The sequence below is a fragment of the Mesoterricola sp. MK458 genome, from assembly GCF_055384935.1.
This window is the reverse complement of sequence record NZ_AP045075.1, coordinates 4,675,329-4,731,610: the sequence shown is the minus strand read 5'-3', so window position 1 is coordinate 4,731,610 and position 56,282 is coordinate 4,675,329. Positions and strand designations below refer to the sequence as shown.

The 56,282-nt window shown below is 70.8% G+C and carries 45 protein-coding genes, 1 tRNA gene and 2 pseudogenes (1 of these 48 only partly in view); 21 read left to right on the top strand and 27 right to left on the bottom strand.

All coding sequences use genetic code 11. The annotated features are described in order from the left end of the window. Both ACZ5LB_RS20635 and ACZ5LB_RS20630 read left to right on the top strand, forming a co-directional pair. A protein-coding gene (locus ACZ5LB_RS20635) for an inositol monophosphatase family protein (protein ID WP_464604092.1) crosses the window boundary here: on the top strand, window positions 1–466 show its 3' portion. 311 nt of this gene lie to the left of the window's left edge; only the last 466 of its 777 coding nucleotides appear in the window; the start codon falls outside the window, past its left edge; it ends in the stop codon at window positions 464–466. A 322-nt stretch (window positions 467–788) separates the two neighbouring features. Beyond that, window positions 789–1,664: a GNAT family N-acetyltransferase gene (locus ACZ5LB_RS20630; protein ID WP_464604091.1), complete on the top strand. Its 876-nt coding sequence runs from the start codon at window positions 789–791 to the stop codon at window positions 1,662–1,664. Between the two features lie 18 nt (window positions 1,665–1,682). On the opposite strand, the gene ACZ5LB_RS20625 is transcribed toward ACZ5LB_RS20630, so the two are convergent. The 5 genes from ACZ5LB_RS20625 to ACZ5LB_RS20605 form a co-directional block, all read right to left on the bottom strand. Beyond that, window positions 1,683–3,350 (bottom strand): glycoside hydrolase family 13 protein, encoded by a 1,668-nt coding sequence (locus tag ACZ5LB_RS20625; protein ID WP_464604090.1) that lies wholly within the window; start codon window positions 3,348–3,350, stop codon window positions 1,683–1,685. Between the two features lie 188 nt (window positions 3,351–3,538). Next, window positions 3,539–5,566, bottom strand: a complete 2,028-nt coding sequence (locus tag ACZ5LB_RS20620; RefSeq protein WP_464604089.1) for an OPT family oligopeptide transporter — start codon at window positions 5,564–5,566, stop codon at window positions 3,539–3,541. 17 nt (window positions 5,567–5,583) lie between these two features. After that, complete coding sequence (locus ACZ5LB_RS20615; protein WP_464604088.1) at window positions 5,584–7,359, bottom strand: M1 family metallopeptidase; 1,776 nt, start codon at window positions 7,357–7,359, stop codon at window positions 5,584–5,586. A gap of 116 nt (window positions 7,360–7,475) precedes the next feature. Further along, the gene (locus ACZ5LB_RS20610) at window positions 7,476–9,746 is read right to left on the bottom strand and encodes a S41 family peptidase (protein WP_464604087.1); all 2,271 of its coding nucleotides are present in this window, start codon (window positions 9,744–9,746) and stop codon (window positions 7,476–7,478) included. A 90-nt stretch (window positions 9,747–9,836) separates the two neighbouring features. Continuing rightward, window positions 9,837–11,468 (bottom strand): dipeptidase, encoded by a 1,632-nt coding sequence (locus ACZ5LB_RS20605; RefSeq protein WP_464604086.1) that lies wholly within the window; start codon window positions 11,466–11,468, stop codon window positions 9,837–9,839. A 123-nt stretch (window positions 11,469–11,591) separates the two neighbouring features. Here ACZ5LB_RS20605 and ACZ5LB_RS20600 point away from each other — a divergent pair, with 123 nt between their 5' ends. Continuing rightward, a complete protein-coding gene (locus ACZ5LB_RS20600) occupies window positions 11,592–12,530 on the top strand; it encodes an alpha/beta fold hydrolase (RefSeq protein ID WP_464604085.1) in 939 nt (312 codons plus the stop codon). Here the strand turns inward: ACZ5LB_RS20600 and ACZ5LB_RS20595 are convergent. After that, on the bottom strand, window positions 12,514–13,059 hold the full coding sequence (locus tag ACZ5LB_RS20595) for a DUF4136 domain-containing protein (protein WP_464604084.1): 546 nt from the start codon (window positions 13,057–13,059) through the stop codon (window positions 12,514–12,516). The genes ACZ5LB_RS20600 and ACZ5LB_RS20595 overlap by 17 nt on opposite strands. 50 nt (window positions 13,060–13,109) lie before the next feature. After that, window positions 13,110–14,435, bottom strand: a complete 1,326-nt coding sequence (locus ACZ5LB_RS20590) for a M28 family peptidase (RefSeq protein WP_464604083.1) — start codon at window positions 14,433–14,435, stop codon at window positions 13,110–13,112. A gap of 92 nt (window positions 14,436–14,527) precedes the next feature. Between ACZ5LB_RS20590 and fabG the strand changes: the two genes are divergently transcribed. Both fabG and ACZ5LB_RS20580 read left to right on the top strand, forming a co-directional pair. Beyond that, window positions 14,528–15,280: a 3-oxoacyl-[acyl-carrier-protein] reductase gene (gene fabG, locus ACZ5LB_RS20585; RefSeq protein ID WP_464604082.1), complete on the top strand. Its 753-nt coding sequence runs from the start codon at window positions 14,528–14,530 to the stop codon at window positions 15,278–15,280. Between the two features lie 79 nt (window positions 15,281–15,359). After that, window positions 15,360–15,476: pseudogene (locus tag ACZ5LB_RS20580) on the top strand (hypothetical protein); the annotation flags it as partial. Between the two features lie 115 nt (window positions 15,477–15,591). Here the strand turns inward: ACZ5LB_RS20580 and ACZ5LB_RS20575 are convergent. Genes ACZ5LB_RS20575 through ACZ5LB_RS20560 form a run of 4 tightly spaced genes read right to left on the bottom strand, consistent with a single transcriptional unit; the run spans window position 15,592 to window position 18,999 of the window. Continuing rightward, window positions 15,592–15,987 (bottom strand): PIN domain-containing protein, encoded by a 396-nt coding sequence (locus tag ACZ5LB_RS20575; RefSeq protein WP_464604081.1) that lies wholly within the window; start codon window positions 15,985–15,987, stop codon window positions 15,592–15,594. Further along, on the bottom strand, window positions 15,984–16,232 hold the full coding sequence (locus tag ACZ5LB_RS20570) for an AbrB/MazE/SpoVT family DNA-binding domain-containing protein (protein ID WP_464604080.1): 249 nt from the start codon (window positions 16,230–16,232) through the stop codon (window positions 15,984–15,986). The genes ACZ5LB_RS20575 and ACZ5LB_RS20570 overlap by 4 nt, the downstream gene beginning before the upstream one ends. 34 nt (window positions 16,233–16,266) lie before the next feature. Then, window positions 16,267–17,520 (bottom strand): exodeoxyribonuclease VII large subunit, encoded by a 1,254-nt coding sequence (xseA, locus tag ACZ5LB_RS20565; RefSeq protein WP_464606346.1) that lies wholly within the window; start codon window positions 17,518–17,520, stop codon window positions 16,267–16,269. 54 nt (window positions 17,521–17,574) lie between these two features. Next, window positions 17,575–18,999, bottom strand: coding sequence for a pyridoxal phosphate-dependent decarboxylase family protein (locus ACZ5LB_RS20560; RefSeq protein ID WP_464604079.1), 1,425 nt, complete (start codon window positions 18,997–18,999; stop codon window positions 17,575–17,577). Between the two features lie 93 nt (window positions 19,000–19,092). Here ACZ5LB_RS20560 and ACZ5LB_RS20555 point away from each other — a divergent pair. Further along, a tRNA-Arg gene (locus ACZ5LB_RS20555) sits at window positions 19,093–19,169 on the top strand. Between the two features lie 284 nt (window positions 19,170–19,453). Here the strand turns inward: ACZ5LB_RS20555 and ACZ5LB_RS20550 are convergent. Further along, window positions 19,454–20,050 carry a type IV toxin-antitoxin system AbiEi family antitoxin domain-containing protein gene (locus tag ACZ5LB_RS20550; protein ID WP_464604078.1) on the bottom strand — a complete coding sequence of 199 codons (597 nt, stop codon included), beginning with the start codon at window positions 20,048–20,050 and terminating at the stop codon, window positions 19,454–19,456. A gap of 307 nt (window positions 20,051–20,357) precedes the next feature. Beyond that, the gene (locus tag ACZ5LB_RS20545) at window positions 20,358–21,596 is read right to left on the bottom strand and encodes a hypothetical protein (RefSeq protein ID WP_464604077.1); all 1,239 of its coding nucleotides are present in this window, start codon (window positions 21,594–21,596) and stop codon (window positions 20,358–20,360) included. Between the two features lie 137 nt (window positions 21,597–21,733). Between ACZ5LB_RS20545 and ACZ5LB_RS20540 the strand changes: the two genes are divergently transcribed. Then, entirely contained in the window at window positions 21,734–22,129 is a 396-nt protein-coding gene (locus ACZ5LB_RS20540; RefSeq protein WP_464604076.1) for a hypothetical protein, read from the top strand. Here the strand turns inward: ACZ5LB_RS20540 and ACZ5LB_RS20535 are convergent. Next, on the bottom strand, window positions 22,104–23,357 hold the full coding sequence (locus tag ACZ5LB_RS20535) for a cryptochrome/photolyase family protein (protein WP_464604075.1): 1,254 nt from the start codon (window positions 23,355–23,357) through the stop codon (window positions 22,104–22,106). The two genes, ACZ5LB_RS20540 and ACZ5LB_RS20535, sit on opposite strands and share 26 nt — an antisense overlap. A gap of 86 nt (window positions 23,358–23,443) precedes the next feature. On the opposite strand from ACZ5LB_RS20535, the gene ACZ5LB_RS20530 reads away from it, so the two are divergent. The 3 genes from ACZ5LB_RS20530 to ACZ5LB_RS20520 all read left to right on the top strand — a co-directional run bounded on the left by ACZ5LB_RS20530 (window position 23,444) and on the right by ACZ5LB_RS20520 (window position 25,589). Further along, window positions 23,444–24,457, top strand: a complete 1,014-nt coding sequence (locus ACZ5LB_RS20530; protein WP_464604074.1) for a guanosine monophosphate reductase — start codon at window positions 23,444–23,446, stop codon at window positions 24,455–24,457. A 9-nt stretch (window positions 24,458–24,466) separates the two neighbouring features. Further along, entirely contained in the window at window positions 24,467–24,982 is a 516-nt protein-coding gene (locus ACZ5LB_RS20525) for a phosphoribosyltransferase (protein ID WP_464604073.1), read from the top strand. A gap of 202 nt (window positions 24,983–25,184) precedes the next feature. After that, window positions 25,185–25,589: a DUF6982 domain-containing protein gene (locus tag ACZ5LB_RS20520; protein WP_464604072.1), complete on the top strand. Its 405-nt coding sequence runs from the start codon at window positions 25,185–25,187 to the stop codon at window positions 25,587–25,589. Here ACZ5LB_RS20520 and ACZ5LB_RS20515 read toward each other — a convergent pair. Further along, window positions 25,576–26,073 (bottom strand): ferritin-like domain-containing protein, encoded by a 498-nt coding sequence (locus ACZ5LB_RS20515; RefSeq protein ID WP_464604071.1) that lies wholly within the window; start codon window positions 26,071–26,073, stop codon window positions 25,576–25,578. The two genes, ACZ5LB_RS20520 and ACZ5LB_RS20515, sit on opposite strands and share 14 nt — an antisense overlap. Here ACZ5LB_RS20515 and ACZ5LB_RS20510 point away from each other — a divergent pair. From ACZ5LB_RS20510 to ACZ5LB_RS20500, 3 genes and pseudogenes are all read left to right on the top strand, one after another. Beyond that, window positions 26,072–27,160, top strand: a pseudogene (locus tag ACZ5LB_RS20510) (phosphate acyltransferase); the annotation flags it as partial. The gene ACZ5LB_RS20515 and the pseudogene ACZ5LB_RS20510 overlap by 2 nt on opposite strands. A 90-nt stretch (window positions 27,161–27,250) precedes the next feature. Next, entirely contained in the window at window positions 27,251–28,393 is a 1,143-nt protein-coding gene (buk, locus tag ACZ5LB_RS20505; protein WP_464606344.1) for a butyrate kinase, read from the top strand. A gap of 201 nt (window positions 28,394–28,594) precedes the next feature. After that, window positions 28,595–28,876, top strand: coding sequence for a hypothetical protein (locus tag ACZ5LB_RS20500; RefSeq protein WP_464604070.1), 282 nt, complete (start codon window positions 28,595–28,597; stop codon window positions 28,874–28,876). A gap of 35 nt (window positions 28,877–28,911) precedes the next feature. Here ACZ5LB_RS20500 and ACZ5LB_RS20495 read toward each other — a convergent pair whose 3' ends face one another. Beyond that, the gene (locus tag ACZ5LB_RS20495) at window positions 28,912–29,817 is read right to left on the bottom strand and encodes a phosphate acyltransferase (protein WP_464604069.1); all 906 of its coding nucleotides are present in this window, start codon (window positions 29,815–29,817) and stop codon (window positions 28,912–28,914) included. A gap of 104 nt (window positions 29,818–29,921) precedes the next feature. Between ACZ5LB_RS20495 and ACZ5LB_RS20490 the strand changes: the two genes are divergently transcribed. The 6 genes from ACZ5LB_RS20490 to ptsG all read left to right on the top strand — a co-directional run bounded on the left by ACZ5LB_RS20490 (window position 29,922) and on the right by ptsG (window position 38,419). Further along, entirely contained in the window at window positions 29,922–30,557 is a 636-nt protein-coding gene (locus ACZ5LB_RS20490; protein ID WP_464604068.1) for an SDR family NAD(P)-dependent oxidoreductase, read from the top strand. Between the two features lie 25 nt (window positions 30,558–30,582). Continuing rightward, window positions 30,583–30,924 (top strand): ATP-dependent Clp protease adaptor ClpS, encoded by a 342-nt coding sequence (locus tag ACZ5LB_RS20485; protein ID WP_464604067.1) that lies wholly within the window; start codon window positions 30,583–30,585, stop codon window positions 30,922–30,924. A 7-nt stretch (window positions 30,925–30,931) separates the two neighbouring features. Next, window positions 30,932–33,178, top strand: coding sequence for an ATP-dependent Clp protease ATP-binding subunit ClpA (gene clpA, locus ACZ5LB_RS20480; RefSeq protein WP_464606342.1), 2,247 nt, complete (start codon window positions 30,932–30,934; stop codon window positions 33,176–33,178). Between the two features lie 30 nt (window positions 33,179–33,208). Beyond that, window positions 33,209–34,141, top strand: a complete 933-nt coding sequence (locus ACZ5LB_RS20475) for a PaaI family thioesterase (RefSeq protein ID WP_464604066.1) — start codon at window positions 33,209–33,211, stop codon at window positions 34,139–34,141. 87 nt (window positions 34,142–34,228) lie between these two features. Further along, the gene (gene ptsP / locus ACZ5LB_RS20470) at window positions 34,229–36,733 is read left to right on the top strand and encodes a phosphoenolpyruvate--protein phosphotransferase (protein WP_464604065.1); all 2,505 of its coding nucleotides are present in this window, start codon (window positions 34,229–34,231) and stop codon (window positions 36,731–36,733) included. A gap of 12 nt (window positions 36,734–36,745) precedes the next feature. Next, entirely contained in the window at window positions 36,746–38,419 is a 1,674-nt protein-coding gene (gene ptsG / locus ACZ5LB_RS20465; RefSeq protein WP_464604064.1) for a PTS glucose transporter subunit IIBC, read from the top strand. A 21-nt stretch (window positions 38,420–38,440) separates the two neighbouring features. Here ptsG and ACZ5LB_RS20460 read toward each other — a convergent pair whose 3' ends face one another. From ACZ5LB_RS20460 to ACZ5LB_RS20430, 7 genes are all read right to left on the bottom strand, one after another. Beyond that, window positions 38,441–38,974: an outer membrane protein gene (locus ACZ5LB_RS20460; RefSeq protein ID WP_464604063.1), complete on the bottom strand. Its 534-nt coding sequence runs from the start codon at window positions 38,972–38,974 to the stop codon at window positions 38,441–38,443. Window positions 38,975–38,985: 11 nt separating this feature from the next. Further along, a complete protein-coding gene (locus ACZ5LB_RS20455) occupies window positions 38,986–43,086 on the bottom strand; it encodes an Ig-like domain repeat protein (protein ID WP_464604062.1) in 4,101 nt (1,366 codons plus the stop codon). Between the two features lie 373 nt (window positions 43,087–43,459). Continuing rightward, window positions 43,460–45,394, bottom strand: a complete 1,935-nt coding sequence (locus ACZ5LB_RS20450; protein WP_464604061.1) for a hypothetical protein — start codon at window positions 45,392–45,394, stop codon at window positions 43,460–43,462. Further along, on the bottom strand, window positions 45,394–46,389 hold the full coding sequence (locus ACZ5LB_RS20445; protein ID WP_464604060.1) for an AAA family ATPase: 996 nt from the start codon (window positions 46,387–46,389) through the stop codon (window positions 45,394–45,396). Before ACZ5LB_RS20445 ends, ACZ5LB_RS20450 begins: the two co-directional genes overlap by 1 nt. 14 nt (window positions 46,390–46,403) lie before the next feature. Next, window positions 46,404–48,509 carry a transglutaminase-like domain-containing protein gene (locus tag ACZ5LB_RS20440; protein ID WP_464604059.1) on the bottom strand — a complete coding sequence of 702 codons (2,106 nt, stop codon included), beginning with the start codon at window positions 48,507–48,509 and terminating at the stop codon, window positions 46,404–46,406. Further along, window positions 48,506–49,750, bottom strand: coding sequence for a DUF58 domain-containing protein (locus ACZ5LB_RS20435; protein WP_464604058.1), 1,245 nt, complete (start codon window positions 49,748–49,750; stop codon window positions 48,506–48,508). Before ACZ5LB_RS20435 ends, ACZ5LB_RS20440 begins: the two co-directional genes overlap by 4 nt. Window positions 49,751–49,769: 19 nt before the next feature. Continuing rightward, window positions 49,770–50,285 (bottom strand): rhodanese-like domain-containing protein, encoded by a 516-nt coding sequence (locus tag ACZ5LB_RS20430; RefSeq protein WP_464604057.1) that lies wholly within the window; start codon window positions 50,283–50,285, stop codon window positions 49,770–49,772. 128 nt (window positions 50,286–50,413) lie between these two features. Between ACZ5LB_RS20430 and ACZ5LB_RS20425 the strand changes: the two genes are divergently transcribed. Both ACZ5LB_RS20425 and ACZ5LB_RS20420 read left to right on the top strand, forming a co-directional pair. Next, complete coding sequence (locus ACZ5LB_RS20425) at window positions 50,414–50,971, top strand: hypothetical protein (RefSeq protein WP_464604056.1); 558 nt, start codon at window positions 50,414–50,416, stop codon at window positions 50,969–50,971. A gap of 8 nt (window positions 50,972–50,979) precedes the next feature. Next, window positions 50,980–52,227: a YhjD/YihY/BrkB family envelope integrity protein gene (locus ACZ5LB_RS20420; protein WP_464604055.1), complete on the top strand. Its 1,248-nt coding sequence runs from the start codon at window positions 50,980–50,982 to the stop codon at window positions 52,225–52,227. 3 nt (window positions 52,228–52,230) lie between these two features. On the opposite strand, the gene ACZ5LB_RS20415 is transcribed toward ACZ5LB_RS20420, so the two are convergent. The 4 genes from ACZ5LB_RS20415 to ACZ5LB_RS20400 all read right to left on the bottom strand — a co-directional run bounded on the left by ACZ5LB_RS20415 (window position 52,231) and on the right by ACZ5LB_RS20400 (window position 55,410). After that, on the bottom strand, window positions 52,231–53,223 hold the full coding sequence (locus ACZ5LB_RS20415) for an RluA family pseudouridine synthase (protein WP_464604054.1): 993 nt from the start codon (window positions 53,221–53,223) through the stop codon (window positions 52,231–52,233). Then, window positions 53,220–54,017, bottom strand: a complete 798-nt coding sequence (locus tag ACZ5LB_RS20410) for a prolipoprotein diacylglyceryl transferase (RefSeq protein ID WP_464604053.1) — start codon at window positions 54,015–54,017, stop codon at window positions 53,220–53,222. Before ACZ5LB_RS20410 ends, ACZ5LB_RS20415 begins: the two co-directional genes overlap by 4 nt. A gap of 1 nt (window position 54,018) precedes the next feature. Beyond that, window positions 54,019–54,459 (bottom strand): hypothetical protein, encoded by a 441-nt coding sequence (locus tag ACZ5LB_RS20405; RefSeq protein ID WP_464604052.1) that lies wholly within the window; start codon window positions 54,457–54,459, stop codon window positions 54,019–54,021. 126 nt (window positions 54,460–54,585) lie between these two features. Then, a complete protein-coding gene (locus tag ACZ5LB_RS20400) occupies window positions 54,586–55,410 on the bottom strand; it encodes a hypothetical protein (RefSeq protein ID WP_464604051.1) in 825 nt (274 codons plus the stop codon). Window positions 55,411–56,282 lie beyond the last annotated feature (872 nt).

Below are 56,282 nucleotides of genomic sequence, written 5' to 3'. Positions count from 1 at the left end.
CCTGTGGGACCCCCAGGGGCCCCTGGCCGGCTGCATCTATGATCCCCTGCGGGAAGATCTCTTCGTGGCCGTGCGGGGCGAGGGGGCCACCTGGAACGGGCAGCCCATGACCGTTTCAAGCCAGCCTGGCCTCACCGGGGCCTTCCTGGCCACCGGTTTCGCCTGGCAGCTGGGCGACCGTTTCGAGCGCTTCGTGAGCACCCTGCCCGCCATCTTCCACCGCGCCAAGGCCATCCGCCGCGGAGGCTCGGCCGCCCTGGACTTGGCCCACACGGCCTGCGGCATCTACGACGGCTACTACGAGATGGGACTGCGGAAGTGGGACTTCGCCGCCGGGGTGCTCCTGCTGCAGGAGGCCGGGGGGTGCGTCACCGACTGGCGGGGCGGGGACGGCTGGGTGGAGTCGGGCGACGTGGTCACGGGCAATCCCCAGGTCCAGGCGGAACTCCTGGCGTCGCTTCGCTGACCCTGAGTTCCGACCCACCCGCAGGTGTAACGGTCCCAGGCAATGGGTGTCAGGATCCGTAACAGCGTCGGCCGCTCTCCCGCATGATCGTTAAACCGTTTGTTTACAATTGTTTATGCATTGTCCAGGGTCCATCCGGGAACCCCGGGGGCCGCGCGGGGTGCATCCGCACCGTTACGGTTTCGATCCAGACCTGGGTTCCGGGCCGGACCCCTCCTCGCCGGGGATCCCCCGATTCAGGGGTTTTCGCGGCACTCCGTCGACCCTGGAATGCATTGGCACTGCTCTTGCTCAGATCCTTGCCATCCCCCTGGAGGAATGCATGACCTCGACCCTAGCGACCCGTCTGGACCTGCGCAAGGCGACGCCCGCGGATGCGCCCGCCTGCGGGCGCATCTGCTATGAGGCCTTCGCCGCCCTCAGCCTTGCCCACAACTTCCCGTCCGACTTCCCTAGCCCCGAGGCCGCCATCGGCATGCTCGCCGTGCCGTTCGCGGACCCGGGCTTCCACTGCATGATCGCGCTCCGGGAGGGACGGATCATCGGTAGCGTCTGCTTGGACGAACGCGCACCTGTCGTCTGCCTGGGACCCATCACCATCGATCCCGCGGCCCAGAACGCCGGGGCGGGGCGCCAGCTGATGGAGGCCGCCCTGGAGCGCGAGCGGGCGCGAGGCGCGGCGGGAGTGCGGCTGGTCCAGGCCGCGTTCCACAACCGCACCTTGGCGCTGTACGCGAGCCTGGGCTTCGATGCGCGGGAACCGCTCTCCTGCCTGCAGGGGCGGACCCGCACCCGCAGCGTTCCCGGCTGCGCCGTGCGTCCGGCCCGGACGGAGGATCTGGACGCCTGCTGTGCCGTGGCCTTGCGGGTGCACGGCTTCGAGCGCCGGAGCGAGCTGGACCAGATGATCCGCGCCGGCGAGACCCGGCTGGTGGAGCGTGACGGCCGGATCACCGGCTACGCCAGCGCCCTGGGCTTCTCCGGCCACGCCGCGGCGGAGGACACCCCCGACCTGATGGCCCTGCTCGCAAGCGCGGACGGCTTCCAGGGCCCGGGCGTGCTGGTGCCGACCCGGAACGCCGGGCTGTTCCGTTGGTGCCTGGCCGAAGGGCTGCGCGTGGTGCAACCCATGACCCTCATGAGCGTGGGTTCGTACCTCGAGCCCAAGGGGGCCTGGCTGCCGTCCGTCTCATCCTGACCGCCGCCCCGGCCTGGATCAATCGACGAGGGCTGGGCCAGGGCGCCCCAGCGTCGCCACCAGGGCGCTGTAAGGGCCCAGCGCGGGGGGCAGGCCGTGGGCCGGTACGGAGCCGGTGGCCAGCAGCACCTGGGCCGACCCGGAAAGGCCCAGGTCCAGCCTGCGCTCCTTGTCCGAAAGGTTCACCGCCACCAGGATCGTCTCCTCGTCGACCACCCGGAGGTAGGCGAGGACATGGGGGTCGTCCTGGGCCAGGGGCCGGTAGGCCCCGTCCTGGAGAGCCTTGCGCGACCGGCGCAGGGCCAGGACGGCCCGGTGCCAGTTGAGCACGGAGCCGGGGTCCCGGCGTTCCGTGGCCACGTTGTGGCTGCGCGCGCTGGCGGGCACGGGGAGCCAGGGCCGGCCGGTGGTGAAGCCCGCGGCGGCGGTGGCGTCCCACTGCATGGGGGTGCGCTCCCCGTCCCGCCTCTTGGCGGTGGGCCACCCGGCCCGGCCCATGGGATCCATCACGTCCTCCCGGCGCGCCGGATCCGTGTTGATCATGCCCAGCTCGTCGCCGTAGTAAAGGATCGGCGTGCCCCGCAGGGTGAGGAGGAGCGTCCCCAGGGCCTTGGCGATGGCGTCGTCGTGGACCTTGTCGCCGTAGCGGCTCGCGGGCCGCGCCAGGTCGTGGTTCCCCAGCACCAGCACCGGCCAGAACCCCGTGGCCTCCGTGGCGGCGATCCGCTTGCGGAAATCCGGGGCCGACAGCTTTTCCGCCATGGCGAGCATGTGCCCCGTTGGCATCTGCAGCTGGTCGCGGCCATTCCCGTAGTAGCTCCGGAGCTCCTCCGTGGAATCGGTGTAGGTCTCGCCGATGAGCACCGCCCCGAAGGGGTCCGCCTCCCGGCGCAGGGCCCGCATGAGTCCGCGGCCCTCCTCCAGCTTGTAGTTGTGCACGTTGAGCATGTTCGGATCGCCGAAGGCGTTGCGGCCCGGCAGCAAAGGGTTGTCCTTGAGGTCCGGGTCCTCGAAGACGGTGTCCAGCGCGTCCAGGCGGAAGCCGGCCACGCCCCGCTTGTACCACCACCGGGTCACGTCCAGCATCTCGTCCCGCACGGCGGGGTTCCTCCAGTTCAGGTCGGGCTGGGAGCCGTAGAAGAAGTGGTAGTAGTACTGCCCCGTGGTCCGGTCCAGGGTCCAGGCCGGCCCCCCGAACAGGGACACCCAGTTGCAGGGCGGCGCCGCCCCCTTCCCGTCCCGCCACACGTACCAGTCCCGGCGCGCCGCACTGCGCGAGGACCTCGAGTCCTTGAACCAGGGGTGCTGGTCGGAGGTGTGGTTGAGCACCAGGTCCAGCACCACCCGGATCCCCCGCCGGCGGCCCTCGGCCACGAGCCGGTCGAAGTCCGCGAGGGTGCCGAAGCGCGGATCGATGGCCCGGTAGTCGGACACGTCGTAGCCGAAGTCCACCTGGGGCGAGGGGAAGATGGGCGTGAGCCACACCGCGTCCACCCCCAGGTCCCGCAGGTAGTCCAGGCGGGCCGTGATGCCGTTCAGGTCCCCCACGCCGTCGCCCTTGGTGTCCTGGAAGCTGCGGGGGTAGATCTCGTAGAAGACGGCGTGGCGCCACCATTCGACGGGGGAGGCGGCCCCGAGGGCCAGACAGAGGAAGGCGAAGAGGGCTGCGCGCGGCGTGCGGTTCATGGGCGTCTCGGAATAGGGGGCTGAAAAGGGTGGGACGGAAAAGGCTTCCAGCTTTACCGCAAACCGGCCCGGGCGGAACCGGAAAATGAGGCCCGGGGCTTGGGATTAACCATGAATACAAAAGGGCTCCGGCACGGCCCGCGGGGTGACGCCCGCGGGCCGTGCCGGATGTTCAGGGAGGTCGGAGGCTAGTCTTCCGCGGGCTTCGCGGCGCGGCTGTAGACCACCACGAAGACGCAGAGCGCCGTCATGGCCGCGATGGCCAGCCACTCGCCCAGGGCCCCCTCCGCGGAGGCCGCGCTGAGGACGGGGAAGCCTTCGGGCCACTTGATCTTGAAGGCGCTGGCGATGACGCCGACGATGCCGCCGCCGGCCATGAGTCCGCTGGCCACCAGGATGCCGCGGTTCTCCCGGGCCTTGGCGAGGCCGTCGGTGTCGCCCTGGCTCCGGCGGTTGACGATCCAGCTGATCACGCCGCCCAGGAAGAGGGGTGTGTTCACCTCGATGGGGAGGTACATGCCCAGCGCGAAGCCCAGGGCCGGCAGCTCCACCATGCGCAGCACGAGGCTGAGCACCACGCCCAGGGAGAACAGGAACCAGCGCAGGGGCATGGCGGTGGTGCCGAAGATGCCGTCCAGGATCTCGCGCATGGCGCTGGCCTGGGGCGCGGGCACGGCGGCCGTGCCGAAGCCCTGCTTGCTCATGATCCACATGGCCAGGCCCGTGAACAGCGCGGCCACGAAGGTGCCCAGGAACTTCAGCCACATCTGCCGGGCCGGGGTGGCGCCGATCCAGTGGCCGATCTTCAGGTCCGTGGCGAAGGCGCCGCTGGCGGACAGGGCCGTGCACACGACGCCGCCCACCATCAGGGTGATGAACATGCCCAGGCCGCCGCCGAAGCCCAGCTTCAGCATCACGAGGCCCGTGATGATCAGGGTGAGCATGGTCATGCCGCTGATGGGGTTGGTGCCGATGGTGGCGATGGCGCGGGCGGCCACGGGCGCGAAGAGGAACGCGATGACCATGACCACGAGGGTGCCGACGAACGCCGCGAAGAAGGCCCCCTTCATGCCCACGCCGAAGGAGAAGAAGAGGAAGGAGCAAAGGCAGAAGATGAGCAGGCCCACCCCCACGAAGGAGTTGGGCAGGGTGCGCGCGGTACGGGGGACGTGGTTGGAGACTTCCACCTTCTCCGTGCTGCGCAGGCCGGCGATGTTCTTGCCGATGGACTTGATCATGGCGGGCATGCCGGCCAGGACGCCCATGATGCCCGCGCCGGCGATGGCGCCGATGCCCATGATGCGCACGTAGTTCTTGAAGATCATCTCCGGGGCCATCTGGGCGATGGGCATCGTTCCCGGCGGCAGGGCCCCGGGCACGTGCTGGCCGATGGCGTGGATCATGGGCACCAGCACGAAGGTGGAGAGGATGCTGCCGGCGGCGATGACGGCCGAGTAGCGCAGGCCGATGATGTAGCCGATGGACATGGTGGCCGCGCTGTTGAGCATGTTGAAGGCCATGAACTGCTCGCGGAGCTTGGCGCCCACGTACGCGTGGCGGAGGGTGATGGTCTCGGACATGGCCCGGAACATCGAGGAGGCGCCGTCGTAGAGCATGCCCAGCGCGGCGGAGCCGGCCAGGATCTTGGCCTGGTTGCCCACGCTCTCGCCGCTGGCGAGGATCTCGGCGGTGGCGGTGGCCTCGGGCCAGGGGAACACGCCGTGGTTGTCCACCATGAAGTTGTGGCGCAGGGGGATGAGGAACAGGATGCCCAGGCAGCCGCCCAGGAAGGAGACGATGACCACCTGCCACAGCTGCGGGTAGGGCACGTTGGAGCCGGGGACGCCCGCGAGCATGTAGAGGGCCGGGATGGTGAACACCGCCCCCGCCACCACGTGGCCGGAGTTGGCGCCGATGCTGGTGATGATCACGTTCTCCAGGATCGTGCTGCGGCGCAGGTAGAACCGGGAGATGCCGATGGCCAGGATGCTGATGGGAATGGCCGCCTCGATGCCCTGCCCCACCCGCAGCGCCAGGTAGGCCGCGGCCATGGAGAAGATGGCGCAGAAGAGCATCCCGTACAGCACGCTCCGGGTGGTGACTTCCAGTACGCCGTCCTGGGGCACCAGCGGGACGTAGTCCTCCCCGGGTTCCAGGACGCGCCGGTAGTTCTCCGGCAGCCCCTTGATGGGTGTCGATTCGGTGGCATCGGACATCGGTTCTCCTTGGATGGTCAGGCGGGATGCTTGTCGAGGACGCCCTGGACGACGCGGCGCGAGAGGCCGTGGTAGCCCGGGGATGCCTGCGCGAAGATCTCCCTGGCCAGGGCTCGCGTGGCGGGGGTGGCGCCCAGCGCGGAGTACAGGGGCCGGAGATACTTCATGCGGCCCACCCGGAGGAGGACCTCGCGGATGCGGGGGAAGGCCGGCTCGTACCCGGATCCGGCGGCGACCGTGAGCCACTCCACCAGGATCTCGTAGTTGCCCCGGCCGGTGAGGCCCAGGGTCCGGTCCAGCCATTCGCAGTCGGCCTTGGGCAGGGCACGGGGAAGGTTCTGGAGGTAGACCAGCAGCTCCGTGGGGCTCCAGGCGTCCATGACCGCCTTTTCCGGCCGCGCGCAGGCCCTGCCCTGGGCCTCCAGGGCCTCCAGGGCCGCGGAGCGGAAAACGGGGGCGTTGGCGGGCATGCCGGGGCGGTGGAGCCACGCGTCGGCATCCACCCGGGCCAGGAGCCCCGGGTGCATTTCCTCGGCGAAGGCGCAGAACATCTCGGTGGTGATGGAGGTGAAGCGGAAGCGCTTCATGTAGGCCAGCACGAAGGCGTCCATGGCGGGCCGGCCCAGGTCGGCCTCCAGCAGCGCCACCAGGCGCGCGCCCTTCTCGTAGGGGATGCTGGAGAAGGCGTCGTCGGGGTCCACCCCCTCGAGGTGGGTGCGGAGCACGGTGAGTTCCGGCCGGTCCTTGAACCGCGCCAGGGATTCGTCCAGGGCCTTCTGGCCGATGGCCCAGCCCATGGCGGCGGCCTCGGGGCCTCGGATGGCCTCGAGGATGCGGCGCTCGGCCCACACGGTGAAGCCCTCGTTGAGCCAGAAGTGCTCGGCGGTGGCGTTGGTGACGAGGTTCCCGGTCCAGCTGTGGGCCAGCTCGTGGGCCACCACGTCCACCAGGGACCGGTCCCCGGCCAGGAGCGTGGGCGTGAGGAAGGTCATGCGGGGATTCTCCATCCCGCCGTAGGGGAAGGAGGGGGGCAGCACGAGCATGTCGTAGCGGTCCCAGTCGTAGGGCCCGAAGAGCCCCTCGGCGCGCACGATCATGTCCTCCACGCCGGCGAATTCCCAGGCGGCCTTGTCGATGGTGGCCGGTTCGGCCCACACCCGGGCCCGGGGGCTCAGGTCGCGGCTCTCCAGCTCGCCCACGGCCAGGGCCAGCAGGTAGGGAGGGATGGGCTGGGGCATGGAGAAGCGGAAGACGCGGGTGCCGGGAACCTCGCCGGCGCCGTCCCAGGCGGGCCCGGCGGACATCACCGCCGACAGCTCGCCGGGCACCACCACCTCGGCGTCGTAGCTGACCCGGGCGAAGGCCGAGTCCTGGCAGGGCACCAGGGTGCGGGCGTGGATGGCCTGGCACTGGCTGAAGAGGAAGGGGTGCCTGCCGCCCTCGGTCTGGGCCGGCTCCAGCCACTGGAGGCCGATGGCCTCGGGGCTGGTCTCGTAGGCGATGACCACCGCGCCCGCGCCCGCGGGCACCTCCAGGCGCAGGCGGCGGCCCAGGATGGGATCCTCCTCGCCCAGCGCGAAGGGCACGTCCTGGTCCAGCGCCGGCACCCAGGCCCGGAAGATGGTCAGGCCCTTGGTGTCCAGGTCCAGGGTTCCCCCCGAGGTCCCCTTGAAGACCAGCGTGGCCTCGCCGTTGAGGACCCTGCGGTCGAAGTCCACCATGAAGCGCAGGTGCCAGCGCTCGGTGCGCGGCTGGCGGTCGTCATAGTACGAATGGGGATCGAGGCGGGCCATGGTCGTTCCTCGTGGAGGGGCTGGAGTAGGATTTTCGCGATGCCGATCGAAAGTTCCAAGGGACTCCGGCCATTATCCACTGGGGACGGCGGCTTGTGGATCACATTTCGAGGTAGTCAGGGGGCCACGAGGGCCAGGCCCTTCTCCAGCACCTCGTCCCGGCCCGCGGCGAGCCCCTCGCGGGTGGGCCGCGCGGGCACCGTGGGGAGGATGCCCACCCCGTGGTGGCGGGTGCCGTCGTGCTTGAGGACCTTCATTCCGGTAAAGGCCAGGTGGTAGCCCCCCGGGAGGGTGAGGCCGCAGATGTTGCCGTTGGTGCCCGCGGTGGGGGCGCCCACGATCTCGCCCAGCTTGTAGGCCTCCACGATGCCCAGGCAGGATTCCGCGTAGCTGATGGCCCCGCCTCCGGTGAGGAAGACGACCTTGCCCTTGATGCGGGGGGCCTTGGGCTCCAGCTCCCACCGGCCGCCGGTGTTCCAGGCCCAGCCCTCGCCGTCGGGGAGGGTGACGACGGGGATGTTCCACCGGGCGCTGGAAAGGGGCTTGTCCGTGAGGTGCTGGAGGAAACCGGGGCTCACCTTCGGGTAGCCCCGCAGGTCGAAGACCACGCCCTTGGCCGCGGCCAGGCTGGGCAGGGCGGCCTCGAGCTCCGCATTCGTGGCCCGGTCCAGGTCCACGTACCAGATGCCCGGGCGCAGCTCGCCCACCTTGGGGGGCAACGGACCGGCGGGAAGGCTTCTGGGGTTCGCATCGCGGGCGAGGGAGGCCTCCCCGGCCACGCCCCCCGCGGTGACGTAGGTTACCCGGGCGGGCTGGCCCTGGGGGCCGGCCAGGAACGCCCGGCAGACCTGGCGGTCCATCCAGCCGTTGGAAGCCGACGAGATCTCCTCGGCCAGGCGCTTGATGCGCCTTCCGGCGGGCTCCCCGTCCACGGTGAGGATCCGGCTCCCCGCCGGGACGGCCTTGGCGCCCTCACCCACGGCCTTCACCACGGGCCATCCGTCGATCATCTCCAGGGCCAGGGCCGGGCAGGCCACGTCGCCGCCGGGGCCCTCCACATGGATGTGCCCGTCCTTGAGGGCCGCGGTGAGCCGGCCCAGGGTGCGGGTGAAGGCCTCCGCGTCCGGATCCAGCGCCGCGGCGGCCAGGGCCCGGGGCAGCTCGGCGTCCCAGGAGCCGCCGGCCACGTCGAAGTAGGGGTAGAAGTGGCGGAACACCCCCCACGCCAGGGCCACGCCCCCCAGCCGGGTGCCGCGGTCGTTGCCGTCGCCCGCGCCCATGGTGGGTTCGGGCATTTGGGTCCTTGGAAGGGCGGTCACCGCGCCCCGGAAGGTGGCGCCGCCTGCGTCCGCGTAGCACACCGTGGGCAGCACGAGCCGGACGCCGTCCCCCAGGGCCAGGACCCGGCCCCGGGCCGGGTCCTCCCAGCCCTTGGCCTTCGCCTCGGCCAGGGGCAGGTACTGCCGTTCGCTGTGGTACGGGCCGTTACTCCCGCCCTGCCCGAAGCCCGTGTGGACCCACCGCACGGCCTGGGTGGCCCCGGCGGGAGCCTTCACCGGGGCCGGCGCGGCGCCGGGGGCCGGAGCGGCGCCAGGGCGCAGGAAGCGCGCCGTGGGAGCCCAGGGCAGGAAGAACTTCTGCAGCCGCGAGGTGAGGTCCGCCGCGGACGTGGCGCCCTCCGCGGCGCGCGCTCCCTGGATGGCGAGCCGGTCCCAGTTCGCGGAGGCGGCCGCGTCGGAGGGGTGGAAGAACCGGATGTAGCCCAGGGCCCGGGTGAAGGCCGTCAGGTTCGCCAGGCCCCGCTCCGTGAGGGCCCGGGCGGGCTGCGGTTTGACCACGGGCGTGTCGCCCAGGACCTCCAGGGTGAATGGGGCCACCCGGAGGACGCCGCGCCCGCCCCGGAAGAAGGCGCCGAAATTGAGGGTCTTCGCATTGGGGGCCACGTCCCCGATGATCGTCCCCTCGGTCCAGGCGGAGGCGGTCACCGCGCGGTCGTGCATGTTGTCGAAGAAGCCCATGGACCCGTCCTCCCGGTCCACCCGCAGCCACGCCTGCCCCGCGCCCGCCGTCCCCGGGTCCACCCGCAGCTGCGTGCGCAGGCGGATCCGCTTGCCCCGGAAGGGCCCCGCGTCCACCACCTGCATGAGGTTCCCGAAGGCCGCGGAACCCGTCTCCCGGCGGATCGCAACGCATCGCCCCCCGGGCAGGGACGGGTCCTCCTCGATCCCGGCATGGAACCCCGCGTCGGTGCTGGATTTGGGAAGGAACCAGCCCTTGGGCACCTCGCCGGGGGCGCCCTCCAGGAAGGCTGGATTCCGCAGCGCCGGCGGCGGCGCCTGGGCCAGGACAGGCAGGAACATGACGAGACCGGGCAGGGTCAGCTTCATGGGTTCTCCGGGGGGATGGAACCATCCTACCCGCAAGGTGTGAAAAAGAAGGGGCCGGTTTCCCGGCCCCCGTCCTTTTCCGCCTTTCGTTCAGTGTCCCGTCTTCTCCTCGGGGATCCGGATGGCGTCGCCCTTGTCCCGGACGATGGCGCGGTACCAGTCGGGGTTGTAGGCCGGGTGGGTCACTTCGCCCTTGGCGTCGCGCACGTTGCCGTCCAGGTACTTCCAGATGAGGGACTCGCCCAGCTTCTTCCAGCGGGCGGTGACCATGTCGCCCTGGCGGCAGGAGTAGTCCGTGAGGAAGGCCTTGGCCAGCTCCGGGGACTGCTGGTAGAGCGTCTTGGCATGGGCCTCCACATCGGGCTGCTGGGCCAGGAAGCCGCCCTCCAGCTCGCGCTGGATCTTCTGCACGTCCACGATCATCTCGTCGTAGCGGCCGTAGGCGTAGTTGGCCACGAAGTTGAAGGTCCAGAAGGCGCTGTCCCAGCTGAACTCGTTCCAGGTCCCCGTGCCCTCGGCGAAGCTCTTGGGCACGGCCTTGATGGCGCAGTACATGGGCACGTAGACGGTGGAGTAGGTGTCGTCCATGCCAAACCACAGCACGCCGCCGATGGCGTCGGGCAGCCAGGACCGGGACTGGCTCACGTAGGACCAGCCGGTCTGCTGGGTGGAGATGGCCCGCTCGTGGAGGTAGGCCTTGCCGTCCACCTTCCATTCCATGGGCCGCCAGCGGTAGGGGGTGTGGTAGGGGCCGGCGCCCACGTCCTTGGTCATGTCCAGGTCGGTGCCCTCGTAGTGGTCCCGCATCAGCTCCATGACGTCACGCACGCCCAGCTTGCGGTCGGGGGTGATGCAAAGGGGCATGGGCTTGGCGCCCGGGGTGCCCTTGGCGATGTCGATGGGGATCTTCAGGGAGGGGGCGGCGCGGTTGAAGACGCTCCACACCCGGGCCTCGCAGAAGCGCAGGGCGCCGAAATCCGCCGGAGCGTACACGTCGGTGAAGCTGAAATCCTTGTCCTCGCCCTTGAAGTAGCCCTTGTCCCGGGCGAAGGAGATGACGTCCTTGGAATAGACGCAGTTCTTGGGGTCGTTCAGGGGGAAACGGCTGATGCGGGCGTGGTTGGCGTGGGCCGAAATGGTGCCGTCGGGAACCTTCACGGCCACCCACACGGCGCCCTTCTGGCCCTTGCCCTTGCCGATGATCTCGAAGATCCAGGCCTCGTTGGGGTCGCCCACGGAGATGGACTCGCCTTCGCTGGCGTAGCCGTACCGGGCCACCAGGTCACCCATGACCTGGATGGCCTCCCGGGCGGTCTTGGAACGCTCCAGGGCGATGTACATCAGGCTCCCGTAGTCCACGATGCCCGCGGGCGCCTGGAGCTCCTGGCGGCCGCCGAAGGTGGTCTCGCCGATGACCACCTGGAACTCGTTCATGTTGCCCACGCGGCTGTAGGTGACGGGGGCCTCCTGGATGCGGCCCAGGAACTTGCCCGTGTCCCACTCCACGATGTCCCGCTGCTCGGTGGGGAGGTGCTGGGCCCCGGCCTTGAAGTACAGCTCCCCGTAGAGGGTGTGGCTGTCGGCGGCGTAGGTGATCATGGTGGAGCCGTCCTTGCTGGCCCCCTTGGTGACCAGGATGTTGGTGCAGGCCACCAGGGGCTGTGCGAGGCTGGAGACCAGGACCACTGAGGCGGTCGTCAGGGTTCGGAACAGGGACTTCATGGGCGTCCTTTCGGTTGGGTGCGGTCTCCAATGATAGCGTTGCCGCATCACAAAGCGAGGCATTGCCATCCGCCTTGTTGAAACCATCACATCCCCGCAAGCACTGATCTTCCAGGAGCGCCCATGATCCCCTTCCCCCCCGCCCAGGTCCAGGAGGCCCCCGCGTCGCGGGAGGTGGCCTTCCCCGGTTTCAACGCCCTGCCCCTGAAGGGGACCGTCCTGGCGGCCGGGGACGGGGGGTGGTTCGCGGTGCTGGTGGGGGATTCCGGCCCCCTGGACCGGGACTGGAGCCAGCCCCGGCTGCCCGCGCACACGGGCCGGGCCCTGGCCGAGTGGCTGCGGGATCAGGGGGTGGCCTCCCTGCGTTTCGACAAGCGCATCGCCGGCAGCCGGGATCCCCGGCTGAACGCGTCCCTGGACGCCCAGTCCGGGGACATCCTGGCGGCCCTGGCCGCCGCCCGGACCCTGCCCGAAGCCCGGAACCGGCGGATCCTGCTGGTGGGCCACGGGGAGGGCGCCCTGCTGAGCCTCCTGGCGGCCCGGGAGGCCGACGCCCTCCTCCTCCTGGCCATGCCCAGCCAATCCATGGGCAAGGCCCTGGCCGACCAGATCGGCCTGCAGCTCCCCGCCGCCCAGGCGGCGCCCAACCGCGCCTACCTCCAGGCGGTGTTCCAGGCCATCCGTTCCGGCCGGCCCACCCCGGCCCCCGGTCCGGACGTCCTGCCCCCCCTGGCCCAGCTGGCCAAGGGCCTCATGGCCCCGGAAACCCTCTCCTTCGTCAGGGATACCCTGGATCTCGACCCCTGGACCATGGCCGCTCGTGTGCCCGTTCCCATGGCCGCGGCCTGGGGGGGGAAGGACATCCAGGCCGGGAAGCCGGCCCAGGTGCCCGCCTCCTTCCCGGGGACGGTGCTCGAGGTGCCCGACGCCAACCATGTCTTCCGGCAGGAACCCCGCTCCCGGGCGGAACTGGACGGCGCCAGCGCCCTGGAGGGCTACCGGGACGACCGGCCCCTGGCCGACCTGTCCCCCATCTCGGCCTGGATCAAGACTTTGAAGTAGGCGGGAAGCGCTTGAGCATCTTCCGGACGGCGTCGGTCACGGCGGCGTCGGCCTCCTCGGGCGTCTCCGATCCGTCCAGGACCTCCCCGGCCACGGCCTTCCAGACCACCTGGTTGGTCTTGAAATCCTTTATTTCCAGAACGATGCTGGTCATCTGGCCGGAGGACCGGGGCGTCAGGGGGGCCGCCAGGCCCAGCCCCACCCCCACGGGTCCGCCCAGGCCCAGGCCGATGCTCACGCCGCCCCGGGACCGCCCGCGGGCGGTCTGCACGGGGTAGCAGGTCACCAGGAACTCCGGGTCGGCGCTGGTCTCCCGGGCGTAGCCGCGCTGGGTCAGTTCGGCCTCCACGGCCCGCCGCACGCGGCTGTCCAGGAGGGGGTTCCCGGGGCCGGCCTTGGGGGCGGCGTACCAGTCGAAGGTGTGGAAGGACTGATAGTTCGCCCGGACGTCGTAGTCGAAGTGGAGGTCGGGGCCCGAGCACCCCAGGGAAAGCGCCAGGACCGCGAGGCAGGACGGGAGGATGCGCATGGGTTCCCTTTCGTTGAGCCTTGGACCGCACGGACGGGGCCCGGGTTGATTCACCGGACGCTGGAAGGCGAGGTGGCCAGGGATTCGTTGCCGTCCCGGTCCCGGGTGGCCACGGCGAAGAAGTAGTTGTCCGTGCCCACCCCGGGCAGGACCGCGCTGTTGCCCAGGGGCACGGGCAGGCCCTCCTGCCAGGCCACGCCGTCGGCGCTCCGGCGGTAGACCACCAGCGACGCGACCCGCGGGTCGGTGATGGGGGCCCAGCTCAGGCGGGCGTCGTTGGTGCCGGCGCCGGAGAGGACCACGTCCCGCGGTGCCTCCGGGGCCAGGGCCAGGCCGTGGAAGGCGCCCACCAGCTCCCGGGTGATCTTGGCGCAGTACCCCGGGTCGAAGAAGGCGGGGGAATCCCCGTAGGTGCGCCCCCCCTCGATGCGGGGGTTCTGGTGCTGGCGGTCGAAGTTCTCCCGGGTCTCGGTGACCCGGGCCGCGGGGAAGCCCTCGCGGTTGAAGGCGAGGTGGTCGCCGCCCCGGCCCACCCGGTCCCGCCGGAGCATCACCTTCATCTCCAGCTGGTCCGCGAAGCGCTCCCCGAAGCGCTTGAGGTAGCGCGCGAACTCCCGGCTCGGGGAATCGTTCTCGCCGCCCAGGGCCTCGCGGGCCTTCTTCTGGGCCTCGGTCTCCCCGGCGGGGACGCCCTCGGAGAAGAGGCGGACGGTGGTGTTCACCTTGGTGCCGCCGGGTCCCGAGGTGTTGCCCACGGTGTCCGCCGCCAGCATGGCGATGACGTTGACACCCTCGGCCTTGAGCCGGCGGGCCAGGTGGGCCGCGCCCAGGAGGCCCTGCTCCTCGCCGGCGGTGGCCACGAAGTAGATGTTGATGGCGGTGCGGTCCGCGCACATGACCTGGGCCATCTCGAAGGTCAGGGCCACGCCGCTGGCGTTGTCCACGGCGCCGGGAGCGTCGGCCTCGGCGTCCATGACGTCCGAGGCCCGGCTGTCGTAATGGCCGCACACCACCAGGGCGTCCTTCACCCGGGAGGGGTCCAGGGCCGGCAGCAGGACGCCCACGTTGACCATCTCGGTGGCCTTGGGCACGCGGGGACCCGGCTCCTGGATGAACCGGTCCTCGAAGGGGATGAGGCGGGAACCCGGCAGCACGGCCAGGTTCCGGGTCTCGCCCACGAGCCAGTTCCGGGCCGCCACGATGCCGTGGGCTTCGGTGGAGGACTTGGAGAGCGAATGGCGCGTTCCGAACGCCGCCAGCCGTTCCACGGTCCGGCGAAGGCGCGCCGATTCCACGTGGCCGGCCATGTCCTTGGCGGTGGGCGGGGCCTGGGCTCCCAGGGCCAGGGCCAGGAACAGGTAGATGGGCAGGCGCATGTCGACTCCGGGTCCGACCCCCATCCTACCCCTTCCGGGCAAACGACAGCCTCCTAGTGCTAGACTTTCCCACTAGTATCCAGGGAGTCCCCATGTTCGAACTCAAAGGCAAGATCGCCCTCATCACCGGAGCCAGCCAGGGCATCGGCGAGACCATCGCCAAGAACCTGGCCCGCCAGGGCGCCTTCGCCGTGTGCGCCAGCCTGCCCTCCACCGAGGAGGACCTCAAGACCGTCGTCGCCGGCATCCAGGCCGAAGGCGGCCAGGCCGACTACGTCCTGCTGGACATGCGGGACGGAAACAGCATCCGCGCCGCCGTGGCCACCGTCCTCGAGCGCCACGGCGCCATCCACATCCTGGTGAACAACGCCGGCATCACCAAGGACAAGCTGATGATCCAGATGAAGGAGGAGGAATTCGAGCTGGTGCTCGACATCAACCTCAAGGGCGCCTGGCTGGCCACCCAGGCCGTGGCCAAGACCATGATGAAGCAGCGCTGGGGCCGGGTCATCAACATCGTCTCCGTGGTGGGCCAGATGGGCAACGCCGGGCAGAGCAACTACGTGGCCTCCAAGGCCGGCCTCATCGGCCTCACCAAGACCATCGCCCGGGAGTTCGCGAGCCGCAACGTCACCTGCAACGCCGTGGCCCCCGGCTACATCGCCACCGCCATGACCGACAAGCTCCCCGAGGAGGTGAAGGCCGAGTTCAACCGCCAGATCCCCCTGGGCCGCATGGGCACCCCCACCGACATCGCCAACGCGGTCTCCTTCCTCGCCTCGGACGAGGCGGAGTACATGACCGGCCAGGTGCTCAGCGTGAACGGCGGAATGTTGATGCCGTAGGCTAAACGTCTGGAGGGCTCGCTGGGTCACTCCTGGGAAGCCCCCCAACCTCCGAGGTCCGCTGTGCCACCGCCGACCGGTGGGGGGACCGCACCGAGCTGGAATTCGAGGACCGGACCTGCTCGTGGGCTACGTGGTCCCGGGCCCCGCCGACGAGGACGCCCTCAGGGCCTCCCTGCGGGAGACGCTTCCCCCCTACATGGTCCCGGCCCGCACCGTGGCCCTGGACGCCCTCCCCACCCTGCCCAGCGGCAAGCTGGGCCGCGAGGCGCTGCTGAAGGCCCTGGGCGTGGGCCTCCTAGCCGTCCAGTTCAGGCCTTCAGCAATTCGGCCCGGCCAGTCCGCGAGAATCGCGCGTCGAAGGTCAGGAGTCTGGAACATCCGCGGGCCTGGACGCCCAGGGCGATCAGATTGTCGGCAAAACCGACGGACCCTCCGCAGAGGGCCAGGGCCTCCCGGGCGAGGGGCGCCGCCTCCACCTCCACCCCTTCCATGTCCAGAAGTTTGTCCAGGGCGTCGCGAACCCGGTCCGGGTCCCAACCCGGGGCCGCCTTGAGCACCCAGCCCAGTTCCACCAGCACGAGCAGAGGCACGAACACCCCCCCCGCCTCGGTAGCCCGCGCAAGTGCGTTCTGGGCTGTCCGGCTCTGCCGCGGATCGTCCCCCAGGATGGCCCGGGCCCAGACGTTGGTATCCACGGCGATCATTGGTCCGCCCCAGCCTGCTTGGCAGCCTCCATGGCTTCGAAAGGCATCCGTTTGGCTCCCGGAACAGCCAGTGACCAGAGGTCCTCCAGGTGGTACTTCACGGGAGCCATGACCACCCTGCCCTGCTCCAGATCCATTTCGAACCGCACCTGGTCCCCTTCATGGAGCCCCAGGGCCTCCCGGATCGCCTTGGGAATGGTCAACTGCCCCTTGCTGGTCATGGTCGCGACAACGGCATGAATCACGTGGTCACCTCCTTACCAGATTAGGCGATCCCCCTTACTTGTCCAGTTCCGCCCCCCGCACCCCGTCCTGCCACACCAACGCCACCCGCGCCTTCGGTCCTGCCTGGGCGGCGCGGGTGACGACCCGGCCCTGGTCGTCCTTGACCAGCACGAAGCCCCGCTCCAGCGGCCCCCGGGGATCCATGGGACCGAGCCGCGCGCCCAGGACCTCCAGGCGGTGGGCGCGCAGGCGCAGGCCGGCGTCCGCGGCGGGGGCCAGGCGCTGGCGCAGCAGGCCCAGGCGGGCCGCGGCCTGATCCAGGCGGCGCTGGGGATGGGCCAGGTGCAGGCGTTGGACCAGCGCCTGGAACCGCGGGAAGGCGCCGGGGCCGGCCTGGTGCAGGCGGTGGTGGAGGGCGGCGAGGCGTTCCCCGGCGCGCTGGAGGCGGTCCGGCACCGCATGCATGCCGCGGCTGTCCGCGAGGAGGTTCAGGGTGCTCTCCAGGCCGCGGAGGCGCCAGTCCATGCGTGCCACCAGGGCCTCGGTGCGCCGCCGCAGTTCGCTGGCCAGCGCCGCGCGGTCCGGGGTGGCGAATTCGGCGGCCTGGCTGGGGGTTGCGGCGCGCCGGTCCGAGGCCAGGTCCACCAGCGTGGTGTCGATCTCGTGCCCCACGCCCGTGACGATGGGCAGGCGGCACGCGGCCACGGCCTTGACCAGGTCGGGATCGTTGAAGGACCACAGGTCTTCCAGGCTGCCGCCGCCCCGCACCATGAGGATGGCGTCGCAGCCCCAGAACGCGTCCTGGATCTCCTGCAGGGCCAGGAGGTTTTCCGGTACCGAGCGGTCCCCCTGGGCCGCCGCGGGGGCGATGAGCAGGTCCACCCCGGGGGCCCGGCGCAGGGTCACCTCCAGGACGTCGCGCAGGGCTGCGCCGCCGAGAGCCGCCACGATCCCGAGCTTGCGCGGCGACCTGGGCAGGGGACGCCGGGGCCGGTCGAAGACGCCCTGGGCCCGCAGGTCCGCCTCCAGCTGGCGCAGCCGGGCCTGGAGGTCGCCCTTGCCCGCGGGCTCCAGGTGGGTGACGGCCAGGGAGAGGGCGCCGCCGGCCACGTAGAGGTTCAGGGAGCCCTTGGCCACCACGCGGTCGCCGTCCCGGGGCGGGGCCTTCAGGAAGCGCTGCTGGCTGGCCCACACCGCGCAGGAGAGCGCGGCGCCCTCCTCCTTGAGGGTGAAGTACCAGTGGCGCCCCGAGGTGCGGGCATTGGACACTTCGCCCTGGACGCAAACGGCGGCGAAGGGGGGCTCGATGCGCGCCTTGATCTGCTCAAGGAGCCTCTTGACGGAGAGCGGCGCGTCCAGGGGTCACCCCGCGGCGCGCAGGGAGGCCTCGATGAGCGCCTTCCAGAGCCCCTCCACGTCGGTGAGCTCCGTGGCCGCGCTGCCGATGGAGATCCGGATGATCTGGCGGCCCTTGAGGACGGAGGGGGTGAGGTAGAACTTCCCCGACCGGTTCACCGCGGCGAGGAGCGCGAGGTTGTGGGTCCGCAACTCGGCCTCGTCCGTCATGCCCTCGGGGACGTGGCGCACGCAGACCGTCTGGAGGTTCACCGGGGCCATGAGCTCCCAGCCGCCGGCGGCCTGAACCTGGGCCTTGAGCCACTGGGCGTTGGCCAGGTCCCTGCGGACCCGGGCCTGGAGGCCCTCGACGCCCTGGGAGCGCACCAGGAACCACAGCTTGAGCGCCCGGAAGCGCCGGCCCAGGGGAATGCCCCAGTCGCGCAGGTTCTTCACCTGGCCGTCCTGGTCGGTGTGCAGGTAGCTGGGATTGGTGCTCATGACCCGGATGAGGTGCTCGGGGTCCTTGACGAAATAGGCGGACAGGTCGAAGCCCGTGCCCATCCACTTGTGGGGGTTCAGCACGATGGAATCGGCGCTCTCGATGCCCGCCCACAGGCCCCGGCACTCGGGGCAGATCATGGCCGTGCCGGCCATGGCCGCGTCCACGTGGAGCCAGATGCCGTGCCGGGCCGAGAGTTTCGCCATGTCCGCCAGGGGATCCACGGCCGTGGTCGCGGTGGTGCCGATGGCCGCCACCATGGCGCAGGGCCTGCGCCCCGCGGCCAGATCGTCCTCGATGGCCTTCTCCAGGAGGTCCAGGCGCAGCGCATGGTCCGGCCCCGTGGGAATCAGGCGCAGGTTGTCCCGGCCGAAGCCCGCCAGCAGGGCGGCCTTCTCCACGGAACTGTGGGCCTGGTCCGAGGCGTACACCACCAGGGGTGTCTCCTCCGCCTGGAGCCCGCCCCGGCTCTGGCCGAAGGCGCAGGACCACTCCCGGGCGCACAGCAGCGCGCAGAAGGTGGCCGTGGAGGCCGTGTCCTGGATGACGCCGGTGAACTCGGTCCCGAGTCCCACCATCTGCCGGAGCCAGTCCATGACCACTTCCTCCACCTCCGTGGCGGCCGGACTGGTCTGCCAGCTCATGCCCTGGGCCCCCAGGCCCGCGCAGGCCATGTCCGCCAGCACCGAGGCCAGATCGGAATTGGACGGGAAATAGGCGAAGAAGCCCGGATGGTTCCAGTGGGTGATGCCCGGCAGGACGACCCGGTCCAGGTCCCCGGTGACGCCCTCGAGCCCTCCCCCCTTCTGGGGAGGAACCCCGGGAAGCAGCCGCTTCACATCCCCGGGTTCCAGGGGGCTCATCACCGGCAGGTCCGGCATCCGCTCCCGGTACGCCGCAATCCACTCGACCATCTCGTGGCCCAGACGTCGGAATTCTTGGGTATCCATGAACCCCAATTCACCACAAAACCCGCGCCAAGGCTATCCCAAATTGCCCGGCCCTTGCGTCAAGGCCCTGGGGACGTCATGATGGAGGTTCTGGCAGCCGTAGCTCAGTTGGATAGAGTATTGGCCTCCGAAGCCAAGGGTCGCGCGTTCGAGTCGCGCCGGCTGCACCAGTCAGAGAAGGGGTTCGACGAGCGTCGAACCCCTTGTTTTTGGTTCTTCTGGTCGCCGGTTGGCACGCGCCTGTCCGAGCCCAAGGGTCATCGAGCCATGGTGGGCAGCGTCAGGGAACCCGAGTGGACCAAACCATGCCCAACCATCGACTCAGTGGTAGCTCACCGAAAGCCGGTACAGGAAGCGCTCCAGCACAAAGCAGTCCAGGACACGCTGGAACGCCCCCCCCTGGCCTTGGCCAGATTCAAGAGGCGCTGACGGACCGATGCCGCGACATCCTGCTTCACAGCATCGCCTCCAGGTAGGGCCGCATCACATTGACCTGGTGGAACGCCTCAGCCATCAGCCGCAGATCCCCCGGCCTCATTCCTTGGCGAAGCCCTCCCCGGAGCGCGGCCATCGCGGTCCCCACCCCGATCCGGTTCCGGAACCGGAAGCAATCCACGATGGTGCGGGCCTTCGAAGTCAGGCGCACTTCCACGCCCTCGATCCTGTGCACTTCGACCCCGGTTTCCATCGCGAGAGGAGCATACCGCACCACCCGCACCCTGAGGTCCGAAGCACGGGGCGCCGGAGCGTTGGCAGGAAGCGCCAGCCAGACTTGGTTCGGCGTCTCGTCGCCGAGTTCATGGAAACGCAGCGCGGAAAGCAGACAGATGAGACCGCGGGGGAATCTTTTGGACACCTCCGCAAGCGCATGATGTTCTGAGATTTCGGCTGAAGAGAGCATGTAAATGCCCCGCCCCACCCGATTCAGCACACCGCGTTCAGCCAGCCGCTGCAGGTAGGCCTGGGCGATGCCAAGCGGCCTGAGGTCCCGCGGTCGAACCATGCCATTGGCCTTGGCCATTTTCAGGATGAGGTCACGTTTGCTGTCCATCTCGGATTCAAAAATACGCCATAGTTATTACCAAGCATATGCTTTTTTTGAATATTATCCAACTATAATTATTTCTACATTTATTCAACAAGGCCCATTTGGCTCCGAAGCCAAGGGTCGCGCGTTCGAGTCGCGCCAGCTGCACCCACAACCAGCCCTGAAATCCATGCACTGCATAGGTTTCAGGGCTTTTCGACCGTCCGCACAAACCATCTGCGCAACGGTTTTCAGCCGAAAGCCCCGCTGGGTCCACGTTTCAATCTGGGCAGCCCTTCTCGGGCGCGCGTGTCCTCTTCCCAGGACTCCCCTACTGCTTAGCAGATGACATATTCGCTTGAATTTTATTTATATCAAATTTCTCTTTCGAGAACTGAACATGAGAGATGGAATAGTAAAGAAGATTTAACGCTGCATCCCAGCTGATGTCATTCATTTCAGGAGAACTTACCGTGAGGACCGAACCGTCTTGATACCGTGAGAAGAACAGGTGGCGCTTGGCATCCCCCTCGGCGGGTTTCTCCGGACCGGCGTCCCAGAAGATCACTGGAGTTCCATCCAGCAGCGTCCCCTCCCAGGACCTCAGGACACAGTCCGCGCCTGCGATTTCCTGCAGGTACCGATACTCCCAATTCCGGTGGGCAATCAGGATGGATCGGGGATCCTTCGGCCTGCCTTCGTCATAGAATTGGGTCACTTCGGTAGAAACGACTTCGACTGTGACATTATCCACAGTGAATATGGCGCGTTCCTCCCCATATCCAGAGAATTTACGACCTTCCATATGCATCTTGAAATAGGGCGCAGATCGGTTCCAAATGACAACCATTCCATGAGGATCTTTGATCGCAGCCACATCAACATCATTCGCGATATGGGCCTTTTCTTTTTGCTTCTCCAAGGCTTGAGTACGAGTTGTCACGACCTCATCACGTTGTCCTGCAGTCGCTTCACAGGCAATCCTGACCGCGTTTAATCTAATCCTTGGAGCAAGATCAACGCCATGCATCCAGGCGTCAAAGGCTGGTTTTACATGTTTATAGACCGTATCGGTTGAATCACATAGGATGTCGACCCCAACCCGATTATGAAAGGAAAACGATCTTCTAATAATATGTGTGTACCCACCATATTCCGTCGATCCTTCGACCTGAAGCCTGTCCCCTTCTCGGCTGGAGTTGGAAACTTTGATTATGTTTCCCCTCTGGAGATATTCCGAAAACGCCTTCAGGTCTATCCGGTCATCCGGGAATTTCCATACGGTGATTGACATCATCGGCTTGACATCAACCCCTCTGGAGTCCCGGATCCCGGTGTGGACAAAGGCACGTTGTTGCCTGTCCGGGCGAGGCTCACCCCCCAGGTCGACCTCCTGCCAGACCGCGGGGTCTGGCGCGGTGAAAGTGACATCCACATTGCTTCCTTCGAAACGGATGACGGTGCCTTGCGGCTTGGGGGTTCCAGGCTCCGCACAATCGCCTCGACCTGAGACCACCTGAAGAATCAGGAACGCGACAATCGAGCTTGAGAAAACCTTGCAGAATTTCATCCAAACCCCCGTTGGCGGTCGACATCCAGGCTGCTGTGGCGGCATTGACACCTATCCTAAACATTGTTGACCCGATGGGCCAGACCGGGCGGAAGGGTGGATGATGGAGCCAGGATCCCCCCACCCCAGGAGTCCCGATGGGCGTTTCGAACCTCGAGGAACTGATCGCCGTCCGCAAGCGGGAGCGGGAGGAGGAGCAGCTGACCCACACCCTCGAGACGGCCCGGGCCGTGGACGAGGCCCTGGGGCCGCGGGTGCTGGAGGCCCTGGGGGCGGACCACGGCTGGGAGGCCAACAACGCCACCGCCCTGCGGCGCTTCCACCTGCGCACCGGGGAGTACCACCTGGTGCTCACGGCCATGCGGGGCGTGTTCCGGGTCGAACTGGAGCTGCGGCACGTGGACCAGCGCTTCGCCCCCCTGGCCAAGCGCACCCCGCTGGCGGAGGTTTCCGAGGACTGGTTCCTTAACGCCGTGGAGGCGCTCTCCACCCAGGTCCAGGACCGGCTCACGAGCCCGAAGAACTTCGCCTGAGGTGCTCCTTGGCCAGGGCCAGGAACCGCTCCCGGGCGAAGGCGTGGTCCACGATGGGCGACGGATACCCGGTGGGCAGGCCCGCCTCCCAGGGGCTGTGGATGGCCCGGGAAGGCAGCGCCGCCAGTTCGGGAACCCAGGCGCGCACGTACGCGCCGTCCGGGTCGAAGCGCCGGCCCTGGAGCACGGGGTTGAACACCCGGAACCAGGGCTGGGCGTCGCACCCGCAGCCGGCGCTCCACTGCCAGCCCATGGAGTTGTTGGCCAGGTCCGCGTCCTGGAGATGGGCCAGGTAGTGGGCCTCCCCCAGGCGGTAGTCCACCAGCAGGTGCTTGACCAGGAAGCTGGCCGCCACCATGCGGGCACGGTTGTGCACGTACCCGGTGGCCAGGAGCTGCCGGGCCGCCGCGTCCACGATGGGGTAGCCGGTGCGGCCCTCGACCCAGGCCTGGAACAGGGCCGGGTCGCTGCGCCACGGAAAGCCCCGGAAGGCGCCCTGGAACGGATCCTCCAGGACGCCGGGCCACTCCCGCAGGAGGTGATGGGCGAATTCCCTCCACACCAGCTGGCGCTGCCAGGCTTCCGCGCCCGGACGGCCCGAGGCGGCGGCCCAGCAGGAGGCCGCGCTCACCCGCCCGAAGTGCAGGTCCGCGGACAGGCGGGAGGTGCCCTCCCGGTCCATGCGGTCCCGGCCCTGGGCGTAGTCCGCCAGCCGGTCCTCCAGGAAGGGCGCCAGCAGGTCGGGAAGCAAGGGTCCGGCGGGCCAGCGGGGGAGTTCAGGCAGGGCGGCCAGCCGCCGGGGCGCCGCCAGGGGAACCTCCAGGCGGGCTTCCCGCTGGAAGGTCCGGTGGAAGGCCGTGAAGACCCGGTGGCGGCCCAGGGGACCCGTGAGGGTCTCCCCGGGAAAGAGCCGCAGGGGGCACGGGAGTTCCCGGGCCATGTGGGCCTCCAGGGCCTGGGCGGCGGGCTCCGTGAAGCCGTGGGCCAGCACGGCGGTGGCCCCCAGGCGGGCGGCGAGGCGCGGCAGTTCCTCCAGGGGGTCACCGGGCAGCCAGGCAAGACCGGACCCCAGGCCCTCCAACCGTGCGGCCAGATCCCCCAGTCGGGGCGCCAGCCGCTCAGGAACCGGCCCCAGGAAGACCGGAACGGCCCCGGATCCCGCCTCCGCCAGGGGTCCGTGGTCCGCGACGCGCAGGTCCTTTTCCCTGAACCAGACCAGGTTGGTCAACCGTTTCTCCTTGAGTTTGCTAACGATTCCGCTCGCGGGTGAGGCCCGATCTTTTCGGCTAACCTGGAGGGGAAACGGAGAGGCCCATGCCCGAGACCGCCATTACGTTCGACGACGTCCTGATGATACCGGCGTACAACCACCACGAGTCCCGCCGGATCGTGGACATCAGCATGACCGACAAGAGCGGCAAGCTCACCCTGGACCTGCCCATCATGACGGCCAATATGGACACCATCACCGAGGACGCCATGGCCGACTTCATCGGCGGACGGGGCGGCATCGGCACCCTGCACCGGTTCTGCTCCATCGAGGAGAACGTGGCCATGTTCCTGCGCTGCAAGACCCGGGTCTTCTGCTCGGTGGGCACCTCCGAGAAGGAGATGGAGCGGGTGGAGGCCCTCAAGGACGCGGGGGCCCAGTATTTCTGCGTGGATGTGGCGCACGGGCACGCCAAGTACGTGGGCAAGATGATCAAGCGCATGCGCCAGATGCTGCCCAACGAGTGCATCATGGCGGGCAACGTGGCCACCTACGCCGGGGCGGACTACCTGGCCTCGGTGAAGGCCGACATCATCAAGGTGGGCATCGGGCCGGGCAGCGTCTGCACCACCCGCATCAAGACCGGCTTCGGCGTCCCCCAGGTGACCGCCATCCAGGAATGCGCCCGGGCCGACCGGTCCATCGTGGCCGACGGCGGCATCCGCTACCCCGGCGACATCGTGAAGGCCCTGGCCTTCGGCGCCGATTTCGTGATGGTGGGAGGCATGCTGGCGGGCACCCGGCCCACGCCGGGCGACCCCATCCTCAACGAAAAGGGCGAGCCCACCCACAAGAGCTACCGGGGCATGGCCAGCAAGGAGGCGGCTGACGACCACCTGGGCGGCCTTACCGGCTGGAAGACCGCCGAGGGGGTGGCCACCAAGGTGCCGTACCGGGAGGACGAGGAGGAGATCATCGCGGACATCGTCGGCGGGCTCCGCTCCGGCCTCACCTACGCCGGGGCCAACACCATCCGGGAGCTCCAGCGCAAGCTCAACTACATGGTCGTTTCCCCCGCCTCGCGCGTGGAGAGCCTTCCCCACAAGCTGCTGCAGTAGGGGATGGACATGGCCGAGAAGCGCTACTTCAGCTACAACGAGATCCACCAAACCGTGGCCGCCCTGTCCCGGGAGATCCTGGCCAGCGGCTTCGACCCCGACGTCACGGTGGCCATCGGCACCGGCGGCTTCATCCCCGCGCGCATCCTCAAGACCTACCTGAAGAAGCCCATCCTCACCGTGGGCGTCAAGCTCTACGGGGACGACAACACCATGGAGGGCGGCCCCTCCAAGGTGCAGTGGATCGACGAGGTGGAGCGCAAGCTCAAGGGCCGCAGGGTCCTGCTCATCGACGAGGTGGACGACACGCGCACGACCCTGGCGTACTGCCTGCGCGAACTCCTGTCCCACCAGCCCGCGGAGATCGCGGTCGCGGTGCTCCACTGCAAGGACAAGGCGAAGCTGGACCAGATCCCGCCCCAGGTGACCCGCTACTGGGCCGGGCAGCACCTGGACGACATCTGGGTGGTCTATCCCTGGGACGCCGTGGACATCGACGAGCATTCCAGCCGGGCCGGTTCATGAGCGGCTTGGAAATTCGCCGGGGTAATTTAGTTTGAAATTGTGAAGTGATTAGATTTTAATTATGCATTAAAACAAGTTATATAAGCCTGTACGGATGTAACCCTTAGAAATAAGTGCTTCCAAATTCCATATATGGGCTTATCTTTCCCTTGAGGTCCACAAATCCGCCCGGACGGGCGGACGTGGAAATCAGGAGGAACCGATGAACCAAGTCGTCGCCCGTTACCTGGATGGCCACCTCCTCAAGGGCCATACGGTCGATTTCCTCCCCACCAGCGACCGCTTCCACCTGTTCCCGGCCGGGTCCTACCCCGGGTCCAGGCCCCTGGAGATCGACGTGCACGACCTCAAGGGCGTCTTCTTCGTGAAGAACCTGCAGGGCAACCCCGCGCACGTGAAGCGCAACATCTTCGAGCCCACCAACCTCACCCCCGGCAAGAAGATCCGGGTGGTGTTCAAGGACGGGGAGGTGCTCCTGGGGCATGCCCAGGGCTACCACCCCGAGCGCAAGGGCTTCTTCATCATGCCCGCGGACCAGCGGAGCAACAACGAGCGCTGCTACGTGGTCTCCTCCGCCACCCGGGAGGTGTCGGTCATCGCGTCCTGAACATCAGGTCCAGGTCCTCCTTGAGGCCCTGGAGATCCTCCTCGTGCTCCACCTCCTGGGTGAGGATGGTCAGCGCGATGTTGTACGTGACGGGATCGGCCTCGCGGGTGATGTCCATCAGGTTCTTGTAGACCGAGATGGCGCACTGTTCCCCGGCGATGTTCTGGTCCAGCAGGGTTCCCACGTAGGGGTCGGCCGGGGCGTCGTAGGCGCAGGGGCTGAACTCGGTCCACTGGGCCGGGGCGAGCACCGGCGTGCCGCCCAGCTGGATGATGCGGTTGCTCAGCAGCAGGGCGTGGCCCAGCTCCTCGGTGGCGTGGAGGTTCAGTTCGGCGGCCACCGCGTCCTTCATGGGGCCCTTGATGAGCTTGGCGCCCAGCCAGTACTGGTAGTAGGCCAGCCATTCGCTGGCGTAGGCGGCATTGAGCAGCCTGAGGAGCTCGTTGACATCCATTCCGACGATCGAGGTTCCACGCGTTCCCATGGGAGTCTCCTTCGGGGCCAAGGATACCCCAGATGTGATCGACTTGCATGGCGCCCTCGCTACAATCCACTGTCCAGAACGAATGGAAACGCCGGAGGCTCGCATGTTCGACATTGAAGGGTCCATGGACCAGCAGATCCTCGCCGAAGGCAGGACGCGGCCGGCCGTGGTCTTCCCCGAAGCCCTGGATCCCCGCATCATCGAGGCCGCCTGCAACCTCACCCGCTTCGCCCGGCCCGTGTTCCTGGCCACCGAGCCGGAAGTGCGGGAGGTCATCGCCCGGGACCTGGCCCACCTGGACCCCACCCGCGTGGCCTTCGCCCTCTCCGAGAGCGCCTTCGTGGACATCGGCAAGCGCCCCGACCTGGTCGAGCAGTTCGCGCGGCTCCACCAGGAGGAGCAGCGCGCCGCGGGCCGCGAGGTGAACCTCTTCGACGCCATGTGCTGGGCCTCCGTGCCCGTGAATTTCGGCATCAGCGCGGTGGCCCAGGGCCACGCGGACACCGTGGTGGGCGGCGTGGCCACCGGGGAGAAACAGTTCTTCCGGCCCATGCTCCAGGCGCTCCGGGCCCAGGAGCACTGCTGCGAGGCGGGGATCTTCGTCCTTCCCGACGAGCATCCCAAGGACATCATGAACGAGAATATCGTCGTGTTCGGGGACGTGGGCGTCAACGCCGTCATGACCCCCGAGGCCCTGGCGGCCGCGGCCGTGGGCACCTGCGCCATCGCCCGCGACCTCATTCCCGAATCCGTGCTGCCGGTGATCCACGGCGCCATCGTCTCCTATTCCAACCGCGGCTCCGACGAGGGCCCCGGCCCCGACCTGGTGCGCCAGGCCACCGCCCTGGTGCCCGCCCTGCTGGAGCAGCGCGTGCAGCGCGGCGAGCGCTACCGGTCCATCCAGATCGAGGGCGAGGTGAAGGTTAACGTCGCCCTCTCCCAGCGGTCGGCCACCTACTACCAGGGCGGCAAGGACGTGAGATGGCCGGGCTCGGCCAACGTGATCATCTGCCCCAACCTCGACATGGGCAACCTGCTCTACCACCTCTACGCCACCCGCTTCCCCGACGCCAAGAAGTTCCCCGTGCTCTTCGGCCTGCGCTTCAAGGGCGTGGATCTGGCCATGGACTGCACCCCCGAGGACATCCGCCTCGCGGTCAAGGCCTCGGTGCTTCGCATGCTGAAGTACGGCGCCTGGGACGAGACGCCCAAGGACACCTTCTTCCGCCGCTACCGGGTGCTCGCCATCAACCCCGGCTCCACCTCCACCAAGATCGCCTTCTTCGAGGGCGACAAGGAGCGCTTCACCCAGGAGCTGCAGCATTCCGCCGAGGAGCTGGCGCCCTTCGACGGCAAGAACATCACCGCCCAGTTCGCGTTCCGCAAGGACGCCATCCTGAAGTTCCTGGCCGACAGCGGCCTGACCGTGGACGCCCTGGACGCCGTGTCGGGCCGGGGCGGCCTCCTGTGGCCCATGTCCCACGGCACCTTCAGCGTCAACGACGCCATGGCCCGGGACCTCCTGGACGGCGTGCAGGGCGACCACGCCTCGAACCTGGGCGGCCTCATCGCCCGGGAGCTGGTGGCCGGCTCGACCCGCCCCGCCTTCATCGTGGACCCGGTGGTGGTGGACGAGGTGGACGAGGTGGCCCGGATCACCGGCGTCAAGCGCATCCGCAGGGTCGTCATCAGCCACGCCCTGAACCAGATCGCCACGGCCCGCCGCTACGCCGAAGAAAAGGAGACCTTCTACGAGCGCATCAACGTCGTCGTCGCCCACCTGGGCGGAGGCATCTCCGTGGGCGCCCACTGCAAGGGACGCTACGTGGACGTGAACAACGCCCTGGACGGCGAGGGTCCCTTCACCCCCCAGCGCTCCGGGTCCCTGCCCGTGGGCCAGCTCATCGACCTGTGCTTCTCGGGGGAGCTCACCCGCGACGAACTCAAGCGCCTCAACAAGGGCCGGGGCGGCCTCATCGACCTGCTGGGCACCGCCGACCTGAGGGCCCTGGAGGCCCGCTACCTGGCCGGGGAGGCCGAGGTGGTGCTGGTGATGGACGCCATGGCCTACCAGATCGCCAAGTGGATCACCTCCCTCCTGCCCGCCTTCAAGGGCCAGCCCGTGGACCAGGTGCTCCTGACCGGCGGCATGGCCCGCTGCCGGCCCACCGTGGACGCCATCCGCAAGTCCATCGCGGCCCTGGGCTGCGGCGTCACCATCTACCCCGGGGAAAATGAAATGGCCGCCCTGGCCAAGGGCGCCCTCCGGGTCCTGGCCGGCAAGGAAACCGCAAAGACTTATACCGGACGGGCCCAGTAATTCCCCCATTCCGGGAGGCCTTCGGCAGACCCTGATAAATTAACATTTGCTTAAAAAATGGGCATATATTGCGGGCTTCAAGTCGAATATAAATTATTATTTGTCCGCATTTTTGGCCTCCTCCGGCAGGTTGCGAATTCCGGGGATCACCCTATCTTGATATCCCCGGTCGAGACGGGACCCGCGTGGCGGGAGGTGGCCGTGTCCGAAGGAACGACGATGAACGTGCTGGCCCTGGAGACGTTGCTCCAGGACGTCGCGCCGCCCTTCCAGGATGACGTCCTGACCGTTCTCGTGAAGGAGGGGTTCGAGATCACGCGTGGTATTCCCAACCTGCAACTGCCCCAAGAGATCGATGAGTCGATCGGATGGCTGGCGGACGCCCGGTTCGGGGATACCTGGGCCCGGCTCCACCGCCTGCTGGTTCACGCGGCGACGGACGGGACCCTCGTGGATCTGAGTTTCGGGGCCGGCAGCTCCTGAGGGGGGATTGTGCTGCCGGCCCCGCGGGGGAAGGGCTACTTGGCGGTGAGGGCCGCCAGGGTGATGGAGTAGAGCTTGGTCCGGACGCTGTCGCCCCGGGAGCTCAGGATGCAGGGGGCCTTGGCCCCGGCCACCATGGCCGCCAGCTCGCACCCGGCGAGCTTGCTGCTGGTCTTGTAGAACACGTTGCCGGCGTCGATGTTGGGGAACACCAGGCAGTCCGCGTCCCCGGCCACGTCCCCGGCGATGCCCTTGGTGGCGGCGGATTCCGCATCCACGGCCACGTCGAGGGCCATGGGGCCGTCCACGAACGCGCCCTTGATCTGGCCCCGCTCAGCCATCTTCGCGATGATCGCCGCGTCCAGGGTGGCCTGGACCTTGGGGAGCACCTGCTCGGAGGCCGCGATGAGCGCCACCTTGGGCCGGGCGATGCCCAGGGCCTGGGCCACGCCCACGACGTAGTTCGTGATGGCCACCTTCTCCTTGAGGTCGGGATAGGGCAGCACCGCCACGTCGCCGCAGACGATGAGCTTGGGGTAGGTCGGGAACTGGATGACCGACACGTGGGAGAGGATGGCGCCGGGATCCATGAGGCCGGCTTCCTTGTTCAGGATGGCGCGCATGTACTTGTCCGTGCTCACCAGGCCCTTCATGAGGATCTGGCCGCCGGCGCTCCTGACCAGGGCCACGGCCTTGGCGGCAGCGCGGGTGTCCACGGGTTCGTGCACGAAGGTGAACCGGGCGGGGTCGAAGCCGTGGTCGGCGCACACCTGGCGCATCACGGCCTCGTCGCCCACCAGCGTGGCCTCGACGATGCCGCGTTCCACGGCGTCGTGCACCGCCTCGATGGTGTGGGAATCGTTGGCGTAGGCGGCCACCAGACGCCGGCGAGGCCTGGCCTTGACGGCTTCGAGCATCTGTTCGAGACGGGTGATGGACATCAAGACCTCCGGTGGCGTTGCGTTCAAGGCGTCCAGAGAAGTGTACAACGGCCTTCCGGCCGCCCCGGGGCGTTGTGACGCCCATCATCCGGTAGGATGGAGCCATGGCGAATCCACTGGCAGTGATCCTTGGGGGCGGGCCGGGCATCGGCCTCGCCGCGGCGCTCCGCTTCCGCCGGGAAGGCTTCCGCGTGGCCCTGGTGGCCCGGCCCGGCGACGACCTGGAGGGCTTCGGACGGGCCCTGGACGGCGGCCTCGTCCTGGGCGCGGACCTGGCCGGCGGCGTCCCCACCGACGCCATCGAGACCTGGGGCGGCCTGCCCCGGGTGCTCCTGTACAACGCCTCCGCCGGCGTCCCGGGGCCCGCGGCGGACCTCGCGCCCGAACAGGCCCTGGCCGACCTCCGGGTGAACGTGGCCGCGGCCCTGGCGGGGGCGCGCTGGGCCCTGCCCGCCATGCGGGCCGCGGGCGAGGGCACCCTGCTCTTCACCGGCGGAGGCATCGGCCTCAAGCCCCAGGCGGGTCTGGCCTCCGCGTCCCTGGGCAAGGCCGCCCTGCGCAGCCTGGCGCTCAGCTTCGCGGAAGAACTCGAGCCCGAGGGCATCCACGCCGCCCTCGTCACGGTGCGCGGCTTCGTGCAGCCGGGGACAGCCCTGAGCCCCGAGGCGGTCGCCGCGTGCTTCTGGGAGCTCCACGCCCAGCCGCCCGGTTCCTGGGACAGGGAGCGGGTACTGCCCTAGAATGGTCCCGGGAAACCTCCGCGCCATGGCAAAACCTTTCTCAGACGATTCCAGGGACCACCAGGCCGGGGCGGGCACCCGCACCGCGCCCCGCACGCGGCTAAGGCTCAGCCCCCCGGCCCTGTGGAAGGTCATCCTCCACAACGACGACTTCACCACCCGGGAATTCGTGGTGTCGATCCTCGAGACCGTCTTCCGGAAGCCCGAAGCCGAGGCGGTGCGGATCATGCTGGACGTGCACCGCCGGGGCACGGGCGTGGCGGGCGTCTACCCCTTCGACGTGGCCGACACCAAGGTGGCGCAGGTGCGCACCCTGGCCGAGGAGAAGGAGTTCCCGCTGCTGTGCACCCTCGAGCCGGAGGCCTGACGTGGCCGTGCCCACCCCCACCATCGCGCCCGCGCTGAACCAGTGCATCCAGGCCGCCTTCGCCGCGGCCCGGGAGGCCCGGCACGAGTACCTCACCCTGGAGCACCTGCTCCTGGCCCTCCAGGCCGACCCCCAGGTGGCGGGCGCCGTGGCGGCCTGCGGCGGGGACGCCGGGAAGCTGGGTACGGAGCTGCGGGTGTGGATGGAGGCGAACCTCGAGGTCCTGCCCCCGGGGGCCGCGTTCAACCCCATTCCCACCCTGGGCTTCAACCGGGTCATGGAGCAGGCCATCCTGCACACCATCTCCTCCGAGCGCGCCACCGTGGACAGCGGGGCGGTGCTGGTGGCCATCCTCGCCGAGAAGGAATCCCAGGCCGCCTACCTGCTGAAGCGCCAGGGCGTGAACCGCCTGCCCCTCCTCAAGCACCTCTCCCATGGCGGCGGCAAGCCCGGCAGCGGCGCCGCCCCGGCCGACGCGCCCGAGGGCGACGAGGAGGCCCCGGCCAAGGACCCCCTCAAGGCCTACGCCACCGACCTGGTGGCGCGCGCGGCGGAGGGGCGCATCGACCCGCTCATCGGGCGCGAGGAGGAGATGGACCGCATCATCCACGTGCTGAGCAGGCGCCGGAAGAACAACCCCCTGCTGGTGGGCGAGGCCGGTGTGGGCAAGACGGCCGTGGCCGAGGGCCTGGCCCTGCGCATCCACGAGGGCAAGGTGCCCGACGCCCTCAAGGGCGCGCGTTTCTTCTCCCTGGACATGGGTTCGCTCCTGGCCGGAACCCGCTACCGGGGCGACTTCGAGGAGCGCGTCAAGGCGGTGCTCGCGGCGCTGGCGGCCCATCCGGGCAGCCTGCTCTTCATCGACGAGATCCACACCCTGGTGGGGGCGGGGGCCGTGAGCGGCGGCGCCATGGACGCCTCCAACCTCCTCAAGCCCGTGCTGGCCAGCGGCGAGCTGCGCTGCATCGGCGCCACCACGTTCCAGGAGGCCAAGAGCTCCCTGGACCGGGACCGGCCCCTGTCGCGGCGCTTCCAGAAGGTGGAGATCAACGAGCCCACGGAGGCCGACAGCGTGGCCATCCTCAAGGGGCTGCGCCCGAAGTACGAGGAGCACCACGGCGTGAAGTTCTCCGACGCCGCCCTGGAGGCCGCGGTGCGCCTTTCCAGCCGCTACCTGCGGGACCTGGCCCTGCCCGACAAGGCCATCGACGTGCTGGACGAGGCCGGTGCCGCCCTGAAGCTCCAGCCCGGCCGCAGGCGCCGCAGGACCGTCTCCGAGGCCGACGTGGAGACGGTGGTGGCCCGCATGGCCCGCATGCCCATCCAGGCCGTGAACGCCGACGACCGCGAGAAGCTGGCCGGCCTCGAGGACGGCCTGAAGGCCGTGCTCTTCGGCCAGGACGAGGCCATCGCCAAGGTGTGCGGCGCCATCCGGCTATCGCGCTCCGGCCTGCGGGGCTTCGAACGGCCCGTGGGCTCGTTCCTCTTCGCGGGGCCCACCGGCGTGGGCAAGACCGAACTGGCCCGGCAGCTGGCGAAGATCCTGGACGTGGAGTTCATCCGCTTCGACATGTCCGAGTACATGGAAAAGCACGCCGTGAGCCGCCTCATCGGCGCCCCTCCCGGCTACGTGGGCTTCGAGGACGGCGGCCTCCTGGTGGACGCCGTGCGGAGGAACCCCCACGCCGTGGTCCTCCTGGACGAGATCGAGAAGGCCCACCCCGACATCTACGCCATCCTCCTCCAGGTCATGGACCACGCCACCCTCACCGACAACCACGGCCGCAAGGCCGACTTCCGCCACGCGGCCCTGATCATGACCACCAACGCCGGCGCCCGGAACCTCAGCCAGCGCAAGGTGGGCTTCGCCGACGCCGGCAGCGGCGGAAGCGCCCGGGGGGCCCTCGAGAAGGCCTTCAGCCCTGAGTTCCGCAACCGCCTGGACGCCATCGTCACCTTCGGCCCCCTGGGCAAACCCGAGATCCTGAAGGTCGTCGACAAGAACCTCAAGGAGCTGCAGGCGCTGCTGGACGAGAAGAACGTGACGCTGGAAGTCTCCAAGCCCGCCCGGGAATGGCTGGCGGAAAAGGGCTACGACCCCGCCTTCGGCGCCCGCCCCATGGCGCGGGTGGTGGAGGAGCACCTGAAGAAGCCCCTGGCCAGCGAGATCCTCTTCGGGGCGCTGAAGGACGGGGGCACGGCGAAGGTGGAGCGCAAGGGCGAAGGGTTGGGGATCGTTGCCAAAGGGGAGTAATGGCCCGGAACGGGTCGCCAGGAGAATCCGATGACCACCCCCGATCCCTCCCCCGACCTCCACCAGCGGCTCGACGAGCGCATGGCCATCATCCCCTATTCCCACATGGCCGGCATGACCATCGCCGCCGTGGACGGGGACGGCGTGACCCTTCACCAGCCTGCCCGGCCCGAATGGAGCGGGGACGTGACGCGCGACCGCATCCACACGGGGTGCATCTGCGCGCTGGCCGACACGGCGTGCGGGTTCGCGGTGGGGGCGGCGGTGGGGGAGGCGGGGAACTTCGCGACGCTGGACCTGCGCATGGACTACCTGCGCTCGGCGGACGCGGGCGGGGACCTCACGGCCCGGGCGCGCTGCCACCGGGTGTCCCGCAGCGTGGCCTTCGTCACCGGGGAGGTCCGCCAGCCGGGAAGCGATGACGCGGTCGCGCTGGTGAACGCCACGTTCATGCGCACGGCGGGGTCCGCCGGCGGCGGGCCGCGCCGGGCGCTCATTCCGGATGCGGACCTGAACCGGGTGTCGCCCGAGGCCCACGAGGCCGCCTCCCAGGCCACGCACCCCGCCATCCCCGAGGGCCGGTCGCCCTACGTGGACTTCCTGGGCGTGGTGATGCACCCCCAGGTGGAGGCCGGGCCCATCTTCCGGCTTCCCTTCCGGGACGTGCTCATCGGCAACCCCCTGCTGCCGGCCATCCACGGCGGCGTGCTGGCGGGGTTCGCGGAGACGGTGATGTTCATGCACCTGGTGGCCACCAACCCGCCCATGACCCCGGCCATCCCCAAGGCCGTGGACTTCGCCATCGACTACCTTCGGCCGGCCCGCCCGGTGGACACCTTCGGGCAGGGCATCACGATCCGCCTGGGCAACCGCGTCTCCCTGGTCCAGGCCAACCTCTGGCAGGAGGACCCCCGGCGGCCCGTGGCGGCCACCCGGGGGCACTGGCTGATGCCCCAGGGTTGAACCGGCCGATCGCTCCCTATTAATTGTTTTTTCCTATTCCGGGGCCGAGGTGCCACACTGGCGCCAGAATCCCCGGAAGGAGCCCCCATGGTCGTAACCACGCCCGCGGCCGTCCTGCTGGAGCTGCGCGCTCCCGTTTCAGGCGTCCTGGTCCCCCTGGACGAAGTGCCCGACTCCGTCTTCGCCGGGAGGCTGGCGGGGGACGGCATCGCCATCGACCCCACCTCCTCCGTGCTGGTGGCCCCGCTGGCGGGCACCGTCACCCAGCTGCACCCCGCGCACCACGCCCTGGCCGTCACCTCGGACCAGGGCCTGGAGGTGCTCCTGCACGTGGGGCTGGACACGGTGGAGCTCAAGGGAGTGGGCTTCCGGCCCCGGGTGGCCCTGGGGGACCGGGTGGCCGCGGGCCAGCCCCTGGTCGCCTTCGACGCCGTCCTGGTGGGGCGCAGGGCCCGGAGCCTGCTCACCCTGATGGTCATCCCCGACCGCGCGCGCATCGCCTCGCTGCGCGCGGCCTCGGGCGTGGTGGTGGCGGGGCGGGATCCGGCCCTGGAGCTCACGCTGCGGGAAGGGGAGGTCGTCGTGACCCCGGCGGCGGGCGCCACGGTGGAATCGGAGGCGGTGGTGCTGCCCAACCCCGCGGGGCTCCATGCCCGGCCCGCCGCGCTCGTCGCCGCCGCGGCCAAGCGGTTCGCCTCCACCGTCCGCCTCGCCAAGGGCGGGACGGAGGCCAACGCCAAGTCCGTGGTGGCCCTCCTCGGCCTGGGCGCCGTGGGCGGAGACGCCCTGCGGGTGCGGGCCACGGGCGCGGACGCCGCGGAGGCCGCGGCGGCCCTCGCTGCCCTCCTGGCCGCGGGCTGCGGCGATGCCCCGGCGGAGGTTCCCGCCCTGGCGCCGCGGGCTCCGGCGGGGGCCGGGGACCTGGCCGGGGTGCCCGCGTCCCCGGGCTTCGCCGTGGGCCGCATCTTCCAGTACCGGCCGGAACCGCCGGCAGTGGAGGAGGAGGGCCGGGGCCCGGCCCTGGAGCGCTCCCGCCTGGACGCGGCCCTGGCCGAGGCCCGCCACGCCCTGGACGCCATCGTCGCCGGCGCGGCCCCGGGCTCGCCCCGCCGGGAGATCCTGTCGGCCCACCGGGAGCTGCTGGACGACCCGGGCCTGGCGGAACCCGCCCTGGAGGGCATCGCCGCCGGCCGCAGCGCGGCCTTCGCCTGGCGCGCCGCCTACACCCGCCACGCGACGCTCCTGGCGGGCCTGGATTCGCCCCTGCTGCGGGAGCGGGCCACGGACGTGCGGGACGTGGGGCGCCGGGTCCTGGCCCTGCTCGCGGGCGTTGGGCCGGTGCGTCTCGAGGTGCCGGACGACGCCATCCTCGTGGCCGGGGAACTCACGCCCTCCGAGGCGGCCCAGCTGGACCGCACGAAGGTCCTGGGCCTGTGTTCGGCCACCGGCGGCCCCACGGGCCACGTGGCCATCCTGGCCCGGTCCCTGGGGATCCCTGCCATCTGCGGCATCGACGAGGCGGCCCTGGAGCTGCCCGACGGCACCCTGGCGGTGCTGGACGGCGCCCTGGGGATCCTGCGCCCGGACCCGGGCGAGGCCGACCTGGTGCAGGCCCTTTCCCGCATCGACCGCCAGGCCTCCCAGCGGGCCTTGGAGCGCGAGGCCGCCCAGAGGCCCGCCGTCACCGCCGACGGCTTCACGGTGGAGGTGGCCGCCAACATCCGCAACGCCGGGGACGCCCGGGAGGCCGTGGCCGCGGGGGCCCAGGCCGTGGGCCTCCTGCGCAGCGAGTTCCTTTTCCACGACCGGACCGAGGCCCCGTCCGAGGACGCCCAGGCCGAGGAATACGGCGCCTGCGCCGCGGCCCTGGGCCCGGGGCGCCGGCTCGTGGTGCGCACCCTGGACGTGGGCGGCGACAAGCCCCTGGCCTACCAGCCCCTGCCCCGGGAGGACAACCCCTTCCTGGGCCTGCGCGGGGTGCGGGTGAGCCTGGACCGGCCGGAGCTCTTCCGGGCCCAGCTGCGGGCCCTGCTGCGCGCGGCCCACCTGGGCGACCTGCACATCATGTTCCCCATGGTCGCCACCCTGGAGGAGCTGCGCGCCGCCAAGGCCATCCTGGCCGAGGAGGCGGAAACCCAGTACCCCGCCGTGAAGGTGGGCGTGATGGTCGAGGTGCCCTCCGCCGCGCTCATCGCGGACGCCCTGGCCCGGGAGGTGGACTTCCTCTCCATCGGCACCAACGACCTCACCCAGTACTGCCTGGCCATGGACCGCGGACACCCAAAACTGGCGCGGCAGGCCGACGCCCTCCACCCCGCGGTGCTCCGGCTCGTCGCCCTCACCGTGGAGGCCGCCCACCGCCACGGCAAGTGGGTGGGCGTGTGCGGCGGGCTCGCCGCGGACCTCCTCGCCCTCCCCGCCCTGCTGGGCCTGGGGGTGGACGAGCTGAGCGTGGACGTCCCTTCCATCGGCGCCGTGAAGTGCCGCCTCGCGCGCCTGGCCCGCACCGAGTGCGAGGCCCTGGCCCGGGAGCTGCTCACCCTTTCCACCGCCATGGAGGTCCGGGCGCGCCTGGCCTCCATGGCCGATTGACCGGAGTCCGCCATGAACCTCAATCCTTTCGGATTCCTCCAGAAGGTCGGCAAGGCCCTGATGCTCCCGGTGGCCGTGCTGCCCGTGGCGGGGCTGCTGCTGGGCATCGGCGCGGCCGGCTTCGCCTTCATCCCCGCCTCGGCCTCCAGCATCATGAAGGCCTCGGGCGACGTGATCTTCGGGAGCCTGCCCCTCATCTTCGCCATCGGGGTGGCCCTGGGCTTCACGGACGACGACGGCGTCTCGGCGGTGGCCGCGGCCATCGGCTTCCTGGTGATGACGGCCACCCTGGGCGTCATGGCCGGCATCTTCCACGTGCCCCCGAAGACCGTCATGGGCATCCCCTCCATGCAGACCGGCGTCTTCGGCGGCATCCTGGCGGGTGGCCTCGCGGCCCTGATGTTCAACCGCTTCTACCGCATCTCGCTGCCCGACTACCTGGGGTTCTTCGCCGGCAAGCGCTTCGTGCCCATCGCCACCGCCCTGGGGGCCATCGTCCTGGGCGTGGTGCTCTCGGTGCTCTGGCCCCCGGTGCAGGGCGCCATCAACAGCCTCTCCCACTGGGCGGCCGTGGGCAGCCCCCGCACCGCGGCCACGGTCTACGGCCTCGTGGAGCGCCTCCTCCTGCCCTTCGGCCTGCACCACATCTGGAACGTGCCGTTCTTCTTCGAGATGGGCTCCTACACCGACGCCGCGGGCCGGGCCGTGAGCGGGGACATCAACCGGTTCTTCGCGGGGGACCCCACCGCGGGCATCCTCGCCGGGGCCTTCCTCTTCAAGATGTTCGGCCTGCCCGGCGCGGCCATCGCCATCTGGCATTCCGCGCGCCCCGAGAACCGGGTGAAGGTGGGCGGGATCATGGTGTCGGCCGCGCTCACCTCCTTCCTCACGGGCATCACGGAACCCATCGAGTTCGCCTTCATGTTCGTGGCCCCGGTGCTGTACGTGGTCCACGCGGCGCTGGCGGCCTCCACCCAGTTCGTGGCCAACACCCTGGGCATGCACATGGGCTTCACGTTCTCCCAGGGGGGCATCGATTTCCTCATGTTCAACGCCCTCGGGCCCTTCGCCCAGAGGTGGTGGCTGGTGCTCCTGCTGGGCCCCGCCTACGGCTTTGCCTACTACGGCATCTTCCGGTGGGTGATCCGGCGCTTCGACCTGCGCACACCGGGACGGGAGGACGCCCCCGTGCGGGCCGCGGCGGCGGCGGGCTCAGCAGGCCGCGCCGGGGACCTGGTGGCGGCCTTCGGCGGCCGGGACAACATCGCCAGCCTCGACGCCTGCATCACCCGGTTGCGGGTGGCGGTGCGGGACGCGGCCCGGGTGGACGACGCCGCCCTGAAGGCCCTGGGCGCCACGGGCGTGGTGCGGGTGGGCCGGAGCGTCCAGGCCATCTTCGGGCCCCTATCGGAGAACCTGAAGACGGACATGGAGCGCCACCTGAAGGGAGGCCAACCGTCCTCGGACCGCGCCCAGCGCCTCCGGGAGGCCCTGAAGGGGCCCGGGAACATCCTCGCCCTGGAGGCGGTGGCCACCACGCGCCTTAGGGTGCGCCTGGCCGATCCCCACCTGGATCCCCTGGCCCTGGAGGCCGCCGGGGTGAAGGCCGTCATGGACCTCCCCGGCGGCGAGCGGGACCTCATCGTCGGCCTGGAGGCCGAGGCCCTGGCCCGGGCCCTGGCGTGATGCCGGACCCGGGCGGTAGGCCTATTTCCGGACGACCACGCCCAGGTAGAACGCGGTGTTGGTCTGCGCCCTCCCCGCGAAGCGGGTGAAGACGAGTTCCTCCTGGGCCCGCAGCGAGACGTTGCGGTTCAGGCGGAAGTCCACGCCCACGCCGGGAGCCAGCGCCAGGGAGTTCCGCTTGTCGGAGGCCGGGCCCTGGGAGGCAGACAGCTGCTGGAACCCGGCCAGGACGTGCCCGAAGCCCTGCCACCGCTGGGCGAAGGTGCGGGAATAGCGGGGCCCGGCCATGAGACCCAGCTGGCGCATGTCCACGGACCCGCCTTCGGTGCCGGTCTGGCGGTTGAAGGCGGCCTCGAGGCTCCAGGTTTCGTCGAGGCTGTGCCGGTAGCCCAGGGAGAAGCCGTCGAGCCGCTGGTTCAGGCCGGAGGCGGGCCGCTGGTGGAAGGCGGAGAAGCCCAGGTTCGCCTCCGGCGGGGGGGTCTGGGCCTGGGCTGCCGGAAGGGCGCCCAGCAGGGCGGCGGCGGTCATGAGTCGCTGAAGGTATCCACGTCGCATGCGGGCCTCGCTCAGTTGACGGTCAGGGTGAAGGTGGTGGTGGCCTGCACCGCGCCCTGGGAGCTGGCGGTGATCGTGACCGCGTAGGAACCCGCGGGGGTTCCGGCGCTACCGGAGGTGATGCCCTTGGCTTCGCGCGTGCCGCCGCCGCAGGCCATCATGCCGCCCGCCAGGAGCAGGGTCAGCGCCGACAGGACGATTCCCGTCCGCCTGCGCCGCCGGGAAGGCACGGCGAAGAGCCCGCCCAGGAGAAGCGCGCCGGCCCCGACGCCGCCCAGGGGCAGGTGGTCCCGGATGCTTCCGATGATCTGGAGCCGCGGCGTGGTGGTGATGGTGGCGGTGACGACCACGGGGGTGGCCGTGGCGGGAACGCTGGTCTTGTCGAAGACGCAGGTGGCGCCCTCGGGAAGTCCGGCGACGGTGAACGTGACCGGCGCGCCCAGGGTGCCCAGGCTGGCGACGGTGAGCTGCGTGGTGGCCGTGCCTCCGTTGGCGACGCTGACGGCCGCGGGCGGGGTGGGGACCAGGACCGCCGGCGCCGCCGTGGTCACGCTCAGGGCGGAGGAGACGCCGGGCTGGTTCGCGCCGTCCCCGGCGTAGGCGGCCGTGATGCTGTGCGTGCCCAGGGCGAGGGTCGAGGTGGTGAAGGACGCGGTTCCCCCCGAAAGGGCCGCGGTTCCCAGGACCGCCGTGCCGTCCAGGAAGGTGACCGAACCGGTCGGCAGGATGCCGCCGGCATTGGTGACCGTGGCGGTGAAGGTCACGGCGAGGCCGAAGGGGTCGGTGCCGGTGGGGCTGGACGTGGCCAGGGTCACGGTGGAGGCGAGCTGCTGGATCACCTGGGAAAGGACGGCGCTGGTGAGGGAGGTGAAGTTCGCGTCGCCGGCGTAGGCCGCTGTGATGGCGTGGGTGCCGGGGGCGAGGGTCGCGAGGGTGAACGTGGCCTGGCCCGAAGCGAGGGCGGCGGTGCCCAGGAGGGTCGTCCCGTCGTAGAATCCGACGCTGCCCGTGGGCGTGCCGCCGGTGCCGGACGCCGTGGCCGTGAAGGTGACCGGGGCCAGCCCCAGGGCGGGATTGGCCGAAGAGGCCAGGACCAGGGCCGGTACGGCCTTGCCGATACCCACCGTGTAGGTGGCCGGGGTGGCCGCGGCCAGGTAGTTAGCGTCGCCGCCGTAGGTGAAGCTGACGGTGAAGGTTCCCACGCCCAGGGTCCCGGCGGGGACGCTCCAGGCCGCGGCGCTCGACGCGGCACCCGGGACGAGGGAGGCGGTGCCGGAGGTGACGGTGGCGCCGGAGGCGTCCAGGATCGACCAGGTGATCGTGCCCGTGGGCCGGGCGATGGTCGTGTAGGGACCGGTGACGGTGGCCGTCAGGGCCAGGGCGTCAAGGGGCGTCGCGGACGGCGCGGTGGCGGGTCCCAGCAGGGCGACGGGGGCCTTGGCCAGGTCCACCGTGGCCGATCCGGCACTGGCCAGGAAGGTGCCCGTGACCCCGGGGTAGGTGGCGGTGAGGGTGTGGGTGCCGACCCCCGAAAGCACGACGCCGGAAAGGACCGCCTTGCCGCCGCTGAGGGTGACGCCCGCACCGCCGTTGAGATCGGTGGTCGTTCCCCCCAGGGTGTCCTTGAAGGTCACGGCGCCCGTGGGAAGGGTGGCGGCCTGGCCCGCGGCGGTGTCGGCCAGGGTGGCGGTGAGGGTCACGGCCTGGCCGTTGATGAGGGGCGAAGGCGTGACGGTGAGGGTCGTGGCCGTGGTGTCGCCGGGGGTGAGGCCCGTGCCCGAAACCGAGATCTGCTGGGTGGTGCCGGCCACGTTGAGGCTGTTGTCCGTCACCAGGATGGAGGCGGCAAGGCTGCCCACGGACTGGGGCGTGAACCGCACGGACACGTTGCCGCTGGTGCCCGGGGCGAGGGTCGTGGCGGAGGTGACGGGGTTCGGGTCGGCCGGGTCCCCGGAGAAGTCGGCGGTGTAGGTGGGATCCGCGGAGAAGGCGAGGTCCTGGTTGCCCAGGTTGGTCACCGTGGCGGTGCGGGGGCTGTCGACGGACGTGGAGCCCTGCTTGGTGCTGGCGTACGCAAACGATGAGGCCGCGGCATTGACGAAGACGACACGGTTATTGGACCAGTCCGGAATGTAGAGGTTGCCGGCCGGATCCGAGGTGACGCCGAATAGGGTCTGGCCGAGGCTCGCCGGCGAGGGCAGCCCGGTGATGGGAAGGACAGCGGCAGCGCCGCTGGTGGTCACGCGGACGATGCGGTTTTTGGAGGTGTCCACCACGTAGATGTTGCCGAAGGCGTCGGAAGCCACGCCCTGGGGGTTGCTGATCGTGATCCCGGGAAGGGTGAGGGCCGAAGCCGCGCCAGCGGCCGTGACCTTGACGATGGAGCTGGCATTCTGGGTGCGGGCGGCGATGTAGATCGTGCCGAAGGGATCCACGGTCACGCCGGTGACGGTACCGTTGCTGAAACTGTAGGGGGCCGTGACGAGCACGCTTCCCTGGCCCGTGGAGGTGCTGCCGGTGACCTTGAGGTTGGAGACCCGGATGACGCGCCCATTGGTGAAGTCCCCCACCAGGAGGTTGCCGGCTCCGTCAAAGGCCAGGGCTGTGGGGAAGCCCAGGGCCTGGGAAAGGCCGGCGATGGAGAGGACCGAAGCCACGCCGGCCGGCGTGACCACCAGGACCCGGGCGTTCTGGTGGTCGCCGATGAAGAGGTTGCCGGCGCCGTCCAGGGCCAGGCCCGTGAAGTTCTGGGTCGCGCTCCCGACAGAAATGGGCACCACCTGGGCGCTGCCGCCGCCGGCCGGGACCCGGACCACGGTCTTGCCGGTGTAGTTGGCGCTGTAGACGTTGCCCGCCCCGTCCACCGCCACCTGGTACGGGTTGAGCGTGGCCACGGTGCCGGTGTTGACCACGGCCCCCAGGTTGGGGGAGAGGGTGGCCACCGGCGCGTCGGCGAAGCCCGCCAGCGGGATGGTCAGGATGACGTTGGGGGGCGTGGCGTCATCGTAGAGCACGACGGCGCCGGTGCGCAGGCCGGGGCCCTTGGGGAGGAACTGGACCTCGATGACGGCGGACCCGGTCACGCCAGCGGCGGCCGTGGTGCCGGCGCCGAGGGTGAAGTCGAGGTTCGGGGCGCCGGCGGTGAGCACCTGCAGGGAACCGAAGTTCGGGCTGTCGACGAGCACCACCGGGAGCGCCAGGATGACCGGCGTCGTGCTCCCGAGGGTCACGTGGCCGAAATCCACCGCGGTGCGGTTCGCGGAACTGGCGAAGCCCGCCGCCGCGGGATCGGCGATCAGGGGCATCGTGGCCGCCAGCACGCGGTTGTTCCCGGTGTCGGCGATGCGGACGGTGCCGTACACGTCCACCGCCACGGCCGCGGGCGCGACCGGGGCCAGGCCCCAGCCGCCGAAGTTCAGATCCTGGGCGTTCAGGGCCTTGTCCACGACGACGATGCGGTTGTTGCCCGGGTCGGCGATGAACACGTTGCCGGCCTGGTCGAAGGCGATCGCGCTGGGGGCGGCGAAGGCGGAGGGGGTTGCATTCCAGGAGAGGCTCATCTCCACGCCCGTGGTGGAGCCGGCCGCCACGGTGACCACGCGGTTGTTGCCCGCGTCCGCGATGTGGAGCATGCCGGCCGCATTGACGGCCAGGCCCTGGGGCGACGCCAGGGTGGAGGGGCCCGTGGACACGGCGAGGGTGAGGGTGGCGGCCGCTCCGCCCGGGGTCACCTCGACGATCTGGTTGTTGCCGGTGTCGGCGATGAAGAGGTCGCCCGACGCGTCCAGGGCGACACCCCGGGGCGCCGACAACGTCACGGCCCCCGTGTCCACGACGGTGGCGGCGCCGCTGGACGCGACCTTCACCACCCGGTTGTTGCCCGTGTCGGCGATGTAGAGGTTGCCCGGGCCGTCCAGGGCCAGGGCCGTGGGGCCCGCCAGGGCGGCGCCCGGACCGGTGAGGGCGAGGACCGAGGGGTTGCCCTGGGGGTCGATGCGAACGATGCGGCCGTTGGAGGTATCGGCGATGAACGTCGTGCCGTTGGGCGCCAGGACCAGGCCTGCCGGCCCGGCGAGGGTGATCGCACCCCCGGTGGCGGTGACCTTGGCCATTCCGCGGAACCTCAGGGTGGGCGCCACGCCCGCCAGGGCGGGCACTGCGCCGGCCAGGGCGAGGCATATCAGGAATAACCACCTCAGGGGACGCCGGCTCGGGTGGTGCGGGGAGGCGGAGGCGTTTCCAACGGGAATGGGCATAGGATTCCTTTCAGATCGCGGGAGGGAGGCAGGCCTACGGCCAAGCGACCCCCGATGCGGGCTTGCGAACCGCACGCCCTCATCGGGTGGCCACTCGTTGATCTTTACAAAATTGTATTCAGTGACCCGAACATTAATTATTTACTACCAAACGGTCAGCTTAGCCAGTTCAAAAAGCCAAGTTGTACCCAAGGCTAGGCCCTGGGATGCGCCGTGTCCGTACGCAGGATTACCTACCGAGGATCCCCTTGAGCTGCTCCTCGGCGCTCTGGGACGACAGGGTGCTCCCTTCCAGGGAACGGATCTGCTGCTGGGACAAATCGATGCGGGGGCCGAAGGCCCGGCGGTGGAACTGGCGGCAGAACTCCCGGGCGGTCGCATCGGAATCCCTTCCCGGGGGAACCGCGAACCGGCAGAGGACCGTGCCCTGGGGACCATCCAGCCCACCCTGGAGGCCGCCGGCGGCGTTGGCCTCCACCACCACCCGGAAGCCGGCGGGATCCGGCGCCAGGCGCGGAGAGCCCGCCAGGAGGTCCGCCGCCCGGGAAGCGAGGGGCCCGGTGGCCTGGATGCGGCAGGGGAGCCGGAGGCCCAGGCGGCGTACCTCTCCCCCGTCCCGCTGAAGCACCCCCGTGAGGGAAACCAGGGCGCCCGCCCGGTCCCCCAGGAGGCCCTGGGCCTTGGCTCGCAGGGCCAGGAGCTGGGTGTGGAGCACCGCGAACTCCGCGGGCAGGGCGGGCTCGGCCGCGGCCAGGGCGTCCAGGGCGCGCCTCGCGTCGCCCCGCTCCAGGCGCGCGGCCCCCAGGCCCAGCAGAAGGAAGCCCCGTTCCCGCTCCGCGGCGGGTCCGGTGCGGGCCAGGAGGCGCTGGGCCTCGGCTTCGGCCACCCCGGCCCCGGCGATGCGCGGCAGGAGGACTTCGGATCCCGGCAGCTCGGCGATGGCCTGGGGGGCCAGCACGCGCATGGAGTGGCCCAGGCGCTCGCGGTTCCCCATTAGGAGGGTCCCCGCCCGCCGCTGGGCCAGGGCGGCTTCCACGCGGTGGCGGGCCATGCGCAGGAGGATTCCGGGGCGGCGCTTCCAGGGGGCGAAGCTGAGTTCCTCGCCGTCCCGCGCCAGGGCGTCCAGGAGGGCCTGGTAGAGAAATACCTGGGTGCCCGCCTCCCGCTGGCCGTCCCGGGCCGAGCCCGTGGCGTGGCGGTCGGGGCGCTCCCGCACGCGCCGCGCGATGGCCAGGGCCTCGTCGGTGGCGCCGCAGGAGAGCAGGAGGGCGCCGGTGAGGGTCTGGCGCGTGTTCCAGTGGGTCTCGGCGGGCAGCGGGTGGGTGTGGAAGGCCCACTGGTGCATGCGCTTGACCGCATCCATGGCCTCGGGGAGGCGCTGCTCCTGCAGGTAGAGGAAGGCCAGGTCGCCCCAGGGGTTGGTGACGCTTCCGGGATTGAAGTGCTCCGAGGCCTCCAGGAGGAGCTGCTCGGCCCGCGGCAGCAGCCCCAGGCGCCAGGCCCCGTCGGCGGCGTTGCGGATGAGGGTGCAGTCCCGGTCCTTGCCCCGCATGAGATCGAGGGCGTACACGCGCATCTGGGTGGCGAAGGCCTCCTCGGGGCGGTCCGATTCGGACTCCATGGCCGCCAGGGTGTTGAGGGCGGTGATGGCCGCGCCCGGATCACCGCCGGCCAGGGCCTGGTCGATCTTGCGCCGGGCCTCGGGGTAGCGGCCCAGCTTCATGAGGGGCCAGGCGTGGTCCGCCGGGCGCTGCTTGAGGAAGAGCCGGTCGTGGGCGTCCAGGGTCGCCAGGGCGTCCCCGTAGCGCTCCATGCGGTACTGGGTGGAGGCCAGGAAGGCCAGCACCGAGCTGTAGTAGCCCGCGGGCGCCTCGGGTGTCCAGGCGGGGGCGTACCGGGCCTCCAGGAGGTCCCGGGCCCGGGTGAAGTAGTGGAGCGCCCGGGGCAGGTCGCCGTCGGTCTGGAGGCAGACCATGCCGATCACCTCGCAGGCCAGCCAGGAGTCCGGATGCCGGGCCAGGTGGGCCTTGGCGGCTTCCCGGGCCTCCAGGGGGTGGTGGTCCTTGTCCAGCATCTCCGCGAAGCGCGCCTCCTCCGGGGCGGGCCGGTAGGGCGCGGCCAGGGCCGCACCCGCCACCAGGGCCGCCGCGAGGAGCCGGCGCATCAGGCCCGCCCCCGGAGCGTGGCGCGGCTGAGGGCCTCCATGGGTCCGGCGAGGCAGGTGCGCACCACCTCGGCGGCCGCGGGCGCGCCCGGGCCCAGCTCCATGCGGTGGCCGAAGACCAGGGGCGCCAGCCACGCCACGTCCTCCCCGGAAACGAAGTCCCGCCCGCGCAGGGCCGCGGCGGCCTTGAGCGCGGGCACCAGGAGCACCAGGCTGCGGGTGGACACGCCCTGGACGACCTGGGGGTGGCTCCGCAGCGCCCGGGCCAGGTCCACCAGGCAGTGGTCCACGGCCTCGGCCACGAAGACGCCCTGCTCCACCTGCTCGCGCGCGTCCAGGAGCTCGGCCCGGGTGACGGGGGGGCTCGCGGGTTCGGCCCTGCGGGCCAGGCGCGTGGCCAGGACGGCCAGTTCGGCCTCCCGGGAGATGTGGTCCATGCGGATCTTGAAGAGGAACCGGTCCAGCTGGGGCAGCGGCAGGGGGTAGGTGCCGGCCACGTCCCGGGGGTTCTGGGTGGCGATGACGAAGAACAGCGTATCCAGGGGCCGGGTGACGTTGTCCACGGTCACCTGCTTCTCGGCCATGGCCTCCAGCATCGCCGCCTGCACCTTGGGGGAGGTGCGGTTGATCTCGTCGGCCAGCACCACGTGGGCGAACAGGGGTCCCGGGCGGAAGGCGAAGTCCCCGGTGCCGGGTTCGAACACCGAGACGCCCGTGATGTCCGAGGGCAGCAGGTCCGGGGTGAACTGGATGCGCCGGAAGGGCGGCAGGTCGCGCCCGTCCCCGTCCTGCAGGGCCTCGCCCAGGGCCTTGGCCAGGGTGGTCTTGCCCGAGCCCGGATAGTCCTCCAGGAGCACGTGGCCGTCGGCCAGGAGCGCCACCATGACCAGGTCCACCACCTCGTCCCGGCCCAGCACCTGGAAGCGGATCCGCTCCCCCAGCCGGGCCAGGACGGACCGGGCGCGTTCGAGGCCTTGGGGATCGGTGGGGAGCATGGGGGCTCCTTTCGTCAATGGACCCTGGCCCAGGCCAGGGGGTTCAGGAACGCGAGGGCGCGGCGCGCCGGATGCGCGCGGGCGCGGAACTGGGCCCGGGCCTCCCGGGCCAGGGCCAGGCACTCCGCCGTGGGCGGGGCGCCCGGGGGCCCCAGGGCCCAGCGCAGGTGGCGGGCCGTGAGGTCCGAGAAGGCGGGGCTGGCGGCCCGGGCCGCGAAGGCCTCCCGGCTCTCGCCCCGGGCCCGCACCAGGCCCAGGGCGCTCCCGGCGTCCAGGGCGGCCCGGTAGGCCAGGCGGGGCGCGTGTGCGGGGCCGCAGAGGGCCGGCGCGAACCGGCGCCAGAGCTTCACGGCGTAGGCGGCCGGCAGGGCCAGGACCGCCACCGACAGCAGGGCCAGCCCCAGGATCCGGCCCACCGCGGCGGGCTCGAAGGGAGGCCGCTCCAGGCCGGGGGGCGGGGGCGGCGGGGGCTTTTCCGACATGGCCATCTCCCCCAGCATCCGCTGGAGGTCCTTGTCCGGGGCCTGCTGGGGCATCACCTCGCTGCGGGCCGGGCTGATGTCGAGGGGCGTCCACCCGAAGTCCCGGAGGCGCACCTCGGGCCACGCGTGGGCGTTGGAGGCGCGCAGCATGAGCGAAGCCCCCCCGAACCGGAACGACGGGTCCGCCGCGTAGCCCGCGGCCACCCGCGCCGGGACGCCCGCGGCGCGGTAGAGCAGGCAGGCCGCATGGGCCAGGTAGACGCAGTGCCCCCGCAGGTCCCCGAAGAGGAAGTCCGCCAGGGGATCCGGAGCTTCGCCGTGGGTGGTGTCGAGGCTGTAGGTGGTGTTGGCGTCCAGCCACAGCTTGACGGCCAGGGCCCGGGCGAAAAGGTCCTCCCGCAGGTCGGGGCGCAGGGACGCCAGGATCCGTTCCGCCAGCTGGCCGTAGCGGGGGTCCGCGGGCCCTTCCAGGTAGTGGGCCCGGATCGCTGGCGTCCAGGCGGGGTCCCCCACGGCCGCGCCCACCAGGTCCCTGGGGTGGAGGGTGCAGACCCGGGAGACCACGTCGTAGGCCTGGAAGAACCGCCTGGGATCGGGGTTGGCCGTCTCCCGGAAGGAGACCGGGCCCACCAGGCCGAAGGGCCTGGCGTGGGCGGCCATGACGGCGACGGTGGTGCGGATCTCCCGGCCGGACCCGGCGGGACCGGCGGTGGCGCCCAGGGCGGGCAGGTCCGTGTCGAAGCGCCCCGTGGCGTCCTGCACCAGCCGCAGCCCGTTGAAGGCGCTGAAGGCGGATTCGCGGAAATAGCAGGCGCCCAGGGGAGGCGTGTAGTCGTTGTGGAAGACCACCACCGCCAGCGCCGCGTCCGAGGGGGGTTCGGTCTGGTTCTGGAAGCTGTCGGGGGGGGCCTGGCCTTCGTTGGGGCGGGAGGCCCCACCGCCCTCCTCCTCCCGGGCCTTGCCGTCCCCCAGAGCCCGGTGGAGCTCGGTGACCTGCTTGAGGTGGCGCTGGGGCAGCACCAGGAAGACCGCGGCCAGGGCCGCCACCAGCATCGCCGTGCCCGCCAAGGCCCTGCGGGAGCCGTCCGCCCCCGCCAGGAGCAGGGCCAGGAGCGCCGCCAGGGCCAGACCCAGCAGCAGGAACCACGGCAGGGGGTCCAGCCCGCGGCCCCAGAGGGCGTCCACCAGGAAGTAGGGCCGGTTGAGGAACCCCTCCCGGTGGGCCGCGAACAGCGAGGCGAAAAGCACCCCCAGCAGCGTGAGCCCCGCGATCCTCCAGGCGGCGTGGCGGCGCGCCAGGGCCTCCTGGGCGGCCACCAGGGCCATGGGCAGGGCCAGGGCGGGAAGGCACTCCGCCAGCGCGTAAATCGCCCGGGGGCCCAGGAGCCGGGCCGGGCCCGGCCACCGGGAGAGGAGGGCGGAAAGCGCAAGGGCGGCCCCGGCCGCGGCCAGGGGCGGCAGCGGCAGGGCCCAGGTGCGCAGGCGGCTCGCCGCCAGGCGGGGGCCGGCCAGGACGCCCAGCAGCGCGCCCAGGGCCGCCGCGGCGACCCCCGCCGGCAGCGCGTACCGCCCCGCCGCCAGGGCCACCACGCCCATCCAGAGGCCGGCGTGGAGCCAGGTCCACAACCGGGGCCTCACGCGGGGCTCCCGGCGAGCCTGGCCAGGTAGGCCTGGGGATCGTTCAGCACGGCGCCGCTGCGGGTGTCCACCAGGGTGGCGTCCCGGTGCGGGGGGACCAGGCGCCCCATCAGGGCCAGCACGTCGGCCGGCAGGGCCCCCTCAGGGCCCTCCGGCAGGAGAAAGACGCGGCGCCACGCCGGGGGCGGGGGCTCCCGCCACCCGTCCAGGGCGAAGACCACGTGGACGTCCAGGGGCGCCGCGGCCAGGGCGGCCTCCACCGGTCCCACCCAGGGCCCGTCCTGGCCGGGCAGCAGGAGGAGGCAGGCCCCGAAGCCGTCCCGCCGGGCCCGCTCCAGGAAGGCGGGGAGGCCCCCCGTCCCGCCCTCGGACCCGGACCGGGCCAGGGCCTCCAGGGCCCGGTCCAGATCCCCGGCGTCCTCCGCCCCGTCAGCCCCGAACCGCCAGCCCGGGCCCAGCAGGCCCCGCTCCAGGAGCGTTCGCGCCAGGCGCGCCGGGGGCTCGTCCCAGGGATTGGCGGGAAGGTAGGCGCAGAGCCGGGGCGCCGGTTCCAGGGCCCGTTCGGGAACGCGCACGAAGGCCTTGCGGGTGCGGGCGTACACCTTCCAGAGGATCATGCGCAGCGGGTCGCCGTGGCCGTACTTGCGGATGTCCACCCGGTCGCCCTGGGGCCCGCCCCGGGGGTCGGCCTGGTCCTCGCCCGCCACCCGCCCGGTGAGCGCCGCGCCGGGGTCCAGGGCGGCGCGCCGGGGGAGGATGCGCGCGGCGGACGCCTCCCGCGCGCGCCACCCGGCCTCAGTCAGGCCGAGGATGTCGCCGACGCGGACGATGCGCGTCACCGACGGGACCAGGGCTCGCCTGTCAGGCAGCACGTGCTCCAGGCCCGAGGGAAGGCGCAGGTCGGCCCGGATCCCCGCCGGGGCTTCCCAGGCCACCCGGATCCGCAGGAACGGCAGCCAGCGGGAAAGGGGCACCCGGAAACCCGTGGGGCTCCAGACCCCGCATTCCAGGTCCACCCGCCCCGCCGCGCCCTCCGCGCGCCGGCGCAGGACCAGAGCGGCGGCCGCGGTGGCCACGCAGAGCCCGGCCACCAGGAGCGCCGCCAGGACGCTCGCGGCGAGCAGCACCAGGTCCAGCCGGGCCACGCCCTGGAACCAGAAGGCCACGCCGGCCAGCGCCAGGAGACCCCATCCCGCGAAGGTGATGGGAAAGCCCTCCCTGAGCCTGGCGAGCGGCGTCATACCGCGGTACCCCCCCTCGTCAGCGGTGTCCGCTCACGGCGACCGGCAGGTTCCCGTTCCGCCAGGCCCGCATGCCGCCCCGGAGGACCCGCACCCAGAGGTAGCCGTTGGCCTGGAGTTCTTCCGAGGCCCGGTGGGAGACCCGGTCGTCATAGTCCACCAGGACCACCAGTTGGCGCTTGTCCTGGGTGATTTCCGCCAGGCCCGTCAGGAGGAGGTTGACGGGCAGGTTGCGGGCGCCCCGGATGTGGCCCCCGGGCCCGTTGAAATCGTCGGGGCTGCGCAGGTCCACCACCACGGGCGGCTGGCCGTGAAGCACCTGCTCCAGTTCGATGGGCCGGAAGACCTCCTTGTGGCGGGCCCGCCTCCAGCTGGTGAAATCCGCCCACTTGAGGATGAGGATCACCAGCAGCGCCACCACTCCGGCCGCCAGCGGATAGGCGGTCTCGGGCCGGGAAACCCACGCGGCCAGGCCTTCCGCATCGACCAGGATGGCGGGCGTCGGGGCCGTCAGCAGGGCTTGGGGATCAAACATGGTTCGCCTCCGGCGCTGGTTTCTGCCTACCCTGGAGGTACCGTGATCTCGAAGAGCCATCCAAGGGCGGGATCCAGGCCATTATAGACAGTGGAAAGAAAGAACCGATGCAAGAAGCCGCAAGGAACATGGGAAAAGCAATGATCGTGGCCGCCGTGGCCCTGATGGCCGCCTGCGGAGGGGGCCGCGACCCCCGGCAGCTGGTGGTGGAGCCCGAGGCCCCCGCCGTGGTGGTGGGCGAGACCCTGGTGATCACCGCCCGCGCCCAGGGTGACGGGGTCGCGGATCCGGAGTGGGAGGTGCAGGAGATGTACGGGGGCGGCCTGCTCCAGAGCCAGGGCCCCCGCGTCACCTACGTGCCGCCCGAGGCCGCGGGGACCTACCACCTCGTGGTGCGCAACCGCGGCTACAAGCAGGCCGTGGAGGTGCGGGTGCTGCCCTGCCCCGTGCTGGAGCCCCTTTCGCCGCGCGTGGCGCCGGGTGCCTCCCTCACCTTCCGGGTCCGCATGCGCGGCCTGCCCCGGGACGCCGCCGTGTGGACCGTGGACGAGCCCGAGGGGGGCGAGATCGGCCCGGATGGACGGTACACCGCCCCCCGCAGGCCCGGCGTCTACCACGTCACCGCCACCTCCACGGCGGACCCGTCGACTTCCGCCCGGGCGACGGTCACCGTGGGAACCGATTGAGGCCGTCCATGGAGGAGCGCCGGACCCGGCTCGCCGATCTGGCCCACCACGCCTGGGAGACGGGTCTGGAGTCCCTGGCGGGTTTCCGGGCCAACGGGGGCCTCAGGCAGGCCTCCAGCCTCGCCTTCTTCACGCTGCTGGCCCTCATTCCCGCCCTCCTCCTGCTCACCTACATCCTGGGAATGATCACCGGCAGTTCCGCCGCCGCCCACCAGCGGGTCACGGAGTACCTGGCCAGCATGCTGCCGGGCCAGGCCGACCGGGTGCTGGCGGACGTGGCCGCCCTCACGCGCCACCCCGGCACCGCCGGCCTCCTGAACCTCCTGGTGCTGGCCTGGTCCGTGTCGCCCCTGGTCACGGCCCTGCGCGAGATCGTCCGGGGCATCTTCAAGGAGCGGGAGACCCGCTCCCTGTGGCTGGTCAAACTCATGGACCTGGCCGGGGGCGTCGCCTCCCTCACGGCCCTGGCCGCCCTGGCCGGCGCGGGCGTCTTCCTCCACTTCCTCAACGCCTCCCTCCTGGGCTCCCGGGGCATCTCCCTGGGCCTGCCCCTGCCCTTCGCGGTGAGCACCGCCCTGGTTATGGGCCTGATGACCGTGTACGCCCCCAGGGACACCAAGCGGGGCCACCTGCTGGCCGGGGCCCTGACCACCACGACCCTGTGGTTCCTGCTGCGCCCGGGCTTCACCTGGTTCCTCACCATCGACCAGAGCTACGGGGTGGCCTTCGGTTCATTCAAGTCCCTGTTCCTCATCGTGATCTGGATCTACGTGTCCATGGCCATGCTGCTCCTGGGGGTGGAGGTGGCCGCGGCCTGCCACCGGGGCGACGCGGTGGCCATCAAGCGCCTCATGGAAGGCAAGGCCCGCCGCGGCTACCCCGGCCACCGCCACCTGCTCCTGGAGGCCCCCGAAGGCCACGTCTTCTTCCGGGAGGGTGAGCCCGGGGTGGAGATGTTCTACCTGCTCGCGGGCACCGTGCGCATCCTCAAGGGGGACCGGGAGATCGCTCGCATCGGCCCCGGCGGCTTCCTGGGCGAGATGACCTTCCTGCTGGGCCTGGACCGTTCGGCCACGGCCATCGCCGCCGAACCCACCCAGTGCGTGGTGATCCACGCCCGGAACTTCGCGGTGCTCCTGCGGGAGTTCCCGGACACGGTGCGGGAGATGCTGGTGGGCATGGCCACGCGGCTTCGCGCCACCAGCGGGAAGTCCACGGGGGCGCCCACCCCCGACGAGGTCATCGCCCTTTCGTGAGCCTCAGCCGGGCGTGGCCATGCCCAGGAGCCCCAGGACCGCCGTGAACGCCTCCGGCACGGGCGCCTTCAGGTCCAGGCGCCTTCCGTCCGCGGGGTGGTCCAGGGACAGCTTCCAAGCGTGGAGCATGGGGTGGGGGCACGCGAAGTGGCGCTTGTCGGCGTCGAGCCAGGCGCTGGCCCCGCCGTACACGGGATCCCCCAGGATGGGCGCGCCCAGGTGGGACAGGTGCAGGCGGATCTGGTGGGTCCGCCCCGTGAGCAGCTCGCATTCCACCAGGGCCAGGCCGCAGGCCTTGGCCAGGACCCGCACCCGGGTCTGGCTGGGACGGCCCGAGGCGTTGACCGTCATCTTGAGGCGGTCCACCCGGTGGCGGGCGATGGGCTCGTCCACGAGGATGCTGCCGGCCTCGGGCAGCTTCCGGCTCATGCGCACCACCGCCAGGTAGCGCTTCTCCACCGAGCGCTCCTTGAACTGGGCCTGCAGGGCGGCCTGGGTGGGCTGGTCCTTGGCCATGGCCAGGCAGCCCGTGGTGTACCGGTCCAGGCGGTGCACGAGGCCGGGCCAGAGCGGCGCGGGGATCTCGTCCTCGCCCTCCTCGGGCAGTTCCCCCACGGGGGCCATGGCCGCGTGGAGGCGCCCCAGCAGGGCGTTCAGCACCGTGCCCCCGGCGTGGCCGGGGCCGGGGTGCACCACCATGCCCGCGGGCTTGTCGATGATCCAGAGGTGCTCGTCCTCGAACAGGGTGGGCAGGTCGATGGCCTCGGGCTCCAGCAGGAGCGCCGGGGGCACCAGGTCCGGCAGGACGGTCTCCACCGTCGCGCCGCTGCGCACGCGGGTGCCGCCCTTGGTGACCACGGCGCCGTTGATCGTGACGTTGCCGGCCCGCACCCACGCGTCCCAGCGGGAGCGCGCGATCTCGGGATGGATCTCGGCGAGGAACCGGTCCAGGCGCGGAGCCCCGGCGGGAAGGAAGTGGGAGATGGGTTCGCTCATGACGCCGCCTCGGGTCGGGGGGATCTCGAATACCAGAACCAGAGGAAGGCGCCGAAGGCCACGAAGACCAGTGCCGTGAGCCTGCCGGTGGAAAGCCAGGGGATGCCCATCAGGAAGCCCCGGTCAAGGTCCGCGCGCCAGATCTCGGTCACGATGCGCCCGATGCCCTCCAGGATGAAATAGAGGGCCCCCACCTGCCCGGCGAAGCGCCGCCGGCGGCCCGCGAAGAGCAGGATGCCCATGACGGCCGCGTTGGCGGCGAGGGTGTAGAGCTGGACCGGGTGCACCGGGACGTTCAGGGGCGTGCCCGACAGCCACTGGGCGTCGGGGTTGGTGAAGGTCACGGCCCAGGGGAGGTGGCACTCCGTGCCGTAGCAGCAGCCCGCGGAAAAGCATCCCATGCGCCCGATGGCCTGGCCCAGGGCCACCGCCGGCGTCAGGGCGTCCAGGGTCGCCGCCAGGGGCAGCTTGAGCTTGCGCATGCGCCAGAAGAACACGGCGAGGCCGCCGATGACGCCGCCGTGGATGGCGCCGCCGGCCCGGAGGTAGCCCAGGTCGAGGATCTGCGCAGGGGGCACGCCGCTGGCCAGGTCCACGATGATCATCAGGGCCTTGGAGCCGATGATCCCGCCCAGGAGCAGCGAGATGGCCAGGTCCGCGATGCGATCGGCGGGAATGGCGTCCCTGCGCGCCAGCCGCTGGGCCAGGGCCAGCGCCAGGAAGAACCCCACCGTGAGGATGAGCCCGTAGGTCCCCACGGGAAAGCTTCCGATCTTGAACAGGATTGGGTGCATCTTAGTCCTTGGGCAGGGGGCGCAGCCGGGCCGGGGGAAGGTCCAGGGCGGCGATGTCGAAGCTGATGATCTCACCGTAGGGGCGCAGGAGCGGCATGAGCCCGTCCGTGATGGCGGGCCGGAACTTCGCGTGGAACTCCTGGGCGAGCGGGGCCCGGGAGCGGCCCCGCACGTGGAACTCCCGCGCGGGCCCGTTGCGCACTTCCTCGAGGGAGGCGCCCTCCAGGTGGGCGTCCAGGATTCCCATGACCTTGGCCCTCACGTCGGCCGGCAGGGGCCCGTGGTCCACCGGGCCCTGGGGCAGGCCCGCGGCATGGCGCAGGTGCAGCCCCGCCGGCACGGCGGCGGCCAGGACCAGGACGCCCAGGACCGCGGCGGACCGGCCCCAGCGCCGCTCGCGGCGGCGTTCAGGATCAGGGGGTGGGCTTTCCAGCGAGGGCATGGGCTTCCTGGGAACGGGCGAAGGGTTGGGGAGGGCCACGGGAGGCCCGGCAGGGGAGGGCGATGCCCGCTGGAAGTATAGATCATACTTCCTGCGGGCCCGCCCACGATAGGCGGGCCTCCGGGGCTACCCCAGCACCTGGAAGCTGGAGCCCGCCGCGAGGCTGCGGATGGTGGGCACGGGCCCGGGCTCCAGCCCCTGGATCCGCAGGTCCACGGGCATTCCCAGGGCCTTGAGGTCGTCCTCCATTCCCGCCCGGGCGGCCTGGAGCGCCTCGGGGTGCTGCGCCCAGACCCGCACCTGGAGCCCTCCGGCCCCCTTGGCGATGCCCAGCCGCGTCTCCCCGAGCCGGGAGAAGCTCAAGCCCAGGAGCACGCGCGTGGTGGCGCCCTCGGGGTTGCCGCGGCCCTGGCCCCGGGCGTCGGACTCCACCCACATCTGCAAGGGGGCCTGGGGCGCCCAGGGCAGCGGGAGTTCGAAGAAGGCGGTGCCCTCCCGGGCCTGGGCCGCGTGGAACGGCGCCTCCCGGGGCGAGACGCCCGGATCGGAAAGGGCCTTCACCCCCGCCTTCATCCAGGCCTCCCACGTTTCCGGCGCCCCGGGCAGGGTGGCCTCGGGCACCTGGGCCCGCATGAGCCCGCGCAGCAGCTGCGACACCGCGTCCCCCTGCTTCTGGGGCACGTCCGCCCTGCGCGCCAGCCCGGCCTGCACCCGCGCCGCGGCCTCCTGGACCACCGCCGCATCCGCCCCGCCGCCCCGCATCAGGGCGCGCAGCGCCTGCACCTGCGCCTCGGGCAGATCCCGGAGGACCGCCCGGAGCGCCTCCGGGGCCCCGGGCAGCCGGGCCTGCACCAGGGCCACGAGGTCCTGGATCGACGCCACCGCACTCCCCTCCGGCCGGGCCACCCCCAGGGCCCCGGATTCCAGGAGGGTTGCGACGGCGCCGGGCACCGCCCCCGCATCGGCCGACGGAACGGAGGGTTGCCCCGCCGACGGCGGACCCCCACCCGGAGACGCACCCACCGGGACCGGTGTCGGGCTACCCGTCGGGCCATCCGTTGGGGTTCCTGGCCGTACCTCCCCCTGGGCTCCCGGCAGGCCGGTCGATGGAATTCCCGTCTGCCCAGGGGCTGGGGTTCCGGGTTGCGCCGCCGCCGGGCCCTGGGCGTGTCCTGCTGCTTGGCCTGCTGCCTGTCCTACTGCTTGGCCTCCCGCTTGTCCGGTCGCCGGACTTTCAGCTTGGCCCGCCGCCGGACTCTGGGTTTGTCCCGCCGCTTGGCCTCCGGCTTGCCCCACCGTCTGACTTCCCCCTTGGCCTGTGGACGGGCTTCCGGCCTGCCCCGGGCCTTGGTTTACGGCTTGCACGTTAGCTTGGTCTCCCCCTTGTGCGGTTAGCTGGCTTCCTGCTTGCCCCGCCGCCGGGGTCCCGGGTTGCCCCGCCGCCGGGGTTCCAGGTTGTCCCGCAGCCTGGCTTCCCGGCTGCCCTGTAACGGGGTATCCCAGCGACCCAGCAGCTTGGCTTCCGGGCTGCCCTGCGGCCTGGGGTGCCGCTTGGTTGGTTGTCTGGGTTCCCGCCGCTTCGGCCGTTTGGGCACCCCCCTGTCCGGGTCCCGGGGTCCCCCCCGGCCCGGCGGTGGGGGTTCCCGGCTGCCCCGCGGGTTGCGACCCCGGGGGGAGGTTCGCGGCGGATCCGGATCCCTGCGGGGGGGCCGAAACGGGCGCCTGACCGGACGGATCCGCGGGCAGGGCGCCGCCCAGGAGGCGGAAGAGCTGAACCAGGGGTTCCAGCTCGGGGGGCGGCTCGGGCTGGGTGAGTCGGGTCT

Bases quoted from the DNA above. Each gene is read 5' to 3' on its own strand.
- ACZ5LB_RS20630 (WP_464604091.1), top strand. From the start codon at position 789: ATGACCTCGACCCTAGCGACCCGTCTGGACCTGCGCAAGGCGACGCCC.
- ACZ5LB_RS20625 (WP_464604090.1), bottom strand. From the start codon at position 3,350: ATGAACCGCACGCCGCGCGCAGCCCTCTTCGCCTTCCTCTGTCTGGCC.
- ACZ5LB_RS20620 (WP_464604089.1), bottom strand. From the start codon at position 5,566: ATGTCCGATGCCACCGAATCGACACCCATCAAGGGGCTGCCGGAGAAC.
- ACZ5LB_RS20615 (WP_464604088.1), bottom strand. From the start codon at position 7,359: ATGGCCCGCCTCGATCCCCATTCGTACTATGACGACCGCCAGCCGCGC.
- ACZ5LB_RS20610 (WP_464604087.1), bottom strand. From the start codon at position 9,746: ATGAAGCTGACCCTGCCCGGTCTCGTCATGTTCCTGCCTGTCCTGGCC.
- ACZ5LB_RS20605 (WP_464604086.1), bottom strand. From the start codon at position 11,468: ATGAAGTCCCTGTTCCGAACCCTGACGACCGCCTCAGTGGTCCTGGTC.
- ACZ5LB_RS20600 (WP_464604085.1), top strand. From the start codon at position 11,592: ATGATCCCCTTCCCCCCCGCCCAGGTCCAGGAGGCCCCCGCGTCGCGG.
- ACZ5LB_RS20595 (WP_464604084.1), bottom strand. From the start codon at position 13,059: ATGCGCATCCTCCCGTCCTGCCTCGCGGTCCTGGCGCTTTCCCTGGGG.
- ACZ5LB_RS20590 (WP_464604083.1), bottom strand. From the start codon at position 14,435: ATGCGCCTGCCCATCTACCTGTTCCTGGCCCTGGCCCTGGGAGCCCAG.
- fabG (WP_464604082.1), top strand. From the start codon at position 14,528: ATGTTCGAACTCAAAGGCAAGATCGCCCTCATCACCGGAGCCAGCCAG.
- ACZ5LB_RS20575 (WP_464604081.1), bottom strand. From the start codon at position 15,987: ATGATCGCCGTGGATACCAACGTCTGGGCCCGGGCCATCCTGGGGGAC.
- ACZ5LB_RS20560 (WP_464604079.1), bottom strand. From the start codon at position 18,999: ATGGATACCCAAGAATTCCGACGTCTGGGCCACGAGATGGTCGAGTGG.
- ACZ5LB_RS20550 (WP_464604078.1), bottom strand. From the start codon at position 20,050: ATGGACAGCAAACGTGACCTCATCCTGAAAATGGCCAAGGCCAATGGC.
- ACZ5LB_RS20545 (WP_464604077.1), bottom strand. From the start codon at position 21,596: ATGAAATTCTGCAAGGTTTTCTCAAGCTCGATTGTCGCGTTCCTGATT.
- ACZ5LB_RS20540 (WP_464604076.1), top strand. From the start codon at position 21,734: ATGGGCGTTTCGAACCTCGAGGAACTGATCGCCGTCCGCAAGCGGGAG.
- ACZ5LB_RS20530 (WP_464604074.1), top strand. From the start codon at position 23,444: ATGCCCGAGACCGCCATTACGTTCGACGACGTCCTGATGATACCGGCG.
- ACZ5LB_RS20525 (WP_464604073.1), top strand. From the start codon at position 24,467: ATGGCCGAGAAGCGCTACTTCAGCTACAACGAGATCCACCAAACCGTG.
- ACZ5LB_RS20520 (WP_464604072.1), top strand. From the start codon at position 25,185: ATGAACCAAGTCGTCGCCCGTTACCTGGATGGCCACCTCCTCAAGGGC.
- ACZ5LB_RS20515 (WP_464604071.1), bottom strand. From the start codon at position 26,073: ATGGGAACGCGTGGAACCTCGATCGTCGGAATGGATGTCAACGAGCTC.
- buk (WP_464606344.1), top strand. From the start codon at position 27,251: ATGCTGAAGTACGGCGCCTGGGACGAGACGCCCAAGGACACCTTCTTC.
- ACZ5LB_RS20495 (WP_464604069.1), bottom strand. From the start codon at position 29,817: ATGTCCATCACCCGTCTCGAACAGATGCTCGAAGCCGTCAAGGCCAGG.
- ACZ5LB_RS20490 (WP_464604068.1), top strand. From the start codon at position 29,922: ATGGCGAATCCACTGGCAGTGATCCTTGGGGGCGGGCCGGGCATCGGC.
- ACZ5LB_RS20485 (WP_464604067.1), top strand. From the start codon at position 30,583: ATGGCAAAACCTTTCTCAGACGATTCCAGGGACCACCAGGCCGGGGCG.
- ACZ5LB_RS20475 (WP_464604066.1), top strand. From the start codon at position 33,209: ATGACCACCCCCGATCCCTCCCCCGACCTCCACCAGCGGCTCGACGAG.
- ptsP (WP_464604065.1), top strand. From the start codon at position 34,229: ATGGTCGTAACCACGCCCGCGGCCGTCCTGCTGGAGCTGCGCGCTCCC.
- ptsG (WP_464604064.1), top strand. From the start codon at position 36,746: ATGAACCTCAATCCTTTCGGATTCCTCCAGAAGGTCGGCAAGGCCCTG.
- ACZ5LB_RS20460 (WP_464604063.1), bottom strand. From the start codon at position 38,974: ATGCGACGTGGATACCTTCAGCGACTCATGACCGCCGCCGCCCTGCTG.
- ACZ5LB_RS20455 (WP_464604062.1), bottom strand. From the start codon at position 43,086: ATGGCCAAGGTCACCGCCACCGGGGGTGCGATCACCCTCGCCGGGCCG.
- ACZ5LB_RS20450 (WP_464604061.1), bottom strand. From the start codon at position 45,394: ATGCGCCGGCTCCTCGCGGCGGCCCTGGTGGCGGGTGCGGCCCTGGCC.
- ACZ5LB_RS20445 (WP_464604060.1), bottom strand. From the start codon at position 46,389: ATGCTCCCCACCGATCCCCAAGGCCTCGAACGCGCCCGGTCCGTCCTG.
- ACZ5LB_RS20435 (WP_464604058.1), bottom strand. From the start codon at position 49,750: ATGACGCCGCTCGCCAGGCTCAGGGAGGGCTTTCCCATCACCTTCGCG.
- ACZ5LB_RS20430 (WP_464604057.1), bottom strand. From the start codon at position 50,285: ATGTTTGATCCCCAAGCCCTGCTGACGGCCCCGACGCCCGCCATCCTG.
- ACZ5LB_RS20425 (WP_464604056.1), top strand. From the start codon at position 50,414: ATGGGAAAAGCAATGATCGTGGCCGCCGTGGCCCTGATGGCCGCCTGC.
- ACZ5LB_RS20420 (WP_464604055.1), top strand. From the start codon at position 50,980: ATGGAGGAGCGCCGGACCCGGCTCGCCGATCTGGCCCACCACGCCTGG.
- ACZ5LB_RS20415 (WP_464604054.1), bottom strand. From the start codon at position 53,223: ATGAGCGAACCCATCTCCCACTTCCTTCCCGCCGGGGCTCCGCGCCTG.
- ACZ5LB_RS20410 (WP_464604053.1), bottom strand. From the start codon at position 54,017: ATGCACCCAATCCTGTTCAAGATCGGAAGCTTTCCCGTGGGGACCTAC.
- ACZ5LB_RS20405 (WP_464604052.1), bottom strand. From the start codon at position 54,459: ATGCCCTCGCTGGAAAGCCCACCCCCTGATCCTGAACGCCGCCGCGAG.